The sequence below is a fragment of the uncultured Caulobacter sp. genome (genome assembly GCF_947036865.1).
In the GTDB taxonomy this organism is placed as follows: domain Bacteria; phylum Pseudomonadota; class Alphaproteobacteria; order Caulobacterales; family Caulobacteraceae; genus Caulobacter.
Genome location: NZ_CAMQSF010000001.1, coordinates 335,325 through 391,993, shown reverse-complemented (window position 1 = coordinate 391,993; position 56,669 = coordinate 335,325). Strand labels below are relative to the sequence as shown.

The 56,669-nt window shown below is 68.2% G+C and carries 51 protein-coding genes (2 of these 51 cut by a window edge); 37 read left to right on the top strand and 14 right to left on the bottom strand.

The genetic code is table 11. From position 1 onward, the window contains the following. The 3 genes from Q0V34_RS01860 to Q0V34_RS01850 form a co-directional block, all read left to right on the top strand. On the top strand, positions 1-1,014 hold the 3' portion of the coding sequence (locus Q0V34_RS01860; RefSeq protein WP_297506905.1) for an MFS transporter. Its footprint begins 243 nt before the window's first position; 1,014 of the gene's 1,257 nt are visible here — the last part of the coding sequence; its start codon lies off the left edge, out of view; its stop codon occupies positions 1,012-1,014. Positions 1,015-1,030: 16 nt separating this feature from the next. Beyond that, positions 1,031-1,837 carry an RNA methyltransferase gene (locus Q0V34_RS01855; RefSeq protein ID WP_297506903.1) on the top strand — a complete coding sequence of 269 codons (807 nt, stop codon included), beginning with the start codon at positions 1,031-1,033 and terminating at the stop codon, positions 1,835-1,837. Positions 1,838-1,899: 62 nt separating this feature from the next. Then, positions 1,900-2,886 carry an alpha/beta hydrolase gene (locus Q0V34_RS01850; RefSeq protein ID WP_297506901.1) on the top strand — a complete coding sequence of 329 codons (987 nt, stop codon included), beginning with the start codon at positions 1,900-1,902 and terminating at the stop codon, positions 2,884-2,886. Here Q0V34_RS01850 and Q0V34_RS01845 read toward each other — a convergent pair. Further along, complete coding sequence (locus tag Q0V34_RS01845) at positions 2,883-3,602, bottom strand: YafY family protein (protein WP_297506899.1); 720 nt, start codon at positions 3,600-3,602, stop codon at positions 2,883-2,885. The two genes, Q0V34_RS01850 and Q0V34_RS01845, sit on opposite strands and share 4 nt — an antisense overlap. Positions 3,603-3,694: 92 nt before the next feature. Here Q0V34_RS01845 and Q0V34_RS01840 point away from each other — a divergent pair, with 92 nt between their 5' ends. The 12 genes from Q0V34_RS01840 to Q0V34_RS01785 all read left to right on the top strand — a co-directional run bounded on the left by Q0V34_RS01840 (position 3,695) and on the right by Q0V34_RS01785 (position 16,335). Beyond that, a complete protein-coding gene (locus tag Q0V34_RS01840) occupies positions 3,695-4,423 on the top strand; it encodes a glutathione S-transferase family protein (protein ID WP_297506897.1) in 729 nt (242 codons plus the stop codon). Between the two features lie 76 nt (positions 4,424-4,499). Further along, entirely contained in the window at positions 4,500-4,748 is a 249-nt protein-coding gene (locus Q0V34_RS01835) for a hypothetical protein (RefSeq protein WP_297506895.1), read from the top strand. 343 nt (positions 4,749-5,091) lie between these two features. Further along, on the top strand, positions 5,092-5,859 hold the full coding sequence (locus Q0V34_RS01830; RefSeq protein WP_297506893.1) for a FadR/GntR family transcriptional regulator: 768 nt from the start codon (positions 5,092-5,094) through the stop codon (positions 5,857-5,859). Between the two features lie 243 nt (positions 5,860-6,102). Then, the gene (gene kduI, locus Q0V34_RS01825) at positions 6,103-7,032 is read left to right on the top strand and encodes a 5-dehydro-4-deoxy-D-glucuronate isomerase (protein ID WP_297506891.1); all 930 of its coding nucleotides are present in this window, start codon (positions 6,103-6,105) and stop codon (positions 7,030-7,032) included. Between the two features lie 14 nt (positions 7,033-7,046). Continuing rightward, positions 7,047-8,246, top strand: a complete 1,200-nt coding sequence (locus tag Q0V34_RS01820; protein ID WP_297506889.1) for a glycoside hydrolase family 88 protein — start codon at positions 7,047-7,049, stop codon at positions 8,244-8,246. Positions 8,247-8,274: 28 nt separating this feature from the next. Continuing rightward, positions 8,275-9,030, top strand: a complete 756-nt coding sequence (locus Q0V34_RS01815; RefSeq protein WP_297506887.1) for a FadR/GntR family transcriptional regulator — start codon at positions 8,275-8,277, stop codon at positions 9,028-9,030. Positions 9,031-9,142: 112 nt separating this feature from the next. Then, on the top strand, positions 9,143-9,466 hold the full coding sequence (locus Q0V34_RS01810) for a hypothetical protein (protein ID WP_297506885.1): 324 nt from the start codon (positions 9,143-9,145) through the stop codon (positions 9,464-9,466). Positions 9,467-9,520: 54 nt separating this feature from the next. Then, positions 9,521-10,414, top strand: a complete 894-nt coding sequence (locus Q0V34_RS01805) for a LysR substrate-binding domain-containing protein (protein ID WP_297506883.1) — start codon at positions 9,521-9,523, stop codon at positions 10,412-10,414. Positions 10,415-10,606: 192 nt separating this feature from the next. After that, positions 10,607-12,787: a TonB-dependent receptor gene (locus Q0V34_RS01800; RefSeq protein WP_297506986.1), complete on the top strand. Its 2,181-nt coding sequence runs from the start codon at positions 10,607-10,609 to the stop codon at positions 12,785-12,787. 11 nt (positions 12,788-12,798) lie between these two features. Continuing rightward, positions 12,799-14,154: an MFS transporter gene (locus tag Q0V34_RS01795; protein WP_297506881.1), complete on the top strand. Its 1,356-nt coding sequence runs from the start codon at positions 12,799-12,801 to the stop codon at positions 14,152-14,154. After that, positions 14,151-15,056 carry a glycerophosphodiester phosphodiesterase family protein gene (locus Q0V34_RS01790; RefSeq protein ID WP_297506879.1) on the top strand — a complete coding sequence of 302 codons (906 nt, stop codon included), beginning with the start codon at positions 14,151-14,153 and terminating at the stop codon, positions 15,054-15,056. Before Q0V34_RS01795 ends, Q0V34_RS01790 begins: the two co-directional genes overlap by 4 nt. Before the next feature lie 337 nt (positions 15,057-15,393). Further along, complete coding sequence (locus Q0V34_RS01785; RefSeq protein ID WP_297506877.1) at positions 15,394-16,335, top strand: helix-turn-helix domain-containing protein; 942 nt, start codon at positions 15,394-15,396, stop codon at positions 16,333-16,335. Positions 16,336-16,343: 8 nt separating this feature from the next. Here Q0V34_RS01785 and Q0V34_RS01780 read toward each other — a convergent pair whose 3' ends face one another. Then, complete coding sequence (locus Q0V34_RS01780; RefSeq protein ID WP_297506875.1) at positions 16,344-18,146, bottom strand: response regulator; 1,803 nt, start codon at positions 18,144-18,146, stop codon at positions 16,344-16,346. 421 nt (positions 18,147-18,567) lie between these two features. On the opposite strand from Q0V34_RS01780, the gene Q0V34_RS01775 reads away from it, so the two are divergent. From Q0V34_RS01775 to Q0V34_RS01735, 9 genes are all read left to right on the top strand, one after another. Next, positions 18,568-18,876 carry a lipid asymmetry maintenance protein MlaB gene (locus tag Q0V34_RS01775; RefSeq protein ID WP_297506873.1) on the top strand — a complete coding sequence of 103 codons (309 nt, stop codon included), beginning with the start codon at positions 18,568-18,570 and terminating at the stop codon, positions 18,874-18,876. After that, the gene (locus tag Q0V34_RS01770) at positions 18,873-19,238 is read left to right on the top strand and encodes a response regulator (RefSeq protein WP_297506870.1); all 366 of its coding nucleotides are present in this window, start codon (positions 18,873-18,875) and stop codon (positions 19,236-19,238) included. The genes Q0V34_RS01775 and Q0V34_RS01770 overlap by 4 nt, the downstream gene beginning before the upstream one ends. Then, positions 19,235-21,202 carry a chemotaxis protein CheA gene (locus Q0V34_RS01765; protein ID WP_297506868.1) on the top strand — a complete coding sequence of 656 codons (1,968 nt, stop codon included), beginning with the start codon at positions 19,235-19,237 and terminating at the stop codon, positions 21,200-21,202. Before Q0V34_RS01770 ends, Q0V34_RS01765 begins: the two co-directional genes overlap by 4 nt. A gap of 9 nt (positions 21,203-21,211) precedes the next feature. After that, a complete protein-coding gene (locus tag Q0V34_RS01760) occupies positions 21,212-21,685 on the top strand; it encodes a chemotaxis protein CheW (RefSeq protein ID WP_297506866.1) in 474 nt (157 codons plus the stop codon). Between the two features lie 69 nt (positions 21,686-21,754). After that, entirely contained in the window at positions 21,755-23,578 is a 1,824-nt protein-coding gene (locus Q0V34_RS01755) for a methyl-accepting chemotaxis protein (protein WP_297506864.1), read from the top strand. A gap of 47 nt (positions 23,579-23,625) precedes the next feature. Next, positions 23,626-25,338 (top strand): methyl-accepting chemotaxis protein, encoded by a 1,713-nt coding sequence (locus tag Q0V34_RS01750; protein ID WP_297506862.1) that lies wholly within the window; start codon positions 23,626-23,628, stop codon positions 25,336-25,338. Between the two features lie 47 nt (positions 25,339-25,385). Next, positions 25,386-27,392: a methyl-accepting chemotaxis protein gene (locus Q0V34_RS01745; protein ID WP_297506860.1), complete on the top strand. Its 2,007-nt coding sequence runs from the start codon at positions 25,386-25,388 to the stop codon at positions 27,390-27,392. Beyond that, a complete protein-coding gene (locus tag Q0V34_RS01740; RefSeq protein WP_297506858.1) occupies positions 27,392-27,859 on the top strand; it encodes a chemotaxis protein CheW in 468 nt (155 codons plus the stop codon). The genes Q0V34_RS01745 and Q0V34_RS01740 overlap by 1 nt, the downstream gene beginning before the upstream one ends. A gap of 84 nt (positions 27,860-27,943) precedes the next feature. Then, the gene (locus Q0V34_RS01735) at positions 27,944-28,801 is read left to right on the top strand and encodes a CheR family methyltransferase (RefSeq protein ID WP_297506856.1); all 858 of its coding nucleotides are present in this window, start codon (positions 27,944-27,946) and stop codon (positions 28,799-28,801) included. 123 nt (positions 28,802-28,924) lie between these two features. Here the strand turns inward: Q0V34_RS01735 and hfaB (Q0V34_RS01730) are convergent, their stop codons facing one another. The 6 genes from hfaB (Q0V34_RS01730) to Q0V34_RS01705 form a co-directional block, all read right to left on the bottom strand. Further along, positions 28,925-29,929: a holdfast anchoring protein HfaB gene (gene hfaB / locus Q0V34_RS01730; protein ID WP_297506854.1), complete on the bottom strand. Its 1,005-nt coding sequence runs from the start codon at positions 29,927-29,929 to the stop codon at positions 28,925-28,927. 44 nt (positions 29,930-29,973) lie between these two features. Continuing rightward, positions 29,974-30,834 (bottom strand): holdfast anchoring protein HfaB, encoded by an 861-nt coding sequence (hfaB, locus tag Q0V34_RS01725; RefSeq protein WP_297506852.1) that lies wholly within the window; start codon positions 30,832-30,834, stop codon positions 29,974-29,976. Further along, on the bottom strand, positions 30,831-31,262 hold the full coding sequence (hfaA, locus tag Q0V34_RS01720) for a holdfast anchoring protein HfaA (RefSeq protein WP_297506850.1): 432 nt from the start codon (positions 31,260-31,262) through the stop codon (positions 30,831-30,833). Before hfaA ends, hfaB (Q0V34_RS01725) begins: the two co-directional genes overlap by 4 nt. A 62-nt stretch (positions 31,263-31,324) precedes the next feature. Beyond that, complete coding sequence (locus tag Q0V34_RS01715; RefSeq protein WP_297506848.1) at positions 31,325-31,936, bottom strand: hypothetical protein; 612 nt, start codon at positions 31,934-31,936, stop codon at positions 31,325-31,327. Between the two features lie 426 nt (positions 31,937-32,362). Beyond that, positions 32,363-33,433, bottom strand: a complete 1,071-nt coding sequence (locus Q0V34_RS01710; RefSeq protein ID WP_297506846.1) for a hypothetical protein — start codon at positions 33,431-33,433, stop codon at positions 32,363-32,365. Positions 33,434-33,605: 172 nt separating this feature from the next. Continuing rightward, a complete protein-coding gene (locus Q0V34_RS01705; RefSeq protein ID WP_297506844.1) occupies positions 33,606-33,902 on the bottom strand; it encodes a PilZ domain-containing protein in 297 nt (98 codons plus the stop codon). A gap of 476 nt (positions 33,903-34,378) precedes the next feature. Here Q0V34_RS01705 and Q0V34_RS01700 point away from each other — a divergent pair, with 476 nt between their 5' ends. The 7 genes from Q0V34_RS01700 (at position 34,379) to Q0V34_RS01670 (ending at position 42,624) form a co-directional block, all read left to right on the top strand. Further along, on the top strand, positions 34,379-36,793 hold the full coding sequence (locus tag Q0V34_RS01700; protein WP_297506842.1) for a TonB-dependent siderophore receptor: 2,415 nt from the start codon (positions 34,379-34,381) through the stop codon (positions 36,791-36,793). Between the two features lie 61 nt (positions 36,794-36,854). Further along, positions 36,855-38,159, top strand: a complete 1,305-nt coding sequence (locus Q0V34_RS01695; RefSeq protein ID WP_297506840.1) for a CynX/NimT family MFS transporter — start codon at positions 36,855-36,857, stop codon at positions 38,157-38,159. 21 nt (positions 38,160-38,180) lie between these two features. Continuing rightward, positions 38,181-39,245: an LLM class flavin-dependent oxidoreductase gene (locus Q0V34_RS01690; protein ID WP_297506838.1), complete on the top strand. Its 1,065-nt coding sequence runs from the start codon at positions 38,181-38,183 to the stop codon at positions 39,243-39,245. Positions 39,246-39,250: 5 nt separating this feature from the next. Next, positions 39,251-39,895: a cysteine hydrolase gene (locus Q0V34_RS01685; protein WP_297506836.1), complete on the top strand. Its 645-nt coding sequence runs from the start codon at positions 39,251-39,253 to the stop codon at positions 39,893-39,895. Between the two features lie 3 nt (positions 39,896-39,898). Then, the gene (locus Q0V34_RS01680) at positions 39,899-41,287 is read left to right on the top strand and encodes a peptidase M20 (protein WP_297506834.1); all 1,389 of its coding nucleotides are present in this window, start codon (positions 39,899-39,901) and stop codon (positions 41,285-41,287) included. Beyond that, a complete protein-coding gene (locus Q0V34_RS01675; RefSeq protein WP_297506832.1) occupies positions 41,284-41,796 on the top strand; it encodes a flavin reductase family protein in 513 nt (170 codons plus the stop codon). The genes Q0V34_RS01680 and Q0V34_RS01675 overlap by 4 nt, the downstream gene beginning before the upstream one ends. 15 nt (positions 41,797-41,811) lie before the next feature. Beyond that, entirely contained in the window at positions 41,812-42,624 is an 813-nt protein-coding gene (locus tag Q0V34_RS01670) for a TauD/TfdA family dioxygenase (protein ID WP_297506830.1), read from the top strand. Positions 42,625-42,636: 12 nt separating this feature from the next. Here Q0V34_RS01670 and Q0V34_RS01665 read toward each other — a convergent pair whose 3' ends face one another. The 3 genes from Q0V34_RS01665 to Q0V34_RS01655 are packed head-to-tail and all read right to left on the bottom strand — an operon-like array spanning position 42,637 to position 44,830. Next, the gene (locus Q0V34_RS01665; protein ID WP_297506828.1) at positions 42,637-43,122 is read right to left on the bottom strand and encodes a VOC family protein; all 486 of its coding nucleotides are present in this window, start codon (positions 43,120-43,122) and stop codon (positions 42,637-42,639) included. 21 nt (positions 43,123-43,143) lie between these two features. Next, a complete protein-coding gene (locus tag Q0V34_RS01660) occupies positions 43,144-43,968 on the bottom strand; it encodes an oxidoreductase (protein WP_297506826.1) in 825 nt (274 codons plus the stop codon). Between the two features lie 4 nt (positions 43,969-43,972). Further along, positions 43,973-44,830, bottom strand: coding sequence for a TauD/TfdA family dioxygenase (locus Q0V34_RS01655; protein ID WP_297506824.1), 858 nt, complete (start codon positions 44,828-44,830; stop codon positions 43,973-43,975). Positions 44,831-45,095: 265 nt separating this feature from the next. Here Q0V34_RS01655 and Q0V34_RS01650 point away from each other — a divergent pair, with 265 nt between their 5' ends. From Q0V34_RS01650 to Q0V34_RS01635, 4 genes are read left to right on the top strand one after another with little or no spacing between them, the layout of a single operon-like run. After that, on the top strand, positions 45,096-46,325 hold the full coding sequence (locus Q0V34_RS01650; protein ID WP_297506822.1) for an aromatic ring-hydroxylating dioxygenase subunit alpha: 1,230 nt from the start codon (positions 45,096-45,098) through the stop codon (positions 46,323-46,325). Next, complete coding sequence (gene ygiD, locus Q0V34_RS01645; protein ID WP_297506820.1) at positions 46,322-47,116, top strand: 4,5-DOPA dioxygenase extradiol; 795 nt, start codon at positions 46,322-46,324, stop codon at positions 47,114-47,116. The genes Q0V34_RS01650 and ygiD overlap by 4 nt, the downstream gene beginning before the upstream one ends. Positions 47,117-47,129: 13 nt before the next feature. Continuing rightward, positions 47,130-48,206, top strand: a complete 1,077-nt coding sequence (locus Q0V34_RS01640; protein WP_297506818.1) for an acetamidase/formamidase family protein — start codon at positions 47,130-47,132, stop codon at positions 48,204-48,206. 3 nt (positions 48,207-48,209) lie between these two features. Further along, the gene (locus Q0V34_RS01635) at positions 48,210-49,235 is read left to right on the top strand and encodes a helix-turn-helix domain-containing protein (RefSeq protein WP_297506816.1); all 1,026 of its coding nucleotides are present in this window, start codon (positions 48,210-48,212) and stop codon (positions 49,233-49,235) included. A gap of 145 nt (positions 49,236-49,380) precedes the next feature. Here Q0V34_RS01635 and Q0V34_RS01630 read toward each other — a convergent pair whose 3' ends face one another. Both Q0V34_RS01630 and Q0V34_RS01625 read right to left on the bottom strand, forming a co-directional pair. Then, complete coding sequence (locus tag Q0V34_RS01630; protein WP_297506814.1) at positions 49,381-50,685, bottom strand: glycoside hydrolase family 1 protein; 1,305 nt, start codon at positions 50,683-50,685, stop codon at positions 49,381-49,383. Positions 50,686-50,753: 68 nt separating this feature from the next. Next, a complete protein-coding gene (locus Q0V34_RS01625) occupies positions 50,754-53,798 on the bottom strand; it encodes a TonB-dependent receptor (RefSeq protein ID WP_297506812.1) in 3,045 nt (1,014 codons plus the stop codon). A gap of 179 nt (positions 53,799-53,977) precedes the next feature. On the opposite strand from Q0V34_RS01625, the gene Q0V34_RS01620 reads away from it, so the two are divergent. Further along, positions 53,978-54,667 (top strand): TetR/AcrR family transcriptional regulator, encoded by a 690-nt coding sequence (locus tag Q0V34_RS01620; RefSeq protein ID WP_297506810.1) that lies wholly within the window; start codon positions 53,978-53,980, stop codon positions 54,665-54,667. Between the two features lie 111 nt (positions 54,668-54,778). Here the strand turns inward: Q0V34_RS01620 and Q0V34_RS01615 are convergent, their stop codons facing one another. Beyond that, entirely contained in the window at positions 54,779-56,047 is a 1,269-nt protein-coding gene (locus Q0V34_RS01615; RefSeq protein WP_297506808.1) for an MFS transporter, read from the bottom strand. A 242-nt stretch (positions 56,048-56,289) separates the two neighbouring features. On the opposite strand from Q0V34_RS01615, the gene Q0V34_RS01610 reads away from it, so the two are divergent. Then, a protein-coding gene (locus Q0V34_RS01610; protein WP_367272020.1) for a carboxylesterase/lipase family protein crosses the window boundary here: on the top strand, positions 56,290-56,669 show its 5' portion. Its footprint extends 1,270 nt past the window's final position; 380 of the gene's 1,650 nt are visible here — the first part of the coding sequence; its start codon is at positions 56,290-56,292; the stop codon falls past the right edge of the window.

Here is a 56,669-nt window from a genome sequence, read left to right as displayed (position 1 = left end):
ACCTCGCGCTTTGGCCGTCGCCGGCCCTGGATGGTGATCGGCGCGCTGGGCGCGGCCCTGGCCTATCTGGCGATCATGAACGCCCGAACCCCGCTGGCGCTGATCGGCGGGGTCATCCTGTTCCAGCTGACGTTCAACCTCTGCTTCTCGGCCCTGGTGGCGGTGCTGCCGGACCGCGTGCCGGACACCCAGAAGGGTCTGGTCGCGGCGTTCCTGAGCCTGGGCAATCCCATCGGCACGGCGATCGGGGCGGTGGTCATCGGCGGCCTGCTCGTGGTCGAAGGCCAGCGCTACGCGGCGATTTCGGCCGCCCTGCTGCTGGGCCTGGCGCCCTTCGTGCTGACCCTGCGCGACCCGCCGCTGGCCAAGACCGACGCGCCGCCGTTCCGGCTGCTGGCCTTCCTCGCCGGGCTCTGGATCGATCCGCGCCGGCATCCCGACTTCGCCTTCGCCTGGCTGGGGCGGTTCCTGGTGCTGGTCGCCCTGACCCTGGTGCAGAGCTACATGCTCTACTTCCTGCAGGACGTGGTGGACTATCCGCGCCTGTTCCCAGGCCATCGGGCCGAGGAGGGTCTGGCGATCCTGGCGACGGTCTCGACCGTGTTCAATGTCGTCTGCGCGATGCTGGGCGGGGTGCTCTCCGACCGGCTGCGGCGGCGCAAGCTCTTCGCGTTCGGCGCGGCCCTGACGCTGGCCGCGGCCATGACCGTGTTCTCGACGTCGCCCAGCTGGCCGGTGCTGCTGGGGGCCTATGTGATCTATGGCTGCGGGGCGGGCTGCTTCTGCGCCATCGACCTGGCCCTGGTCACCCAGGTGCTGCCCTCCCAGCGCGACGCGGGCAAGGGTCTGGGCGTGATCAATCTGGCCAACACCTTGCCCCAGGCCCTGGCGCCGGTGTTGGCGGTGTTGTGTCTGGGGCCCGCTCACGAGAACTTCCGGCTGTTCTTCCTGATGGCCGCCAGCCTGGCGACGGCTGGCGGTCTGGCCATCCTGCCGATACGAGGGGTGCGTTAGAGCCCCGAGGATCGCCTTGCCACGGTTCCGCGTCGTCACCGACCCCGAAGACCTCGCCGTCGCCCCGTTCCGCGCCATCAAGGAGCGCGACCTGGTCGGCCGCGAGGGCCTGTTCATCGCCGAGGGCGAGACCGTGTTGCGCGCCTTCGTCCGCGACGCGCCCGAGCGCGTGGTTTCGCTGCTGATCGACCCCAAGCGCCGCGACAAGCTGGCCGAGGTTCTCGCGGCCCTGCCCGAGGCCGTGCCGGTGCATCTGGCCGACCAGGCCGTGCTCGACGCCATCGCCGGCTTCCACTTGCATCGTGGCGTGCTAGCCCTGGGGCGGAAGGCGGACCCCGTTTCCGCCCACGACCTGCTCGGCGGCCTGCCGACCCGCGCGACCGTGCTGGTGCTGTGCGGCATCGCCAATCACGACAATATGGGCGGCATCTATCGCAACGCCGCCGCCTTCGGCGCCGACGCGGTGATCCTGGACGCCGACTGCTGCGACCCGCTGTACCGCAAGGCCATCCGGGTCTCGGTCGGCGCGGTGCTGTCGGTCCCGACCGCGCGGCTGGGGCGGGGCGAGGATGTCGCGAGCCTGCTGGCGGCGACCGGCTTCGAGGCCTTGGCGCTGAGCCCGTCGGCCGACGAGATCCTGGCGAGCCTCAAGGCGGCGCCGCGTACGGCGGTGCTGTTGGGCGCCGAGGGACCGGGTCTTTCACCGGCGGTGATGGCGCGCGCCCGGTCCGTCGGCATCCCGATGGCCAACGGCTTCGACTCCCTCAACGTCGCCACCACCAGCGGGATCGTGCTGCACCATCTTCGGTTCGCCAGCCTCTAGGAAACCGGTGTCCCTCGCTCTAGGGTCTCCGCCAAGCACTCCCGTCAGAAGGCTAAAATCCCATGCTGAACCGTCGCGGCGCCCTGGCCACCTTTCTCACCGGCGTCCTGGGATCGCTGGGCGCGCGCGGGGCGGAGGCCGCGACCATGACCCCTTCCTCGAAACAGCCCGCCGACCCGACCGAGATCCTGCGCCTGTGGCCCCACGGCGCGCCGGGCGGGGAGGGCGTCACGGTCGAGGAGAAGATCATCGAGCGCGGCGATCCCAAGGTGCTGATGGACCGCGCCCAGGTCCACACCCGCGACCCCAAGCTGGCCGTCTTCCGGCCCAAGAAGCCGAATGGCGCGGCCGTGATGCTGACCCCCGGCGGCGGCTACGAGCGCGTGGTGCTGGACAAGGAAGGCTACGAGACCGCCCGTTGGCTGGCCGACCGGGGCTATACCTGCTTCGTGCTGTTCTACCGGATGCCGGGCGACGGCTGGGCGGCGGGCGGCGACGCGCCCTTGCAGGACGCCCAGCGCGGCATGCGCCTGATACGCTCGAAAGCCGCCGAGATGGGCTTCTCGGCCGACCGCGTGGCGATCATGGGCTTCTCGGCCGGCGGGCACCTGGCCGCCAACCTGACCGTGCGGTCCGACGCGCCGACCTACGACCCCGTCGACGCGGCCGATCAGCTTCCGGCCAAGCCGAACTTGTCGGCCCTGATCTATCCGGTGGTGACGCTGGACCTGACGGCGGCCCACCCTGGCTCGCGCAAGCAGCTGCTGACCAGCGCCGACACGCCCGACCGCGCCCGCGAGCTGTCGCCCGAGAAGCAGGTGCGCGAGGGCCTGGCCCCCGTGTTCCTGCTGCACGCCGCCGACGACAAGACCGTGCCGGTCGAGAACTCGCTGACCATGTTCGCGGCGCTGAAGGCCAAGGCCGTGCCGTCCGAGCTGCACGTGTTCGAGGAGGGCGGCCACGGCTTTGGCCTGCGCTTCACGGTCGGCAAGCCCGTGGCGGCGTGGCCCGAGCTGTTCGAGCGCTTCGCAAAGCGGCACGGGATCTAGCAGTCCGCGGCTTCCTTCAGCTTCCAGGCGGCGATCTCGGCGTCGCGGAACTTGATCCACTCGGCCCGAAGCACCGCCGGCCGCTTGCCGTGGCGCTCGTCCAGGAATTCCGCTCCGACGACCCGGTCGGTGCGGAAGGTGCGGAAGGCCTCGCGCAGCTCGCACCAGGCGATGATCATCCGGATCGTCTCGCGGTAGCCGACCGAGACCGGCCAGATCACCCGATTGCTGACCGTCCCGGCCTCGTCGCTGTAGTCGAGACGGATCTTGCGGCCGGCGTGGATCCAGGCGCGGACCTGGGCGACGTCGATGCGGTCGGTCTCGGGTTTCCAGGCCGGCGCGGCGCCGATGGCCGGCTCCAGCACATAGGGGCGCAGGCGGTCCGGCACGGCGGCGGCGATCTTGCTGATCAGGTCCTTGGCCGCCTTGGCCAGCACCGGATCGCCGCGCCCGGCCACCCATTGCGCGCCCAGCACCGCCGCCTCGATCTCGTCGGGCGTCAGCATCAGCGGCGGCATGTCGAAGCCCGCCTCCAGCACATAGCCGACCCCGGCCTCGCCCCGGATCGGCGCCCGCTGTCCCACCAGCGCGGCGATGTCGCGATAGACGCTGCGCTTGGAGGTCTCCAGCTCCGCGGCGATGGCGTCGGCGGTCACCGGCGCGCGGCTGCGGCGCAGGATCTGGATGATCTGGAACAGGCGTTCGGCGCGTCTCATGATTTCGAATATCGACGATCTCTACTGACAGCATGCTGGCAGGAGGCTGGCGGTAGCAAGTCGTCACCGCGACATTCGATCGGAGAGGGACGATGATCACGCTGTTCGCCGCCGGAGCCGGGTTCGGGCTGCCCGAGATCAGCCCCTATGCGACCAAGACCGAAGTGCAGCTGATGATGGCCAAGCTGCCCTATCGCAAGACCAGGGGCAGCCGCGAGACCGCGCCCAAGGGCCAGCTGCCGTGGATCGAGGACGCCGCCCAGGCCATCGGCGACTCCACCTTCATTCGCGCCCATATCGAGCGGAAGTACAATGTCGATCTCGACATCGGCCTGACCGGCCGGGAGCGCGCCCAGGCCTGGGCCATCGAGCGGATGATCGAGAACCAACTGGGCTGGGTGTCGAGCTATTTCCGCTTTCTGGACCCGGCCAATTTCGACAAGGGTCCCGGCCGTTGGTTCGACCAGGCGCCGGCTCACCTGCGCGAGGATCTGCGCCGGGGCTTGCGGGAGGCGGTCGCCGCCAATGTCCGCGCGGTGGGGGTCGGCCGTCACCTGCGCGAGGAGGTGGTCTGGCTGGGCAGCCTGTCGCTGCGCGCGCTGGACGAGCTCCTGGAAGACAAGACCTATCTGATGCGCGACACCCATCCCGTCGGCGTCGACGCCACGGCCTTCGCCATGCTGGCGGCGATCCTGACGCCGTTCTTCGACTCGCCGCTGCGGGAAGAGGCCGAGGACTATCCGCGTCTGGTCGCCTATGTCGGGCGGATGATGGCGCGGTTCTATCCCGCGCACCCCTGGGGCTTGCGCCAGGCCGCTTGAGCCCGCCTGTAACCAAGGCGGCTCCTCGCGCGAAAAGCTTGGAGGGCGTCTCTTCGGCGCCGCCAGGGGAACAGCGATGGCGATCAGCGGAGACTATCCCAGGCCCGTCACGGTCAACGGCTTTTCGTGCAAGAACTGCACGGACGTCGACTATGCCAAGAAGCATATCGATCCGGCCCATCCGAAGGACGGCCCCTATGGCGTCAACGCCAAGGACCACCGCCATGACAAGGGCGTCGGCGGCGGAAACGCCCCAACGGACGCCGCCTCGCGGCGGATCAAGAGCTGGGCGGACCCCGGCGTTCGGGTGGACGTGTTCGTCTAGCGGGCGCCGCGCGTCCAAACCGCGGTCTTGGGCGCTACGATAGGTTCAAAGATTGGTCAGGCCATTTTGTATTGCGTGGCTGGCCAGTTTCGCTAGTGTCGATGGCGCGACGGAACGCGGCCCGAGCCCCGTTTAATCGTCAGATCGTCGACCAGGGCGCTGCGTACCTTGCGCCACCTCCTCCCGGGGCGGACGACGACGGCGGCCGGAGTCCTCCCTCCGGCCGCCTTCCGCCCGGAGGCGGGCATGGTAAGGCCACTTGGGTTCGGGCGCTTGTGACGCGGCCGGACGCGCGCTAGTCCTTGGGCAGGCGCCGACCTGGGCGCTGTGCGCGGCTATCGAGATGACCACCCCTTCGCCGGATTCCGCGAGGCTCTACCAGCAGGTGGCGGCCTCGATCAGCGCCTCGATCGCCGACGGCGTGTTCCAGCCTGGCCAGCGTCTGCCGTCCGAGCGCGACCTGGCCGACGAGTTCGGCGTCAGCCGTCCCACCGTGCGCCGCGCCGTCATCGCCCTGGAGATGCGCGGCCTCTTGGAAGCGCGGCAGGGCTCGGGCGTCTATGTCCGCCTCGACCAGCCGCCGCCGCCGGTCAAGGACCTGGACATCGGGGCCTTCGAGCAGGCCGAGGCGCGCCGCCTGTTCGAGGGCGAGGCCGCCGCCCTGGCCGCCACCCTGATCACCGACGACGAGCTGGCCTATCTCGAAACCCTGGTCACCGAGATGAACAGCGAGGAATCGACCAAGGAGCAGTCCGAGCTGGCGGACCGGCAGTTCCACATCACGATCGCCCAGGCGACGCGCAACAGCGCCGTCGTGCGGATCATCGAGAACACCTGGGACCTACGCTACCGCTCGCGGCTCTGCATGCAGATGCTCGAAAAGGCCCGGCACGTGCGCAAGCGGCCGCTGAAGGACGAGCACGCGGAGATCATCGAGGCCTTGCGGACGCGCGATCCCAAGGCCGCGCGCGGGGCCATGCAGGCGCACCTGGGCGGGTTGATCGAGAACCTGCTGCTGACCGCCGAGCTCGAGGCCATCGAGCGCACGCGCGAGAGTCTCGCCGCCAAGCGCGAGGAGATCGCCCTTCGCGCCGCCAGCGCCGCGAAATAGGGCCGCGCCTCCCCAATCATAATTGGCATGCCCAAAACGGGCCATGATGGTCAGGCCTTTTAGCGCCGGCCACCCATGTTAGCGCGAACATGCTCTGGTCAGTTGAGCTGGGGGCCTTGATTTGGGTCAGCCGAGGGCGCGACGCGCGCTGTCGGTGGTCGAGCCTAGTCCATCGCCGGTTCGCTCTTTACGGCCGCGCGGTCAAATTGGTAATGTCGATTTAGAAACCAAGAAGGGACGGGGATGGACGCGCGCCAAGGAGCCAGCGCCGAGGGAGTCGGCGGCCGGTCGCCGTCCGCGCCGGCGAGCGAGTCGGACTCCCGGCCCGTCGTCCAGATGGCCTATCGCGAGAGCACGGACCGCGCCGGTCTCAGCCGGATGACGGCCCGGGAACTGCGCGAGACCTTCGTCATCGACCGACTCTTCCGGCCAGGCGAGCTGAGCCTCGACTACCTGGAAGTCGAGCGCGCGGTGGTGGGGTCGGCCATGCCGACCGATGCGCCGCTGCTGCTGCCGACCCATCGCGAACTGGCGTCGCGCTTCTTCTGCGAGCGTCGCGAGGTGGGGGTGATCAATATCGGCGGTCCGGGCTGGATCAGCCTGGACGGCGAGCGCTTCGATCTGGCTCGTCACGACAGCCTTTATATCGGCCGCGGCGTCGAGACCGTCGCCTTCGCCAGCAAGGACGCGGCCGCGCCCGCCCGCTACTACTTCGTCAGCTATCCGGCCCACGCCGCCTATCCCAGCCGGCGCATCCGGCGCGACGAGGCCCGGGTGATCTTCGCGGGCGAGGCGGGGGCGGCCAACCGGCGCGTGATCCGCCAGGCCATCCGGCCGGGTCTGGTCGAGACCTGCCAGCTGGTGATGGGCTTCACGGCGCTGGAAGACGGCAATGTCTGGAACACCATGCCGCCCCACACGCACCGACGCCGCAGCGAGATCTACATGTATTTCGACGCCGCGCCCGGTCGCGTGATGCACCTGATGGGCGAGCCGGCCGAACCTCGCGCGGTGTTCATGGACGAGGGCGAGGCGGTGTTTTCGCCCAGCTGGTCGATCCACAGCGGCGTCGGCACCGGCAGTTACAGTTTCGTCTGGTCCATGGGCGGCGAGAACCTCGAGTTCGACGACATGGACGTTCTGGCCGTCTCGGACCTGGGCGCCGAGGGCTGACCGGGAGCGCCCTGTTGAGCTTGAAGATCCTCTTGAACGGGGCTGTCGCCCTCGCGCTTCTGAGCGGGAGCCCCGCCCCGGCGGTCGCCGCGAGCAAGCCCGCCGTCGTCGCCGTGTCGGCCGCCTCCGTCGACGCCGCGGGCCGCAAGGTCGCCGCCTGGCAGCTGACCCACATGGACCGGTTCGACTATGTCCCGGTCTCGGCCTTCCGGAAGGACACCGAGGCGCCGCGCGACTGGATCCAAGCGGCCTTCTATATCGGGCTCTACAGCTTCGCCGACGCGACCCAGGATCCGTATCTGACGGCCGCCGTGCTCAAGCATGGCGAGGCCGAGCAGTGGGGCTTCGACCCGCGCCCGCGTCATGCCGACGCCGACGCGACCGGCGCGGTGTGGGTCTGGGCCGCCGATCGGACGCGCGATCCGAGCAAGCTCGCGCCGATCCGCGCCCGCTTCGACGCCGTGCTGGCGAACCCCTCGACCGTGTCGCTCGATTTCGAACCCAAGCCGGCCAAGGGCGACCCCTACTGCCAGGCCCGCTGGTGCTGGAGCGACGCGATCTTCATGGCCCCGCCGGCCTGGGTGTCGCTGGCCAGGGTCAGCGGCGATCGGCGCTATCTCGACCACGCCGACCGCGAGTTCTGGGCGACCACGGACTATCTCTACGACAAGGCCGACCACCTCTATTTCCGCGACAGCCGCTTCATCAAGCGACGGAGCGAGGCGGGGCGGAAGATCTTCTGGGGCCGCGGCAATGGCTGGGCCTTCGCCGGGATCGCGCGGATCCTGCGGGACCTGCCGGCCAACCATCCCAGCCGGCCGCGCTACGAGGCCATCTTCAAGCAGATGGCGGCCAGGATCGCCCCGCTGCAAGGGCCGGAGGGCTACTGGCCCGTTTCGCTGCTGGAACCGCAGAGGACGCCCGAAACCAGCGGCACGGGCTTCTTCGTCTATGGCCTGGCCTGGGGCGTGAACCACGGCCTGCTGTCGCGCGCCAAGTACGGCCCGGTGATCGACAGGGGCTGGAAGGCGCTGGACGCGGCGATCGAGCCGGACGGACGCCTGGGCTGGGTGCAGCGGGTCGGGGTCGCGCCCGACCAGGTCGGCCGCGACGACACCCAGCTCTATGGCGTCGGCGCCTTCCTTTTGGCCGCGAGCGAGGTGCGGGTCCTGGCGGCTTCCAGCTCGGCTTCCAAAGGTTCCGCTAGGCGCTAAGATGGCGGGGACGAACCCAGGGGACGAAATGGCCGGCGCGCCGGATCCGCAGAAATTGTACCAGCAGGTCGCGCGCTCGATCGCGGCGTCGATCGCCGAGGGGCGGTACGTTCCCGGCGATCGTCTCCCCTCGGAACGAGGGCTGGCCGATTCGTTCGGCGTCAGCCGCCCCACCATCCGCGACGCCATGATCGCGCTCGAGTTCCAGGGTCTGGTCGAGGCGCGGCAGGGGTCTGGCGTCTACGTCACGGCGCGCGCCAAGCCCGAGGACGACGCGACCGAGGCCGAGGTCAGCGCGTTGGAACTGACCGAGGCGCGGCGATTGTTCGAGGGCGAGGCCTGCGCGCTCGCCGCCGCCGCGGTCACCGACGAGCAGGTCGCGGCGCTGGAGCGGATCGCCCGCGAGCTCGCCGACCTGGCCGCCACCGAAGACGGCGAGCGGCTGGAGCACGACTTCCATCTGGCCGTGGCCCACGCGACGCGCAACGCCGCCATCGTCGCGGCGGTCGAGGAGATTTGGGCCCTTCGCCGGCAGTTCCCCGACTGCGCCCATCAGCTGCGCCGCGCCCGCCTGGCCGATCCGGACGCGTTCGCGCGCGATCATCACCGCATCGTCGCGGCCCTGCGCGGCCGCGATCCCAAGGAGGCTCGCCGGGTGATCCACGAGCATCTGAACCGGACGGTGGAGGCCTTGCTGTCGATGACCGAGCGCGATGCTCTGGAGCGCACGCGCCGGGAGATGGCCGAACGCCGCGACGAGCTTCTGAGGCGCACCGCCATCTAGGATCGCTCCAGGACAAGGCTTCGGGGGCGCGATAATTCGTCGCGCAAATCAAGGTCTTGCCGGATCCGCCCCGCGCATGCTGACCTCCCCTTGAGGGAATCAGGGGGTAATGATGTCGGACAAGCTGCCGCCGGCGAGCGTCGAGACGGTGTTGAAGGCGATCTCCGCGGAGATGTCGTTCGCCGCGATCGCGTGCGGGCACCTGGACGTGGCGCTCGGCAAGATCCTGGAACTGGTGCCCGACGAGCATCGCCTGTCGGTGATGCAGGAGCTGCATACGGTCGACATGCTGGCCCAGCACATCACGGCCCTGACCGACTTCACCGGCAACCTGTCGCAACAGCACGGTCAGGGCGTTCTGGAAGTCAACGACGCCTTGGCGGCCATCACCCTCGGCGACGTCGCCGCGCGCCTGCGCGAGTCCATCGCCTCCTGATAGAGGCCGCGCGCGCATGGACCCGCCGAGGCGGGACGTGATAGCTACGCGCCCATGCGCAAGCGCCTGCCGCCGCTGATCTCCATCGAGGCGTTTGTCGTCGTCGCCCGGCTGATGAGCATTTCTCGGGCTGCGGACGAGCTCAATATCAGCAAGTCGGCGGTCAGCCGGCGCGTTCAGGCGCTGGAGGCGGACCTTGGCCAGGCGCTGCTCAACCGAGGCCGCAGCGGCGTCAGCCTGACCAATGCCGGCAAGGCCTATTTCAGCGTCACCGGCCCGGCCTTCGAAGCGCTGCACGACGCCGCCGAGATCGTCGCCTCGGCCGACCGGCGCCGAACCCTGAAGGTGGCGGTGCCGGAGTCGTTCGCCTCGGTCTGGCTGCTGCCGCGGCTGTCGAAATTCTACGCCGCCAATTCCGACATCGAGCTGCAGCTGGACAGCGTGGGCTATTACGACCAGCTCGACCTGAAGGACGTCGACGTGGTCATCCGGGTCAGCAAGGGCCAGCCGACCGCGAACCACGCCGAGAAGTTCATGGCCTTGAGCCAATTCCCGGTCGCCAGCCCCGACCTGCTGAACCGGTCGCCGATCCGATCCCTGGAAGACCTTTCGCGCCACAAGCAGATCGTCCTGTCGACGATGAAGGACGCCTGGAGCGACTGGCTCTCCCATGTCGGCGGCGGCGACATCAAGCCCTCCAAGGTTCTCCAGTTCGACACGATGAGCCTCGTCATGCGGGCCGCGGCCAACGGCCTGGGCGTGGCCCTCGTCTTCGGCGAGCTGTGCGAGGCGGAGCTGAATTCCGGCGCCCTGGTCGCGCCGTTCGCCGAACGGATCGTCGGCGTTCGGTCGCTGGACTTCGTCTGCCGCAAGCAGGACGTCTCCCGCAGGACCGTCCGCCGGTTCCGCAACTGGCTGATCACGGAGGCCGCCGCCAAGACCTCCTGACGGCGGGGTCGTCCGGCGAGGTGTTGATCTGGACGCAACAGCCGGTGCGGAGAATGCGCCCGCCTGTCACGGCCAGATGTGTATACCGCCACAAAATGAGTTCAGCATTCGCTCGGGCTCATTTCTGTGGAGGGCGGGATGCTTGGGCGGAATATCTTCAGTTTACTGACGAGCAGCGGTCTCGTGACCGTGATGATCTTGGCGACCGGGTCTTCCGCTCGCGCGGCCGAGCAGCGGGCCGCCGATCAGAACGCCCTGACCGAAGTCATCGTGACCGCCCAGAAGGTGGAGCAGAAGGCCCGCGACGTGCCGCTGTCGATCGTCACCTTCGGCCAGACCTATTTCCAGAACACCCGCACCACGACCTTCGAGGATCTCGCCCGCGCGACCCCGGGCCTGATGGTCAATGAGTCCGTCGGCGCCAGCTACACCAATGTCGCCATTCGCGGCATCGGCTCCGACGCGCTCAATTCCGGGGTCGAGCCCAGCGTCGGCGTGTTCATCGACGGCGTCTATCAGTCGCGGCCGGCGTCCCTGGCCGTGGACCTGACGGACGTGGAGCGGGTGGAGGTCCTGCGCGGTCCTCAGGGCGCCCTCTACGGCAAGAACACCGACGCCGGGGCGATCAACATCATCACGCGCCGCCCGTCCTCGACCTTCGAAGCCGACGCCCGCGCCTATGTCGGCAATTTCGGGACCACGAATGTCCAAGCCGGGTTCGGCGGCCCGATCACCGACAAGATCGGCTTCCGGCTGAGCGGCTACAGCGACGCGCGCGACGGCTATATCAAGAACACCCTGCCGGCGAACGACGGCAATTCGTTCCGCCGTTACGGCCTGCGCGGACGCGTCGACGGCGTCGTCGCGCCCGGTCTCGATCTGAGCTTCAAGGTCGCTTACGACTCCCACGACTCCAGCGTCATAAACTACGGGCTGCTGAAGCTCTCGCCGACCCTCGGCTATCTGGGCTCGCTGTTCGGCGTCAGCTTTCCGACAGACATCTATCAGCGCCAAGCGACCGCCAATTTCCGGCCGCACGAACGGCTCGAGCAGTTCCGCACCAGCCTGACGGGCGTCTACGACCTGGGCGGCGGCGTGTCCCTGACCTCGATCACCGCCTTTCAGCGGTTCAAGGACGACAACATCACCGACGTCGACTACATCCCGCTCGACCTGCTGGACGGGGGCGCGGTCACCAAGCAGAAGCAGTATTCGCAGGAAGTCCGGATCGCCAGCGACCCGCGCGCTCGGGTCTCGTGGCTGGCGGGCGCGTTCCTGTACCGCCAGGACCAGAACAATCGCGGCTTCAACACGGTCCGCAAGGACCTGACGACGGTGACGGGCGGCGCCTTCCCCAGGGGCGCTCAGGATCTGGAGATCACCCGCACCCGCACCAGCGCGGCGGCGCTGTTCGGCCAGGCCGCAGTGCGGATCGACGATCGCCTGACCGCCACCGTGGGTTTGCGCTGGGACAGCCAGTCCAACCGCCACAACCGCTTTCAGCCGCAGGGCGTGACCATTCCGAACCTGGGCCAATTCACGGTCAGCAAGTCCGAGGACAAGGTCTCTGGCTCGGCGAGCCTCCGCTATGCGCTGGACGAACGGACGAACGTCTACGCCACCGTCAGCCGCGGCTATAAGGGCGGCGGCTATAACGGCTTCGGGGTTCCCAGTGTCGCGGCCGTCGGCTTCCGGCCGGAGCAGGCCACCAACTACGAGGTCGGGCTGAAGGGCGACGCGTTCGAGCGCCGGCTGTCGTTCGACGTGGCGGTGTTCCACATGGTGGTCAAGGACCAGCAGGTCTCGAACTTCGACGGCGCCAACTTCATCGTCGGCAACGCGGCCCAGGCCACGACGGAAGGCGTCGAGTTGAACGCCGCGGCCGCGCCGACCGCGGGCCTGCTGCTCAATCTGGCCCTCAGCTATGACGAGGCGACCTACGACCAGTACGCCGGCGCGCCGTGCACCGCGGCCCAGGCCGCCGCGACGACGGGAACCTGCGTCCAGAACCTCGCCGGGCGGGTGATCCCCAACGCGCCGAAACTGCACGGCGCGCTCTCGGCCCAGTACGAGACCGAGATCCCCGCCCTGAACGTTCGGGCCTTCGCCCGCGTCGACTACGCCTACTTCTCCGAGCAGTATCTACAGACCGCCCACGCCCCCGAGACGCTCCAGAGGGGCTATGGCGTGCTCAACGGGCGGGTCGGGCTGAAGGTCTCGTCCGGCCGTTGGGGCGTCTATCTGACCGGCGCGAACCTCGCCAACACCAAGTACCTGCGCAACGCCTACGACTTCCCGCTGTTCAGCGGGGCCTATCTGGCGGCCCCCGGCCAGCCCAGGACCTACGGCGTCGAACTCCAGGCGAAGTTCTAGGGATGACGACGATGGACGGCGCTTCGCGGCGCATCTCGGCCGGACGGCTGCTCGCCTATGCCGGTCCGGCGCTGCCGGTGGCCATGGCCCTCTATGCGGTCAGCGTGGTGCTGCCGGGCCTCCTGACCGAAACCGGCCGCATCTCGCCGGCCGAGCTGGGTCTGGTGCTGCTGCTTACCCGGGTGGCGGACGTCGGCTTCGACATCGCGGTCGGGGCCGCGTCGGACGCCACCCCGGGCCGGTTCGGCGGTCGCAAGGCCTGGATCGCCGTCGGCGGGGCGGTGTTCGCCGCCAGCTATCTGGCGCTCACCGATCCGCCCCGGCTGGTCAGCGGGCTGTGGCTGTTCCTGGCCCTGATCGGCTTCTATCTCGGGTGGTCGATGATCGTGGTGCCGCACAACGCCTGGGGCAGCGAACTGGCCGGCGGCTACAACGAGCGTTCCAGGCTGTTCGCCTATCGGGTCGGCGCGGGCTATGCGGGCAGCCTGCTCTTCGCGGTGACGCCCCTGGCCCCGATCTTCGCGACCCACGCCTTCACCGCCGAGACCCTACGCGCGACCGGCTGGATCGTCGCCGGACTGGTGGCGGCCTCGACCCTGGCCTGTGTCGCCCTGGCGCCGTCCAGCCGGCCGCGAAGCGCGGCGCCGTTCCGGCCGGCGGCGTTGCTCGACGTGCTGCGCCGCAACCGGCCGTTCCAGCTCTACGCGGCGATCTCGGTGCTGAACGGCCTGTCGAACGGCATGTTCATCGCCGTCGTGTTCCTCTACCAGACCCGATATCTGCGGCTGGCGGACTTCGCCTGGCTATCCCTGGTCGTCTATATCGGGGCCAATCTCCTGGCCCTGCCGTTGTGGCAGGCCGTGATGGCCCGCCTGGGCAAGACGCGGGCCTGGGGCCTGGGCCTGGCGCTCGCCGGCGCCGTCTATCCGCCGATGGCCGTTTTGACGCCCGGGCCCGGCGCCTTGCCCTGGTCGCTGCTGATCTTCGCCGTCGCCGGCGCGGCCTTCTCGGTCTCCAACGTGGCGACGCCCGCCGTGCTGGGCGACATCGTCGACTACGAGCGGCTCAGGTCCGGCCGACAGCTGACCGGCCCGCTGTTCGCCGTGCAGTCCCTGCTGGACAAGTTCAACTCGGCCATCGGCGGCGGCGCGGCCTTCCTGCTGATCGGCGCCTTCGGCTATTCCGCCAGCGGTCCCCTGACCCCGATGGCGGTCACCGGCCTGCAGCTTTCGCATCTGTTCATTCCGACCCTGCTGAACTTCGTGGCGCTGGTCCTGCTGTGGCGGTTCCCGCTGACCGCGCGCCGACAACAAACCATAGCCCGCCGGCTGGCCCGGTCGGCCCCGTCTCCGGGAAGCGTCGCATGACCACGCCCTCTTCGACCTCCAGCCAGGTTCCGCTCATCGCCGGCGCCTGCGGCTGCGGCAGCTGGCCGCCCAACAACGCCAAGGCGGCCGGCTTCGCCGTCGCCACGCCCGGCGTCGACGGGGTGGAGATCGACGTCCACCTGACCGCCGACGGCGAGATCGTCACCCACCACGACTACCGTCTTCGCTCGGATTCCGCCCGCCTCGCGGGCCAGTGGATCGAGGAGCCTGGCCCCAAGATCCGCGACCTGACGCTGGAGCAGCTGCGCGCCTATGATCTGGGCCGAGCCAAGCCGGGCTCGAAGGCGGCGACCGACTATCCGTTCCGGGAGCAGTGGGACGGCTCCGCCCTGTCGACCCTGGACGAGGTCATCGACGTTCTGGCCGCGGCGCCGGGGCCGCGCCCGTCCAGGCTTTACGTGGAGATCAAGACCGATCCCACCCAACCGGAAGAATCCTCCGACCCCGATCGCCTCACGCGGGCGGTCATCGCCCGCCTGGCGGCCAAGGGCTGGACCGCCCACAGCAAGATCATCGCCTTCGATTGGAGCGTCCTGCGGCAGGTCGCCTTGCTGGCGCCGGGGCTCGACACCGCGCACCTGGTGGTGCCGAAGGTTCTGGAGCCGCAGGTTCGCCGCGACGCCCAGGGGCATTCGCCCTGGAACGACGGCCATGATCCCTTGCTCCACGACGGCTCGCTGGGTCGGGCGGCGGCCGCGCATGGCGCCCGTCAGCTGTCCATCTATTTCAAGGACATCGACGCCGACGTTGTCGCCGACGCGCGCGCGGCGGGGCTGACCGTCGCGGCCTGGGGTTTGACCGAAGCCGCCGACATCCGCGCCATGCTCGCGCTCGGCGTCTCGAGCGTCACCGCCTTGGGGCCCTATTGGGGGCGCGGCTAGAGCCGCTCTGGTTTCGAGGGGGCCCTCCAGGCCAGAAACAGGCTCCAGAAGCTTGGACATCGCTGGCGAGCGGCCCTCGGCGCGGACCAGTCGGTCGAAGGCGGGGGGATCACCCAGTCTTTGAGGGGATCAAAGGGGCAATTATCGCGCGCGCTCTCCCAATCATTCTGACGTTCGTGCAACAACTATTCCAGCGTTATCTGAAACAGCTGCCGTATATGTAAAAATAGGACAGCTTTGTGCTGAGTTGACTGGCATATCGACTTCCTGACTTCACAGACTCTCTTTTAGATTGCGTGCACCGTATGGGCGATTAGACCACGGTGCTCGAAAGCCTTTGCTGCCGTGGCGTCGCGATTTTTCGAGCAACTGGGATGAAGGTTTTAGTTGCGGCGTTCCGGAAATGAATAAAATGGTGCCTCCGCCCGGTTTGTCGATGAGGTTCTATGCCTCTTCGGACAGGTTGAGGCGCTTCGTGTCGGGATTTTTCATATCGGATATCTCTGATGGAGCTAGAATAGAGGATCTATTCCTCCCGATCTCGCCGACAATAAACTTTATCACGCCCCAGTCCTTCTGGCGGCTGAGGATTGGCGCCTCCAGCGAGCGGGCGATCCCCGCCGCCAGCATCTTCGGCATCGCCACCGAGCCGTTCCGCGTCAGCTACGGGCCCTGCAAGTCGATCTTCGCGAGCCTGACCCTCGCCGGTTGGGCGGCGATCTGCGCGGGGCGCGCCGACCGATACGCCAACCGGGTCACCAGCGCGGCGACGGTCCTGCGCTGGGATCCGTCGCCGATCCTGGAGATGATGGACGCGCAGGCCGATGACGAAGAGGTCGTCGCGCTTCTGGACGGCCAGCTCTCGTCCTTGATCCGCCCGCACGAGCGCTTCGGTCCGTTCGTCGACGAGGTCGAGCGCCGTCTCGATCAAGGCCTGTCCTGTACCGCCGAGGACCTGGCCGCCGTGACGGGAATGACCCCCCGGAACGCGACGCGCGTGTTCAATAGCGCGATCGGCCTGGGCGCTCGCGTTCTCCATCGGCGGCGACGCTTCATCATCGCGCTATGGGACATCATTCAAGGCGTGGACATCTCCGAAGTCGTCGGACGGCACGGCTATTTTGACGGCTCACACCTCTACAAGGATGCTCAGGAGTTCCTGGGCATGGGCGTCTACGACTACATCAAGGGCGAGGTTCCGTTCATCGAGATCATGCGAACCATGCCCCGGGGCGCGCAGGCGGTGTGGCCGGACGCGGCGCGCCGTCGCCTGGCTTGAGCCGCGCCTCACGCGGAAAGAAGGACCGCTATACCCTCGAACAGAGCCGCGGCGGTGATCGGCTTTTCCAGATGCAGATCGGCCCCGGCCTCGGCGCTCCGGCGCGCATGGTCCTCGCCGACATTCGCCGTCAGCATGATGACCGGGCAGCGCGGCAGCCCCGCATCGTGCTCATGCCGACGTATCTCCCTCACCGCCGTGAGGCCGTCCATGACGGGCATCTGGACGTCCATCAGAATGAGGTCCGGCGGCCCGGCGCGGTAGGCGACGAGCGCCTCCTGCCCGTTGACGGCGCCCACGGTGAGCGCCTGGCCGGCCAGCATCAGGTCGATGATCCGCCGGTTCGCCTCGTGATCGTCCACCACCAGGATCTTCGCGGGCCGGGGCGCGGGATCGGCGGCGCGCGCGGGCGCCGGGTCGCGGCGCGGCAGCGCCAGATCGAACCAGAACGCGGCGCCGCGGCCCGGACTGCCGTCGCAATCCAGCGCGCCGCCCATGGATTGGATGAGATCCCTCGCGATGGAAAGTCCCAGGCCCAGACCCCCGAAGCGTCGGGTCGAGGATTCATCGGCCTGGGTGAAGCGCTCGAGGATGGCGCTCTTCTGGGCCGCGCTGAACCCGATCCCCGTGTCGGAGACGACGAAGCGGACGCGCTCGTCCGCCCGCGCCTCGACGCTCAATCGAACCTCGCCCTCTTCGGTGAACTTCAAGGCGTTGGTCAGAAGGATCGTCAGCGCGCGCCCCAGCCGCCGCTCGTCGCCGATCACCACCGCGTCGAGATCGGACGCCAGGTCCAAATCCACCTTGATGTTGGACGGCGCGGCCAAGGCGGCCTCGCCGATCACCGCGCGAGACAGGTCGCCGAGCTGGAACGGCTGGCGCGCGGCCGAGCCCCGCGTTTCCTCGCCCTCGGCCACCTGCAGGAGGTCGGCGAACAGGCGGTGCAAGGTCGAGCTGGCCGCGCGGATGATCGAGACCATCTCCTGTCCCGCCGCGGACAGCTCCAGCCGGCCAAGCATGTCGGCGCACGCCACCAGCCCGTTCAGCGGCGTCCGCACCTCGTGGCTCATGTTCGTCAGGAACCGCGCCTTCGCCGTGTTCGCCGCCTGGGCGGCTTGCAGGGCCTGGGAGAGCTCCTGCTCATGCCGCAGACGTTCGGCCGCGTCGATCGCCATGGACACGAGGTGGCGCTCGCCCTCGTCGTCGAACGTCAGATAGGAGCGGATGTCGAAAGCGCCGCCACCGTACGCCTGGGGTATGGCGACCGCCTCGTTCAGGCGGGTCTCGCCACCGCGAATCTGCTCGTCGCTGGCCGGGGTCAAGCGTTGGGCGAGATCCGCCCCGAGCGCCTCTTGGATATCGCGGCCCAGCACCTCCTCGGCGTCCAGGCCGAAGGCCGCCTCGGCGGCGGGATTCCACAGGATGACCTGGTTGTTGCGCAGCGACTTGGCCAGAAGCGGCGAGGGCAGGGCGCTGATCACCGACGTCATCAGCGCGCTCGCCTCGGCGGCCTCGGTGACGTCGCTGGACACCGCCAGCAGTTCGCCCGGCAAACCCGGGATGGGCGCGATCAGGGTCTCGCGATAGATGCGCGTCCCATCCGCCGCGCGCTCGGATGTTCGAAAGCGCACCGATCGCCCGGTGCGCGCGCGTTCCAGGGCGCGTTCGGCGGAGGCGCGGTTCTCGTCGCGCCACAGCTCGCGCCAATGAACCCGCTGAGCCGAAGTCTCCGCGCCGCCGGCGTCCGGAACATCTTGAGCGATGACCCGCCCGTCCGCCGCGAGCCGCCAAATTCGGTCGGGCCGCGTCACGCCCTCGTCGCCCTTTTGCGGGTTGGAACCTGGGAAAGGCGAGAGCGGAGTCGTCACGACGTCGAGGGCCTCATGGGTGTTATCGGCCTGAATACCGGCAGGAAACTTATCATCTCCTCAAGTGTCTAGGCGTCGCTCGTCCTATTTTTACATGCTCCGCACATCCTTAAGGCGGGTACGTGGGCGGCGAATTCATCCCGCCCGCCCCGGCTCCTCATATTCAGAAGCCGTCGAAAAGCCGAAAGGATAGCTCTGATGAAGAGCGATATCCGATAACGCCGATATTTATATATATAGTGTCCTTATTTTACGTCCGCATTGAGGTAAAGATCGAGATTAACTAATCCGAAATGGTCAATAGCCCCAGGATGAACTTGCTAAAGGCAAGCTCTCTATCAAGAGTAATGCGGGGGCGGTCGGTATGACTACTGTATTTCTGCCTGAAGACTGCCAGTTGCCTCATGTCGCTCAGATCAAGGATCAGATCCTCGCGGCTTGGTCCGGGGGCGAGTCACTGTTGATCGACGTGTCGCGTGTTCGCGAAGTCGACGTTGCTTCAATCCAGCTCTTGGAAGCCGCGCGCCGGGAGGCGAGCCAAGGTGGACGTTCCCTGACGATCCGCGGGTTGGCCGAGAGCGCTTTCCCGGCGGTGCTTGAACGGGGCGGTTTCCTCGATCCCGCCCAATCCGGCGCTCAGGCCGCTTGGCTTTCCGAAGGTGAGGTCCAATGACCAATATTCTGACCGTGGACGACTCGGCCAGCATCCGCGCGGCCATCAAGATCGCCCTGACCAGCGAGGGCTATGGCGTCGCCGAGGCGCGGGACGGACAGGAGGGCGTGGCCCAGGCCGACGCCGGCGACTTCCAGCTGATCATCACCGATCTGAACATGCCGGTGATGGACGGCCTGACCATGATCAGAACCCTGCGGACCAAGCCCAAGCACGCCGGCGTTCCAATCATCTTCCTGACCACAGAGTCCGACGCCGACATCAAGGCGCAGGCCAAGGCGGCGGGCGCGACGGGTTGGCTGACCAAGCCGTTCCAGCCCGAACAACTGGTCGGCGTGGTCAGGAAGGTCCTGGCGCGATGAGCGACCAGGACCCGATCGAGACCTTCCGCCTGGAGGCCCGAGAGCTGCTGGAGCAGATCGAAACCGATCTGCTGACCCTCGCCGACGACGCGGCCGATCGCGAGACGATCGACTCGGTGTTCAGGGGGCTGCACACCCTGAAGGGCTCGGGCGCCATGTTCGGCTTCGACGATCTGGCGGCCTTCACCCATCACTGCGAGACCGCCTTCGATCGGGTGCGCAAGGGCCAGGCGCCGGCTTCCCCCGCCCTGATCTCCGCGGTCCTGGCCGCCCGAGACCACATGAGAGCGCTGGCCGAGGGCCTGGCGTTCGATCCCGGCGTCGAGGCGAGGCTGCTGGAGGATCTGCGGCGCTCCGTCGAGGGCGCCGAGACCGCGCCGCCGGCCCCGGCCGCGCCGCCCGCCGCCAAGTCCTGGCGCGTGCGCTTCGCCCTGCCGGCCGACGCCCTCGTCAACGGCGTGCGGCCCCTGCCGCTGCTCGACGAGTTCCGGGCCCTGGGCCCCTGCCTGGTCAAGGCGATCACCGACAAGGTGCCGCCGCTGAGCGAACTGACGCCGACCGCGTGCCATCTGGCCTGGGAGGTCGTGGTGACCACCGCCGAGCCGCGCTCGGTCATCGAGGACATCTTCATCTTCGTCGCCGACGACATGGAGCTGGAGATCGCCGAGATCGACGAGCCCGCGTCCGCGAAACTTGTCGAGGCCGCCGAGGCCGCCGAGGCCGCGGAGACCGCCGCGCCCAAGGCCGCCAACGACGCCGCGCCTGGCGACGCCAAGGGCGGAGCGAACCGCAACTTCGAAACCGTCCGCGTTCCGGCCGAACGGCTCGACGAGCTGATGGACCGGGTGGGCGAGCTGGTGATCGCCCAGTCGCGGCTCAAGCAGATCGCGGCGACGAGCGCCGACGTGGCCCTGCGCGCCGTGGCCGAGGAGATCGAGCGCCTGGCCTCTGAAATGCGCGAGACGATGATGATCGTCCGCATGGTGCCGATCTCGCAGCTGTTCGGCCGCTTCAAGCGCCTGATCCACGACCTGGCGCGCGACACCGGCAAGCAGATCGTCTTCACGACCGAGGGCGAGACCACCGAACTCGACAAGACGGTCATCGAGCGTCTGGCCGACCCGCTGGTTCACCTGATCCGCAACGCCGCCGACCACGGCCTGGAGCCGCCCGAGCAGCGCGAGGCGGTCGGCAAGTCCCGCGAGGGGACGGTGCATCTGTCGGCGCGCCAGGCCGGCGCCGAGGTGATCATCACCATCGCCGACGACGGCCGCGGGGTTGATCGCGCCCGCGTCCGCGCCAAGGCCGAGGAAAACGGCCTTATCACGCCCGGCCAGGCGCTGAGCGACACCGAGCTGCTGCAGCTGATCTTCGCGCCGGGCTTCTCGACCGCCGCCGCCGTCACCAACCTCTCGGGGCGCGGCGTCGGCATGGACGTCGTCAAGAAGACCATCGAGGGCCTGGGCGGCTCGATCGCCCTGACCAGCGAGATGGGTCGCGGCGCGACGATCTCGCTGCGCATCCCGCTGACCCTGGCCATCATAGACGGCCTGCTCGTCCGGGTCGGCCAAGGCCGCTACATCATCCCGCTGGCCAGCGTCGACGAATGCGTCGAGCTGTCGCCCGCCCAGGACACCCGCTCGACGGCGCGCAGCTTCATCACCCTGCGCGATAGGCTGGTGCCGTTCCTGCGGCTGCGCGAGCTGTTCGCCGTCGCCGACGCCGCGGACCGCCATCAGAAGATCGTCGTCGTCTCGACCAGCGAGGAGCGGGTCGGCCTGGTCGTCGATCAGATCCTGGGCGACCACCAGACGGTCATCAAGCCCCTGTCGGACTTCCACGCAAGCATCGGGGCCTTCTCCGGCGCCACGATCCTCGGCGACGGCGGCGTGGCCCTGATCCTGGAAGTGCCGTCTCTGGTCAGCCTTGGCCAGAGCGACGCGCCGCGAGCCCTGGCCGGGTAGGGGGTAAGGATGGACAGCCACACCATACAGGCCCTCACCTTCGATCTTCGCGGCGAGACCTTCGCGCTGGAGGCGACGCTGGTGCGCGAGGTGCTCGACCTGATGGCCGAGACCACCGTCCCCGGAGCGCCGCCGTTCGTCGACGCGGTGATCAATTTCCGCGGACGGGTCATCCCGCTGATCGATCTTCGGACCGCCTTCGACCTGCCGCGCGGCGAGCCCACCGTCGACGCCCGGATCATCGTCATCGAGCACCCGGTCAACGGCGAGCCGACCTTGCTGGGTCTGCGCGCCGACAAGGTCCACGAGGTGACCACCATCGAGGAGGACACCACCGAGGCGGTCCCCCGCGTGGGCCTGCGCTGGCGGTCGGACTTCATTCGAAAGCTGGCGCGACGGGACGGCGATCTGATCGTCCTGCCCGACCTCGACCGCATTTTCTCGGCTCGGGGCGCGTCCCACGCGGCCGTCGCTCAAGCCTAGTTCCTCGTCGGCCCCGCCGACGATCTTATCAGTGCAGCGGCCTCGCCGCGATCAGCCCGGGGGGGCGACATGAGACTGACGATCAAGGTGAAGCTGATCGGCGCCTTCGCCGTGCTCATCGCGATGATGGCCTTGGTGGTGTTCATGGGCGTGACGCGCATGTCGCAGCTGAACACCGCGATTTCCGACCTGATCAACGGCCCCGCGGCCCGCCTCAGCCTCGCCCAGCAGATCGACGGCGACGTCGGTCGTCTGCTGCGCAAGGAAAAGAACATGATCCTCGCCGCCGACGCCGACGATAAGGCCAAGTACGACGCCGAGATCAACGAACTGACGCCGAAGGTCGAAGCCGACATCCAGACCGGCGTCGCCAAGGCCACCGCCGAGGGCAAGCCCGCCTGGGAGGCCATCGCGCGCAACTTCACGGCGTTCAAGGCCGTCAACGCCGAGGTGCGCGAACTGGCGCTGGCCAATAGGCAAGCCCAGGCCGCCGAGCTGTCCTTGAAGCGCTCGTCGGCGATCGCGCGCGAGCTGACCGCCAGCGTCGACAAGCTGATCAAGCTGAACAAGGACCGCATGGCCAAGGCCGATGCGGACACCGACACGCTCTACTACGCCGCCCGCACGACGCTGCTGGTGACCGCGGCGATCGCCCTGCTCGTCGCCATCGCTGGCGCGGTGTGGATTTCGATGATCATCAACAGGGGCCTTAGGCAGATCAGCCTGGCCATGGAGGCCGTGGCGATCGGCGATCTCCAGCAGGAGGTCAAGGCGACCAGCGATGACGAGATCAAGGATCTGATCGACACCCTCAACCGGATGATCGGCAATCTCCGCGATACCGCCAGCCTCGCGGACAAGGTCGCCGACGGCGACCTGACCGTGCGCCCCAAACCCCTGTCCGATCGCGACACCCTGGGCCTGGCGCTGGAGCGGATGGTCGAACGGCTGCGCGGGATCGTCGCCGACGCCATCGCCGCCTCGGAGAACGTCTCCGCGGGCAGCCAGGAACTGTCCTCGACCTCGGAGCAGATGAGCCAGGGCGCCAGCGAACAGGCCTCGGCCGCCGAGCAGGCCAGCGCTTCGATGGAGGAGATGGCCGCCAACATCAAGCAGAACGCCGACAACGCCGCCCAGACCGAGAAGATCGCGCGCCAGTCGGCGATGGAGGCCGAGGCGTCCGGCGAGGCGGTCAACAAGGCCGTCGACGCCATGCGCACCATCGCCGAGCGCATCACCATCGTCCAGGAGATCGCCCGACAGACCGACCTGCTGGCCCTGAACGCGGCCGTCGAGGCCGCCCGGGCCGGCGAGCACGGCAAGGGCTTCGCGGTGGTCGCCTCGGAGGTCCGCAAGCTGGCCGAACGCAGCCAGACGGCCGCTGCCGAGATCAGCAACGTCTCGAGCGACACCGTCAAGGCGGCCCAGTCGGCCGGCGAGATGCTGACCAACCTGGTGCCGAATATCCGCAGGACCGCCGAACTGGTCTCCGAGATCAGCGCCGCCTGCCGCGAGCAGGACATCGGCGCGGGCCAGATCAACGAGGCCATCCAGCAGCTCGACAAGGTGACCCAGCAGAACGCCTCGGCCTCCGAGGAGATGTCGGCGACGTCCGAGGAACTGGCCGCCCAGGCCGAGGAGCTGCAGGCCTCGATCACCTACTTCCGCACCGAGGCCGGCGGCGTTCGCGCCCGGCCGGCCCCGGTCTCCGCCTCCGTCACCCGGTTGCCGACGCGCCCGCCCCAAACGACGGCCAAGCCGGCGGCCAAGGCTCCGGCCCGTCGCGCCGCGCCGCGCGCCGTAGCCGCCCAGCAGGCCCTGGCCAAAGGCTTCGCCCTGGATCTGAGCCAGGGCGGGCCTGACGCGGCGGACCGCGACTTCACCGAATACTGATCTTCGCCGAGCCGGTTCGCTCCGACCCTCCGAAAGGACCCAAGACCATGCGCCTCACCATCAAGCTGCAACTCGGCCTGGCCTTTGGATTGGTCATCGCCCTGCTGCTGGCCGCCACGCTGTTCGGCGTCAGCAGCCTGGCCTCGACCAACAAGGACATGAACGCGATGGTCGACGGCCCCGCGGTCCGGCTCCAGGCGGCTCAGGAACTGAACATCCACATGCTGAATGTGGTCCGGTTCGAGAAGAACATGATGCTGGTGAACGACGCCAGCGAGATCAAGGCGCTTGAGGCCAAGGTCGAACGCGAGAAGAAGACCTTCGAAACGGTTCTGGCCAAGGCCGAGGGCCTGGCCACGGCCGAGGGCAAGCCGAAATGGCAAACCCTCGGCTCGGCCTGGGAGCGCCTGATCGCGGCGCACGAGCGGGTCTATCCCCTCGCGCTGGAGGGCAAGACCGCGGCGGCCGCCGCCATCTCCATGGGCGACGGCCGCAAGGCCGTCACCGACGCCTCGGCCCAGGTCGAGGAGCTGGTCCAGCTGTCTCAGGCGCAGCTGAACAACGCGACCGACAAGGCCGACGACGACTTCGCCAAGGTCCGCAACGGCCTGATCGCCCTGGCGGTGATCTCGCTGCTGATCGCGGTCGGCGCCGCCGTCTACATCGCCACCATGGTGGGCCGGGGCCTGAACCGCGCCGCCGACGCCGTGCGCGCGGTGGCCGAGGGCGACCTGACCAAGACGATCCCGATCACCACCAAGGACGAGATCGCCGATCTGCTAGGCCATGTGAACCTGATGATCGAGCGCCTGCGGGGCGTGGTCGGCGACGCCATCTCCGCCTCGGATAACGTTTCCGCCGGCAGCCAGGAGCTGTCGGCCACCGCCGAGCAGATGAGCCAGGGCGCGACCGAGCAGGCCTCGGCCGCCGAGCAGGCCTCGGCCTCGATGGAAGAGATGGCGGCGAACATCAAGCAGAACGCCGACAACGCCAGCCAGACCGAGAAGATCGCCCGCCAGTCGGCGATGGAGGCCGAGACCTCGGGCGAGGCGGTCAACAAGGCGGTCGACGCCATGCGGACCATCGCCGAGAAGATCTCGATCGTGCAGGAGATCGCGCGCCAGACCGACCTGCTGGCCCTGAACGCCGCGGTCGAGGCGGCTCGGGCGGGCGAACACGGTCGCGGCTTCGCGGTGGTCGCCTCCGAGGTCCGCAAGCTGGCGGAACGCTCTCAGACCGCCGCCGCCGAGATCGGCGCGGTGTCGTCCGACACCGTCAAGGCCGCGCAGCAGGCCGGCGAGATGCTGACCTCGCTGGTGCCGAACATCCGCAAGACCGCCGAGCTGGTCTCGGAGATCAGCGCCGCCTGCCGCGAGCAGGACATCGGCGCCAGCCAGATCAACGAGGCGATCCAGCAGCTGGACAAGGTCACCCAGCAGAACGCCTCGGCCTCCGAGGAAATGTCGGCGACGTCCGAGGAGCTTGCCGCCCAGGCCGAGGAGCTGCAGGCCTCGATCGCCTATTTCCGCACCGGCGACTCGGTCGCGGCTCGCCGCGTCCCCGCCAAGCCGACCTCGCGCCCGACCGCCGCGCCGGTGGCGCGACTGACGCCAAGGAACGCCAAGCCCGCGGCCAAGTCTCCGGTTCGCCGCGCCGCGCCCCGGGCCGTCGCCGCTCAGCAGGCCCTCGCCCAAGGCTTCGCCCTGGACCTGAGCCAGGGCGGGCCGGACGCCCTCGATCGCGAGTTCACCGAATACTGATTTCCCCTCGGGCGCGCGCTTACCGCCCCGCCGAAAGGACCTGAACCATGCGTTTGACCATCAAGCTGAAGCTCGTCGGGGCCTTCGGCCTGCTGATCGCCCTGCTGATCGGCGGCAATCTCTTCGCCATGCACGAGCTGGCGAACGCTCAAAAGAGCATGGAAGGCCTGGTGGCCGCGCCGGTCCGCCGCTTGGCCCTGGCCGAGCGGATCAACATCCACCTGCTGAACATCGTGCGCGCCGAAAAGAACATGGTGCTCACCGACGACATGGATCAGGTGCGCGAGTTCGAGGCCTCGGTTCGCAAGGAAAAGGCGATCGTCGAGGGCGACCTTGCAACGGCCAAGAGCATCGCTTCGGAGGCGGGCAGGCCGCGGTGGGACGCCTTGGACGACGCCTACCGGACCATGGCCGAGGTCCATGACCGGGTCTATGCCCTGGCGGTCCAGAACAAGGACGAGGAGGGCGCGGCCCTGACCATGGGCGAGAGCCGAAAGGCGATCAGCGCCGCCGTGGCCAAGATCGACGAGCTTGTCCAACTGTCCAACACGCAGATGGACCAGGCGACCGCCGCGGCGGCGGCCTCGGCGAAAGCGGGGCGCAACCTGCTGATCGCCGTGTCGGTCATCTCGCTGATCATCGCCGCCAGCGCGGCGTTCCTGATCTCCCGGATCATCGGCCGGGGCTTTAGCCAGATCACCGAGTCGCTGGACGCGGTGGCGATCGGCGACCTTGGCAAGACGGTGGTGGTCAAGGCCGACGACGAGATCCGCGATCTGGTCGGCACCGTCGAGCGCATGACCGCCAATCTGCGCGAGACCGCCGCGATGGCCGACAAGGTCGCGGCGGGCGACCTGGACGTCGAGATCAAGCCTCTGTCCGACAAGGACACGCTGGGCCACGCCCTGAAGGGCATGGTCGCCAACCTGAGGCGGACCGCCGCTCTGGCCGACAAGGTCGCCGAGGGCGATCTGACCGCGGAGGCCAAGCCGCTGTCGGAAAGGGACACTCTGGGTCACGCCTTGAAGGGCATGATCGCCAACCTGCGGCAGACCGCCGATGTGGCCGACAAGGTCGCCGATGGCGATCTGACGGTCGAGGCCAGGCCGCGGTCGGACAAGGACGTCATGGGCGTGTCCCTGGCGCGGATGATCGAGCGCCTGCGCGGCGTGGTCGCCGACGCGATCTCCGCCGCCGACAACGTCTCGTCGGGCAGCCAGGAACTGTCCTCGACCTCGGAGCAGATGAGCCAGGGCGCGACCGAGCAAGCCTCGGCCGCCGAGCAGGCCAGCGCCTCGATGGAGGAGATGGCGGCCAACATCAAGCAGAACGCCGACAACGCCAGCCAGACCGAGAAGATCGCCCGCCAGTCGGCGATGGAGGCCGAGACCTCGGGCGAGGCGGTCAACAAGGCGGTCGACGCCATGCGGACCATCGCCGAGAAGATCTCGATCGTGCAGGAGATCGCGCGCCAGACCGATCTGCTGGCGCTGAATGCCGCCGTCGAGGCCGCTCGGGCGGGCGAACACGGTCGCGGCTTCGCGGTGGTCGCCTCCGAGGTTCGCAAGCTGGCCGAGCGCTCTCAGACCGCCGCCGCCGAGATCGGCGCGGTGTCGTCGGACACGGTTAAGGCCGCGCAGCAGGCCGGCGAGATGCTGACCTCGTTGGTGCCGAACATTCGAAAGACCGCCGAGCTGGTCTCGGAGATCAGCGCCGCCTGCCGCGAGCAGGACATCGGCGCCAGCCAGATCAACGAGGCGATCCAGCAGCTGGACAAGGTCACCCAGCAGAACGCCTCGGCCTCCGAGGAAATGTCGGCGACGTCCGAGGAGCTGGCGGCCCAGGCCGAGGAGCTGCAGGCCTCGATCGCCTATTTCCGCACCGGCGCGCAGACGCTCGTCCGTCAACCCGCTCGTCCGGCGCCCAAGCGCGCCGCCGCGCCGGCGAAGCGCCAGACGGTGGCCGCCCAGCAGGCGCGGGCCAGCGGCTTCGCCCTCGATCTTACGAATGGCGGTCCGGACGCGGACGACGCCGCGTTCCGGGAGTACGCCTGATGGCCGCCGACCAGCAGTTCGTCACCTTGGGTCTGGGCGCCGAGGTGTTCGCCGTTCCGGTCTCGCAAGTCCGCGAGATCCTGGACTATCAGGTCCCCTTCGCGATCCCCGAGGGGCCGGACTATCTGATGGGCCTCGCCGACGTGCGGGGCCGGGCGACGCCGACCCTGGATCTGCGGCTGAAGCTTGGCCTGCCGGCGGCGCCGCGAACCCCGGCTACCCGGATCCTGGTCCTCGACGTGCCCCTGGAGGCGCGGACCCTGTCGCTGGGCCTGATCGCCGACCGTGTCATCGAGGTGGCGGCGTTCGCCGAGGACGAGATCGAGGCCGCGCCCGACATCGGCGTGCCCTGGCGTTCGGACTACATCCGGGGCGTCGTGCGGCGCGACGGCGGGTTCGTCGTGATCTTCGAACTGGCCCGCCTGCTGACCAGCCAGGACGCCGCCGCCCTCGACCAGGCGGCCTGACCCCGAACCGGCCAAGAACCAAGCGGTCCAGAACGGGCCGCTCCAAGACTGATCGGCGTTCCAGCGCCGCCAACGGAGAACCCCGTGTCGAGAGCCGCCCTGGCCGAGTCGTCGGCCGAACGCGAACCGCTCAGCGCCCGCAACTTTCAGCGGCTGGCGACCTTCATTCAGGACTACAGCGGCATCAAGATGCCGCCCAACAAGCGGACCATGCTCGAAGGTCGGCTGCGCCGCCGCATGCGCGCGAACGGCATCCTCGCGGTCAACGACTACTGCCGCTTCCTGTTCGAGGAGGGCGGGCTGGAGGCCGAGACGATCCATCTGATCGACGCGGTGACCACCAACAAGACCGAGTTCTTCCGCGAGCCGGTCCATTTCGACTATCTGCTCGCCCAGGGACTGCCCGCCCTGGCCGCCCGGGGCAAGCGCGACATCCGGGTCTGGAGCGCGGCCTGCTCGACCGGCGCCGAGCCCTACACCCTGGCGATGATCCTGGACGAGTTCTGCCAGGCGCGGCGGGACCTGGACTATTCGATCCTGTGCACCGACATCTGCACCGAGGTGCTGGGCCAGGCCATCGCGGGACGCTTCCCTGAGACGATGATCGAGCCCGTCTCGATGAGCCGCCGCCAGCGCTACCTGCTGCGCGCGCGTGACGCCTCGCGCGCCGAGGTGCGCGTGAAGCCCGAGCTGCGCGCCAAGCTGTCGTTCGCGCGGCTGAACCTGATGGACGAGGCCTATCCGGTCGAGACGGGCCTGGACATCGTCTTCTGCCGCAACATCTTGATCTATTTCGACAAAGCCACTCAGGCCAAGGTGCTGCGGCGGCTCTGCGACCACCTCGCGCCGGGCGGGTATCTGTTCCTGGGCCACTCGGAGTCGATCGTCGGGATCGAGCTGCCCGTCACCCAGATCGCCAACACCGTCTTCCAGAGGCGCTAGGACCTGTCTGTTTCGAATGGAATCGAAACAGATAAACAGGCTCGATTCCAAACATTTAGAGCGTGATAGCCGCCGAAACCGCTCACGCTTTCGGCTACTACGCTCTAGCGCCGGTGGCCGGCGTCAGGGGGCGCCGATCGTCTCGGACGGGGAGGGCGCGGCTTCGTTCGCGTCGTCGAGGGGACGCCAGGTGCGCCGGTCGAGATAGCGGCCGCCATAGGTGACCGGCGCCGAGACAGCGGGACGCGGGGCGGCGGCGACCACAAGCTCCGCGCGCGCGGCTGGCGTCGCCTGGGCCGGCGCGGGGGCTTCGGCCAGGCAGGCGTTGGCCGGCCGCCCGTAAAGCGTCGCGGCGAAGTCGTAGACGGCCCTTTCGATCAGCGTCCGCACGGCGAGTTGCACCGGCTCGAGCGCGCTCTTGCCGCCCGAGATATCCACCACCGTGCCGTTGAAGAAGTCGAAGATCCCCGGCTTGATCTCGCGGCCGACGATCTCCTTGCGATAGGAGGCGATGCCGACGATCTCCTGCGAGCGGGTGCGCACCAGGCGCAGATCGACCGCGACGGTGATGACGTAGGTGGCGTGGCTGGCGCTCGCCTTCAGGCCCTCGGCGCGCGTCGCGCCGATCGCCACGTCGCCGCCCGACGAGCGGATGTTGTAGTTCAGCTCGGTCAGGCCGCCGGAGACGTAGTAGTCCGAACCCGCGACCTCGCCGGCCATGATCGCCCGGAAGCGCTGGGGGTCCGCCGGGGCGGCGGGATCGTCCGACAGCATATGGGCGCTGGCATAGGCCCGTTCGGCGTCGGAGATCACGCGGTCGCCGCGTTCCACCAGCGGCAGCCCGGCGCGCCCGAGCGCGGTGAGGACGAAGAGGTCCGCGCCCTGGGTGAGCTTGGCGCCGGTGGTCAGATCGCGCTTTCCGGTCATGTCGGCGATGGCGCTGACGGCGAGGCGCGGCTTCTGGCCCTGGCCGGCCGATGCGCCGAGGCAGCGGAGCGCCGCCGAATAGGGCGTGGGATTTTCCGTCGCGGGGGCGCCGCCGATCGGCTTGGCGTATTGGCCGCCCAGGCGGAAGCGGTCGGCGGCCCAGGCCGGCGCCGCGCAGGCCTGGGCGGCGAGCGCCGCCATGATCAGGCCCGCGACAGAGCGCCGCCCCCGGGAGACCGCCCGGCTCACGACTGTCGATCCGCGGTCGCGGGCAGACACGCGCGCAGCACGTCCTGGCCGTAGAAGCGGGCGGTCAGTTCCAGCACCCCGCGCTCGACCAGGGCGCGCACCGCCGCCTGGACCGGCTCCATGCGGCTGACGCCGCCACTGGCCTGGCCGTTGGCGACCGTGCCGCTGCCCTGAAGGCCAAGGTCGAGCGACTTGCCGATCACCTGCTTTTGCAGCGCGATGGTGTCGACGACCTCCTGGCTGTTGGTGTCGACGAGACGCAGATCGAGACCGACATTGAGGACATAGCTCTTGCCGGCGCCGCCGAGCTTGAAGTCGCCGACCCCGACCTGGGCGCTCAGGCCCGACGAGCGGATGTTCTCGTTCAGCTCGGTGATCCCGCCGACCAGGAAATAGCGCGAGCCGGCGATCTGGCCGGCCAGGATGCGGCGGTAGTTGTCGCCGCTCGATCCGGCCCGTTCCGGAGTGTCGGAGAGCAGCTTCTGTCGCGCATAGTTGAGCTCGATCTCGGACACCGAGTTGTCCAGGCGCTCGACCACGGGGAAGCCGGCGCGCGCCAGGGCGGTGATCGCGAACAGCGAGGCCCCTTGGGTCAGCTGCGCGCCCGTTTCCAGGTCGACCTTGCCGGTGAGGTCGGAGATGCGGCCGACCGAGATCCTCGGGCGTTGCCCGGGCGCGTTACGCACGCAGGCCAGGGCGGCGGTGTAGGCCGTGTCGTTGCGCGCCACGGGGGCGTCCGCGAGGTCCGCGGCTTGGGCGGACGCGGCGAGCGACAGCCATGCCGCCCCGATCAGCAACGCGCGCGGCCGCGATCGGGCGTCCTGGCGTCGAGGTTCCGTGGGCCCCGCGCCGCTCATCGCTTGGCCTCGCTCGATGTCGCGCCGGCGCCCGAGTTGGCCTTGGCCGTCACCGCGCCGGTGTTGGCCTGCTGGCTGTCGATGATCAGGGTGTTGCCCGATCCGGTGACGGTGACGGTCAGCAGGTTGCCGACGGCCGTGGCGCTGGCGCCGCTGGCGAAGAAGTCGGCGCCGGACCCCGAGGAAGCGGCGCCGCCGCTCACGAAGCTGCTGTTGGCCTGGCCCTGCTGCAGGCGACCGTTGAGCACCAGGCGATTGCCTTGGGTGTCGCGGGTGGTGGGCGAAAATCGCGTGGTTTCAATGGCGCGCGCCCCGCCATAGCCCGCCTCCAGCGAGGACAGGCTGGAACTGGCGGTCTGGGCGTTCGCCGAGCCGGCGAGGCTCAGGACCATGACGAGGCTGGCGCCGCGGCGTGCGTGAGGGGGCATGGGTGGGCTCCTTTTGAGGAGCGTCCGGCCACGGAGGGCCGGACGCCCTTGGCGAGGGGGGATCAGAAGCCCGTGACGGTCAGCGTGTTGCCGATCGCCGCGGCCGTGGCCGAGACCTTGGCGCTGACGTCGCGCACCGTGGCGTTGGCCGCGGCGTTGACCCCGGCGTAGTTCATCTGGGTCGAGTTGGCGTAGCCGAAGTCGCCCTTGATCGTCGCCGAGTTGCCGATCGCCGCGGCCGTGGCCGAGACCTCGTCGCTCACGCCGCGGATGTTGGCGTTGAGCACGGCCGACGGGTCGTAGTTCACGGTCTGCAGGTTGTTGATCGTCCCGGTATAGTGGGTGTCGATGGTCGCGCTGTTGGCGATGGCCGCCGCCGTGGCGTTCACCTTGCCGTCGATGTTGGCCACCGTCGTGTTCAGCTGGGCGTTGGCGTCGCCGAAGAAGCGCTGGGTGTTGTTGATCACGCCAGCCGTTTCGCCGCCGCTGCCGGCCGTCAAGCTGTTGCCGATCGCCGCCGCCGTGGCCGAGACATCGCCTTGAACATTGCTGATCGTGGCGTTGAGCTTGGCGCGGACATTGGCGTTGTTGGTCTGTCCGGAGTTCACCGTTTGGGCGTTGGCCGTCCCGGCGATCAGCAGGGCGGCGGCAGCCAGAAGCATCGTGCGTTTCATGGGTCTTTGCTCTCTCTGTGATTGGCCGTTGTGGCCGATCAACTCAAAGCAAAGCTGGCGCCGTCGAACCCAAAAAGAATATATTAATGCCGGTAAAGTATAATCTATGCTTATTTCGCGGTGATTGTGTCAATTAGAAGCAACAGTCTCCTGAGTGGAGATTTATGTCACGGGTTCTTTTGGTTTAATTTCTTTAATAGATAACGGAATTTTACCTTGCAAATCCCAAGCCGGGATTGGGTGTATTTCAGCGGAGCCGCTTTGACACGCGGACTGTGTCAGAATGACGCGGCCGGCCGCGCCGGTCGCTAGGGCCGAGGATCGCGCCAGTTCGAGGGGGGAGCCCGGATCCGGTGTCTCGGCGCCACGTCGTCAGGCGGATGGTCGCGCTGATCACCCGGCGCGGCGCGCCCGGGCGGCCTCGGGTCAGGCGTCGACCGTCGCGGCGAGGCCGGATTCGAAGTCGTGCAGGATGTCGACGGCGTCTTCGATGCTGGCGCGCATCGGCTCGCCAGGCGGGAACCGGTAGCGCCAGAAGCTGACGATGTGGGACACCATGCCGACACGCTCGCCAAGGCCGATGAAGAGGTCCGGCGCCTGAAGCAGGAAGTCGCGGAAGCGCTGCGGGCGACCGCCCCTGACCAGGCTGTCGAAGGCCTCCTCGTAGATTCGCAGCGACCGGCTGATCTGTTGACGCTCGACCATCACGCTCTGGCGGAGCCGTTGCTTGGCCAGATCGACATAGCGCGCGCCCTCGATGTCGCGCGGTCCGGTGATCACCAGCCGGCTGATCTCGTCGCCGACCTCGCCGAGCGGGCGCCACAGCTGGGTGATCATCCACTTGTAGTAGAGAAAGCCCTTCCAGCTGAAGATGCCCTCGCTGAAGCGGTCGTCGTCCAGGGCCAGGGTCGCGCGGAGCGGCTCCAGGCGCGCGTCCACCGAGGTGGCCAGCAAGGCTTCGACCAGACGCGCGGTGTGGGCGGGTCCGAGGCCGGAGACGTCGCGATAGGCGCGCTCGATCAGGCGGCTGACCTCGGCGGCGACGAAGCTGCGCATGGATTCGGAGTCGGCCTTGGAAAGCGCGAAATACGAGTCGCCGACCGTGACGCCGCTGCGACGAAGGTGCTCGCGCATCACGAAGGGGTCTAGCGAGGGCAGCTCGTCGAGCAGTTGCAGCACCTCGATGTCGCGCGACAGGTCGGCCTGGGCGTTCGTCGCTTCCTGGAGCATTTCCGCCCAGCCGTATTGGCCAACGAACACCGACTGGCCGCCCAGACCAAGATCCTTGCGATCGAAGGGGATGATGATCTTGGTCGCCGAGGGCTTGAGGTAGTCGTAGAGGTAGAGCTCGTCCGCGCGCAGGCGATGCTTGAGGATGATCGACGTGTTCAGGATCCGGTTGCCGAACAGGGGCGCCGCGAGGTGGTCCGGCAGATGGCCGCTTTCAGCCGCGATGGCCACGAGATTGAGCACCCGGCCCGTCGATCCCGTTCGCATCAGGGCGCGCAGGTTGCGGCTCAGGCGATCGCCGCGGCGCGACGATGATCGCGCTTGGGATCTCTGTAGAGCTGCCCGCACCTGAAACTCCTCGAACCCTGCCCCAAAAACCGGCGGCCGAAGCGTCCTTGGAGCGCTTGGCCCATGCTCAAGATCCTGGCTCTCCGACGGTCTAGGCCGGACCCAGGAGCAGCACCCCAATCCGCCGGCCGCGTCGCCAGCGCACTCGGGCGCCTCGGGATTGGTTGTCGTGATAGGTGACAAGCGTCAGATCGCCGGCCGGCAGCGCTTGGTCCACGTCCAGCACGACGCAGGCGCCGAAAGGCGAGCGCTCGACCATAGCGCAATCCACCGAGGCGTCCCCCATCTCGAGCCGAGCCCGCACGAAGGTCGCCGCCCGCGCGACGCGGCGACGATCGGACAGCGTGTCCGTCTGGGCCTTCGGCAAGTGAGCGGCGAAGCTTTGCATGGGCTCCATCCTAAGCTGTCTAGGTTAAGCTCCGGTCAAAAGACGCCGTTCTTCGAAATGTCTTGGCGCAGTCGTCGGTCCCTCCAACGACTGTCGTGAAACTGGAGCGAACCCACGTTGCTTTCTGACTCTTCGTTGATCTTTGGAAGGCCGGCCGGCCTGTCGGGTCATCGCCCAAGGGGCGAGAAACTTTCACTGTCGGATGCCGCGACGGCGTGAAGCGCGGGCGCCAGACGATCGGCGTCCATGGACGCGTTTGAAGCGCATCTGGTTCGCTTTGAAGCAAATTTTGGGGCCGTTGCGCTGATTTCGAAGTCGCCGACGGCACAAGATGCATGCGGGACGGACATTTTGAGGGGAAAGACAGGGCGCTCGCCTCGTCGGCGCGTCTGACCGGTCGAATGATGAGCCCGAGGCGTCGACCTTGGGGATAACCGCCGCAGGCGGTGGGCGCGACAGCCTCGCATGAGGACCGCATGTCGAACTACCGGCTTTTGATGGCGGGCTGTTCCGCCCTTGTGTTGCTGGCGCACGCGCAAATCGCTTTCGCCGCCGAGACCGCCCCGCGATCCGACACGGTCGACGAGATCGTGGTCAAGGCGCGCGACAAGGCGGGCCTTCTGGAGAAGCAGCCCAGCAACACCGTCTTTGGCATCGACAAGCCGCTGCTGGAGACGCCGCGCTCGGCCAGCTTCGTCAGCGACGTGACGCTGCAGCGCTATGGCATCGAGACGATCGACGGCCTGACCGCCGTCTCGCCGGGTTCCTACACCGCCAGCTTCTATGGCGTGCCGGGCGCGCTGAACATTCGCGGCACCCTGGCCGAGAACTACTTCCGCGGCTTCAAGCGCATCGAGAACCGCGGCACCTATTCGACGCCGATCGGCGCGGCCGATCAGATCCAGATCGTGCGCGGGCCGCCGACCCCGATCTACGGTTCGGGCAAGGTCGGCGGCATGCTCAACTTCATTCCGAAATCGGGCAAGAACGAAGGCGGCTATCTGAGCGAGCCCACCGGCGAGGTCACCCTGACCTACGGCTCGTACAACAAGAAGAACGCGACGGCCCAGCTAGGCCTGCCGGCGAACTTCGGCGCGGTGACCGGCGGCGTCCATCTGTATGGCGAGGTCGAGGACAGCCACAGCTACTACAAGGGCATCTATCCGCGTCGCCAGACGCTGGAGGCCTCGTCCGATTTCGACCTGGGCAACGGTTGGACCACCGCGTTCGGCGGCATGTACTACCATTCGGACGGCGACGTTCAGACGCCGGGCTGGAACCGCCTGACCCAGGCGCTGATCGACAACCAGACCTATGTCACCGGACGCGACACCACGCTGAAGGACGCCGACGGCAACGGCCGTCTGACGCCGAACGAAGTCGGGTACTACCCGTACGGCAGCGCCCTTTATCTGGCCTATTACGGCTACCCCGCGAGCGACGCCGCGCACACGCTGGACACGGGGGTCGGCACGACGAAGCTGGATCCGCGGACCGTCTATATCAGCGGCGCGGATTTCTCGAAGACCCGCACAAACACCCTCTATTACGACCTGGCCAAGGCGCTGAGCCCCGACAGCACGCTCAAGCTGCAGCTGTTCTACGACGACCAGGAAAACAAGCGCTTCGTGTCGTACGGCTATCCGGCCTGGGCCGACAGCTCGGTGTGGGAGGCGCGCCTCACCTACAACTTCGCCTACGACAAGGGGATCGTCAGCGCCAAGTCGTTCGTCGGGGCGTCCTACCGCAGCTTCGAGGGGCGTCGGCGGGAGAGCTACAACAGCGGCATGATCGCGCTGGACCGTCGCGACATCAGCTTCGGCGCCACGCCGACCGACATCATCGACAGCCCTTTCACCACCGAGACCGGCCCCGGCGTGCAGGGGCTGCAGTGGGAGAACGACAACAAGAGCGACTGGACCCAGACCGGGGTCTTCGCGATGACCGACGCCAAGCTCGGCGACCGCCTGAACCTGCTTCTGGGCGGCCGCTACGACCACTACGACGTCACCTCGCAGGACACCGGCTTCCTCAGCTACCAGGTCGCCGGCCAGCAGAAGGCCAAGAAGGGCAAGTTCACCTACAGCGCCAGCGCCACCTACAAGGCGCCGGCCGGCCTGATGCCCTACATCACCTACGCCAAGGCCTCGGCCCTGGAGATGAGCCAGGCGGGCGACATCGCGCCGAGCCTGGTGGCCGATCCCAGCAATGCTTGGCTGTCGAACAGCGACCTGGCCGAGGCCGGGGTCAAGTTCCAGTGGCTGCGCGGCGCCTTGGTCGGGTCGCTGGCGGGTTATCGCCAGAACCGCACCCAGCTGACCGGCATCACCGGCACGCCGACCGGCACCCGGGCCAAGGGCGTCGAACTGGAAGTGCGCTGGCTGGCCAGCGAACACCTCAGCTTCACCTTCTCGGGCAACAGCCAGCACACGACGGTGAAGGGGCCGGACAATTCGTTCCAGTACATCCCCGCCTACACCGCCGGCGTGCCGGGCCCCCAGGCCTATGGCGGGACCTATGTGGTCTGGGCGTTCAGCAGCCTGCCGGGCCGGGCGGGCGACTACGACTACACCTTGATCCCGAAGTCGGTGGTCAGCCTCTACGGCGCCTATACCGGCGACGCCCACGACTGGGGCAAGGTCGGCGGCACGTTCGGCGTCACCCACGTGACCAAGACCTCGGGCACCGTCCAGAACGCCGTGACCTATCCCGCCTACTGGGTGGCCAACGGCAGCGTCTATTACGAATACGGTCCGTACACGGCCACGCTGAACGTCGATAACCTGTTCGACAAGCTCTACTTCACGCCCGACGCCGACAGCTACGCCAACCTCGGCGCGCTGCCCAGCAAGGGCCGCGAGTGGCGGCTGACCCTGGCCCGAAAGTTCTAGTTCCCCGCGCGGCGCGCCCCGCGAGGGACGCGCCGCGAGCTTACATGGAGGCTCGGTGGCGATGTCGACGATCCAATGGCGTTCCTGGACTCTCCTGGGCGCGCTTTCCCTTCTGCTGTTCCTGATCACCGCCTCGACGTTCTCGTCGCTGGGCGTGGTGCTGCCGACCATGATCAAGGAGCAGCATTGGAGCTTCGCCTCGGCCTTTCTGGGCTTCACCCTGCTGGGCGCTTTCTGCGGCGGCTCGTCGTGGCTGCCGGCCCTGCTGATCCGGCGGGTCGGGGTCCGCGCCACGATCCTGGCCGGATCGGCGGTGATGATCGCCGGCTTCCTCTGCCTGACGATCGCCAAGGGCCTGGCGATCTATCTGGTCGGCACGGCGCTGCTGGGCGTGGGCTATCAGATGATGGCCCTGATCCCGGCCACCCACCTGCTCTCGATGCTGTTCAAGAAGCGAGCGCTGCCGTTCGGCGTCTATTTCACCATCGGCTCGCTGGGCGGGGTCGCCGGTCCGTGGATGGCCCTGGCCGGCCTGGAGCTCGCCGGGGGCGCCTGGCGACCGTATTGGGCCTGGCAGGCGGTCGCCTCGGCGGTGGTCGGGGTCCTGGCCGCGGCCCTGGTCGGCGGCAAGGCCTGGCTGGAGCGCGCGGCGATCGAGACCGACAAGGCCGTGGCCGAGGAGGCCGCCGCCCAGCCGGCCAACGCCCGCGTCTACCGCACCACGGTCGACTGGACCGTCAAGGAAGCCCTCCGCACCCCGCAGTTCTACGTGATCGTCGCGGCCTATTTCGCCCATCTGCTGGGCGGGGTCACCGCCGTCAGCCTGGCCCCGAGCCATTTCGGCGAGATGGGCGTGGCCTCGGCGGTCGGCGTCGCGGCGCTGAGCCTGGAATCCCTGATGCAGGTCATCGCCCGGATGAGCGGCGGCCTGCTGGGCGACCGCGTCGATCCACGCTGGCTGCTGGCGGGCGCTCAAGGGATGATGGCCGCGGGCCTGCTGACCCTGGCCAGCGCCGCCACCTGGCCGCTGATGGTGATCTTCGCCTTGGGCGTGGGAGTCGGCTTCGGCATGACGGTGTTGGCCGTCAGCATCCTGCTGCTCAACTATTATGGGCGGAAGAACAATCTCGAGCTCTTCTCGATGGTCTGCCTGGTTGGAGCCGTCTCTGCCCTCGGCCCGGTGATCGGCGGCTTCATGCGCGACCACCTGGGCGGCTTCGCGCCCACCTTCCAGGTCTTCGCCGCCGTGATCGGCGTGATCTTCGTGGCGGCCCTGTTCATGCGTCCGCCGCGCAAGGCGACCGAGGAGTCCGCCGCCGCGCCGATCCCGGCGCCCACGCCCGTGCTGCTGCGCGACGCGGCCTAACAAAGTTCAGGGAGTAACGCCATGTTCCACCGTCCTTCCCAGCACAAGGATTTCGGGGTGTTCCTGCCCGTCGCCAACGGCGGCTGGATCATCTCCAAGACCGCCCCGACGCTTGACGGCCTCTACGCCCAGAACCGCGCCGCGGCCGTGAAAGCCGACGAGGTCGGCATGGATTTCGTGATGTCGATGGGCAAGTTCCGCGGCTTCGGCGGCGAGACCGACCATTGGGGCACCGCTCTGGAGTCCGTCACCATGATGGCCGGCATCGCCGAGGCCACCAAGACCGTGAAGATCTGGGCGACCATCCACCCGCTGCTGCAGAACCCGGCCGTGGCGGCCAAGATGATCGCCACGCTGGACCATATCAGCGGCGGACGGGCCGGCCTCAACATCGTGGCCGGGGCCTATAAGGGCGAGTTCGACCAGATGGGCGCGTGGGACGACTCCATGACCCACGACGACCGCTACGCCCTGACCGAGGAATGGACCGCCATCGTCAAGCGGCTGTGGTGCGAGGACAGCGTCGACTTCAACGGCAAGTACTTCACGATGAAGGACTGCCAGTCCAAGCCCAAGCCGCTGTCCAAGCCGCGTCCAGACCTGGTGTGCGCGGGCATGAGCGACCGGGGCTTCCAGTTCTCGGTGCGCGAGGCCGACATCTGCTTCATCGGCGGCCGGACGCCCGACGAGCGTCGCGACGCCTCGCTGCGCGCCAAGAAGGCCGCCGAGGGCATGGGCAAGACCATCAAGACCTTCGCCATGTGCACCGTCGTGCACGGCGACACCGACGCCGAGGCCGAGGCCAAGGTCGAATACTACAAGGGCGGCGCCGACATGGGCGCGATCCTGGCGATGCTGGAGAGCTGGGGCGTGCCGGCCGAGAAGCTGTCGACCGTCGCCGCGGCGCAAGGCGCGTTCATGACCCAGACCGTGGTCGGCTCGCCCAAGTCCTGCGGCGCGCAGATCGAGGAGTTCCTGCGCTACTGCGAGCTGGATGGCCTGATGATGATCTTCCCCGACTATGTCGAGGGCCTGACCATGTTCGGCGCCGAGATCCTGCCGGGCCTGCGGGCGGTGTTTTCTTGAACGCCATGACGACTTCCCCCGCCGCTGTCGACGGGCTGAAGGCCTGGATCGCGCCGTCGCGGACAGCGGTGGTCGTGATCGACATTCAGGTCGACTTCGCCTCGGCCGAAGGCGCCTTGGGCGCCTATGTCGACATGGCCGTCGTCCAGCCTGCCGTGGCCGCCGCCGAGCGCCTGGTCGAGACCGCGCGCGGCGCGGGCGTTCCGGTGGTGTTCGTCGGCTTGTTCACGACGCCGGAAACGGACTCCGCCAGCTGGAAGGAGCGCTTGCGGCGGCGCGGCGGGGATCCCGACGACGAAAGCGCCCTGTGCCGCGAGGGCGAGGTCGGGTCGGACTTCCACGGTCCCAAGCCGGCGCCGGGCGAGCTTGTCGTCAAGAAGACCCGCTACAGCGGCTTCGGCGGCACCGATCTCGACGCGCGGCTGAAGGCGCTGGGCGTCGACACCCTGGTGGTGGCGGGCCTGACGACCGAGTGCTGCGTCGATAGCACCGTCCGCGACGCCTTCAGCCTGGACTACCACGTGTTCGTCGCGGCCGACGCCTGCGCCGCCTACGAGGCCGACATCCACGCCGCCTCGCTGAAGGTGATGGACCTGAACAGCGCGATCCTGACCGATACGGCAGCGGTCGCGGCCGCCTGGAGCGCCTGACCCATGGCCGATGGCTTTCCCCCTCTGGGCGCCTCGGCGCCGTACGCCGTCACCGCCGCCGACCGCGCGGCGATCGCCGCCGCCATCGACGAGAGCGAGATCGTCGCGTTGGCCCTGACGCTCGGCAACATCCCCGCGCCGTCCGGCAAAGAGCTGGAGGTCGCCAACTACGTCCATGACTGGATGGCGCGCGAGGGCTTCTCGCCGCGCAAGGTCGGGGCGACCCCCGAGCGGCCGAACATCATCGGCACGCACGGCGGCAAGGGGGTCGGCAAGAACCTGCTGTTCACGGCCCACCTCGACACCGAGGCCCCGACCTGGAACCCCGACCTCGACGCCTACAAGTACGCGCCGGAGACCCTGGCCAATCCCGAATGGGAGAAGTGCTGGCTGGAAGACGGCAAGCTCTTCGGCTATCCGATCGCCAATGATCGCGGCCCGATGAGCTGCTTCCTGATCGCGGCCAAGGCGCTGAAAAAGGCCGGCTACGAGCTGGCCGGCAAGATGTACCTGACCGCCTGTCCCGGCGAGATCGGCCCCGAGCCGATCGAGGAGCACCGGGGCGTGGCCTATATGGGCAAGGACATCGGGGCCCACTACCTGTTCCACCACGGCGGCGTCGCGCCCGACTACGCCATCGCCGCCGAGGGCTGCGACTTCGGCCTGACCTGGGTGGGCTGCGGCTACGCGGTGTTCCGCTTTCAGGTTTGGGGCGAGGGGGTCTTCACCCCGCTGCTGGAGCATCCGGCGACCGCCGCCCAGCATCCCAACCCGATCTACAAGCTGGGCAAGCTGACCGAGGCCGTCCACGCCTGGAGCGGCGCCTACGAGAAGGCCAATCGCTACGACAGTCCTGGCGGCGTGGCCCAGCCCAAGTCGCAGATCGCCTCGGTGCGCGGCGGCATCCCGTTCGCCTTCGGCGCGGGCACCGAGCTGGTGAACCTCTATCTGGAGGTCGGCCTGACCCCCAAGCAGCGCGTGGCCGAGATCCAGCACTCGCTGGAGGCCATGGTGCGCGAGGCGGGCCTGGGTCGCGTCGACATCGAGCCGGTCGTCGTGCGCCACGGCTTCGAGGCCGACGCCGCCGAGGTCGCCCCCCTGGTCGGCGCGGTGGACGCGGCCACCCAGCTGAGCCTGGGCCATCCGGTCGCCCTGGCCAATCCGGTCTATTCCAGCATGTGGCGCGACCACAACGTCTTCAACATGCAGCGGATTCCGGCCATCACCACCGGCTTCCGCCGCTGGCGTCCGACGCCGAAGGACCTCGTGGACAGCGCCCTGATCTACGCCCTGACGGCGCTGGCCGTCTGCGGTCGCGCCGACGCGGGCCAAGCGGCCAAGCGCCCGGCCTCGGCGGTCTATCCGGACAACCCGTTCGGGGACGCGGGATGAGCGCGGCGATCCAAGCCCTGGCGCCGGCGCCGAGCGATTTCCGCAAGGCCATGGGCAGCTTCCCGGCCGGGGTGACCGTGGTCACCGCCTGTCACGACGGCCGCCTGGTCGGCACGACGGTCAGCGCCTTCAGCTCGGTGTCGATGGACCCGCCGCTGGTGATGGTCTGCCTGAAACGCGACAGCCGCACGCTGGCGGCGCTGAGCCTGGCGCGCGCCTTCTGCGTCAACATCCTGGCCCGGGACCAGGCCGACCTGGCCTATCGCTTCGCCAGGAGCGGCGCCGACGACCGCTTCACCCATTTCTCTAGGCAAGGGGAGGCGGCGGTCGAGGCGGGCGCCTGCGGCGCGCCGCTGCTGGCCGGCTGCGTGACGGCGATCGAGTGCGACCTGCACGCCGCCCACGACGGCGGCGATCACGAAATCCTGGTCGGACGCGTGCTGCGCGTCGTGACCGACGACACCAAGACGCCGCTCGTCTATGTGCGCGGCGGCTTCCTGAACGCTTAGCTGGAGCTACCCCGCATGGCCTATGACGTGCTGGACGTGAAGCCGATGACCCGTCGGATCGGCGCGGAGATCTTCGGCGTCGACCTGGGCAAGCCGCTCTCGAACCGCCAGTTCGAGGAGATCCACCAGGCGCTCACCCAGTATCAAGTGATCTTCTTCCGCGACCAGGAGATGTCGCACGACGCCCACAAGGATTTCGGGCGCAAGTTCGGCGATCTGGCCATCCACTCAGGCGTGCCGGGCCTGCCCGATCATCCGGAGATCGTGGCGATCCACGCCGACGCCAATTCCAAGTTCGTGGCGGGCGAGACCTGGCACTCGGACCTGACCTGCGATCCCGAGCCGCCGCTGGGCAGCATCCTCTACATGAAGGTCCTGCCGGACCACGGCGGCGACACCTGCTTCGCCAGCATGTACTGGGCCTATGACACGCTGTCGGACCGGATGAAGGCTTACTTGGAAGGCCTCTCGGCGGTTCACGACGCCAATCCGGTCTACAAGGCGATCTTCCCGGACATCGACCGCCAGTACAACTGCTCGACCCACCCGATCGTGCGCACCCATCCCGTCAGCGGCAGGAAGAGCCTGTTCGTCAATCCGTCCTACACGACCCATATCGCCGGCGTGTCGAAGGCCGAAAGCCAGGCGATCCTGAGCTTCCTCTACCAGCACGCTAGCAATCCGGACTTCCAGGTGCGGTTCCGCTGGAAGCCGAACTCGGTCGCGTTCTGGGACAACCGCTGCACCTGGCACCAGGCGATCTGGGACTATTTTCCCGACACCCGGACCGGCTATCGGGTGACGATCGCCGGAGACAAGCCGTTCTGAGGCGGCGACAGGCTATTCGCGGGTGAAATCCGCCGGCACCCGCGGATCCGTCCCCGCCTTGCCCCACAGCACGATCTCGTTGCCCCACGGGTCGCGGAAGGCGTGGTTGTAGCCGTTGAACTCTCGCCAGTAGTGGTTCCGCCACAGGATCGTGGCCCCCAGGCGCTCGGCGGTCCCGAGGATGCGGTCGGCGCTGTCGTCGTCGCCGATCAGCACCCAGACGCGCGGCTTGCGGCCCTCGGCGCTGAGGGTGCGGGGCTCCACGCCTTCGGGCTCCGGATGCGGGCGAGCGTTGGCGGCCTTGAAGATCCCGAGATGCAGATTGCCGATCTCGCTGTCGGTTCCGTCGGGCCTCTTGAAGAAGCCGCCCGGGATCATGCGGTGGTAGACGCCCTGCGGGCGGGCGTCGTTCTGCCAGCCGAAGACCTCTGCGTAGAAGTCGCCGGCGACGGACGGGTCGTCGGACGCCAGGTCGACGAAGATCAGGGTGTTGGTCACGGGGCTCGCTCGCGTTGCGGGTCAGTCGTTGAAGCCGATGGACAGGCTGAGCGCCCGCCACGCATCGATGTCGGCGGCCAGGCCGTGGGCGGCGTGGTCGGCGTATTTCAGGGCGTCCTCGCCCAGCAGCAGATGCATCGGCGGGTGCTCGGCGTCGGCGATGGCCAGGATCGCGAGGGCCGCCTTGGCCGGGTCTCCGGGCTCGCGGCCGGCGTGCTCGGCCATGATCCGCTCGGCGTCGCGGGCCAGGCCGTCATAGTCGGCGAGCTTCTGGGCCACGACGGCCTTGGAGCCTTGGGCGAAGTCGGTGCGCAAGCCGCCGGGCGCGACATTGACGACCTGGATCCCGAACTCGGCGACCTCTTGCGCCAGGGTCTGGGTCAGGGCCTCCAGCGCCCACTTGCTGGCGCAATAGACCCCGGTGCCCGCCCAGACGGCGAGGCCCGAGACCGAGGTGATATTGATGATCCGGCCGGCCCGACGGGCGCGCATGGCGGGCAGGGCGGCCTTCAGCACCGCCAGCGGGCCCAGGACATTGACCTCGAACTGGGCGCGAACCTCGTCCAGCGAGGCCTCCTCGACCGCGCCCACCAGGCCGTAGCCGGCGTTGTTGACTAGCACGTCGATCGCGCCCGTAACGGCCTCGGCGCGGGCGACCGCGGCGTTCACTGCGGCGGTGTCGGTGACGTCCATGATCAACGCGTGGCCGCCCATCGCCTCGAAGGCCGCGGCGGCGTCCGGCCGGCGCGTCGCGCCGACGACGATGTCGCCCCGCGCCAAGGCCGCGCGAGCGATCTCGCGCCCCAGGCCGCCGGAGACGCCGGTGATGAACCAGGTTCTGGTCATGGGCTCAGTAGGGCTTGTCGCCCTTGACCCACAGGCGGTGCATGGTCCGGAAGTACTTCTTGTCGTCGTACAGCGTGCCGGTGTGCAGGGTGCAGCGGTTGTCCCACATCAGGAGGTCGCCAACCCGCCACTTGTGGCGATAGACGAACTGGTCCTGGGTCATGAACTCGACCAGCTCGTCCAGCAGCGCCAGGCCCGCCGGACCGGGCATGCCGATGACCTCGGTCACCGTGCCGGTCGAGGGCCACAGCGCCTTGCGGCCGTCGGCCGGGTGGGTGCGGATCAGCGGATGCTCGACGTCGGGATTGGCCGCCTCCATCTCGGGCGACAGGGTCTGCTGCTCGCCGAACGCCCGCGTGGCCATGAAGTGCTTGTAGCTGTGATGCAGCCGCAGGCGCTCCAGCATGGCCTGCCGGTCGGCGGGCAGGGCGTTCCAGGCGGCGCAGCCATCCGCCAGCAGGGTGTCGGAGCCCTCGTCCGGAACCTCGACCGCGTAGAGCATGGTCAGCATGACCGGCTCGGGCTTGTAGCTGTAGTCGGTGTGCCAGCCGACGCCGTCGTTGTGGGCGCCGATCGGCCGGCCGTCGACGGTCCGGTTGCTGAGGATGAAGATCTTCGGATAGCCCGGCAGGGTGAAGCGGGTCTGGGTGTGATCCTCCGGCTCGCCGAACCGGCCGATGAAGCGCATCAGGTCGTCGGGTCCCATCTTCTGGTCGCGCAGGGCGATGGCGCCGTGGCGGTGGAAGATGTCGACGACCTGGTCCAGCGCCGCGTCGGGGGCGGAGGCCAGGTCGATGCCGGAGATCTCGGCCCCGAAGCCCGGCTTCAGGTCCTGGATGGCGATGTCGGCGGCCAGCGTCATGGCGTCCTCCTGATGGGATGTCCGACCCTAGGTGGCCAAGAGGCACCGGTCTTGCTCCAGCGCGCACGACGGCTTTCTTGTCTGGCGGGCGGTTGACTGGCTCTTGGGCGCCGCTCGGCGGGACGGGGCGCCGAACGCCCGCGAATGCGGCTTCGCGCCGAGAAGGGCGCTAGACGACCAACTCTTCGTGCGCGCTGGAGCAAGACCGTCCCACGCTGCGGTCGTAGCGTCACGGTCGATTTCCGACTTCTCAGAGCGCTTCACGATGAGCCTGCGCCCGCCGAACGGCCTCTTCAGCGACGCCTTCTTCGAAGGCCTGTCCCGCTCCGTACGCGACGTGGGCGCGGCCGAGACCCTGCCGCCCGCCTGTTATGTCGATCCGGACTTCTACGAGTTCGAGAAGGAGGCGCTGTTCAATCACGAATGGCTGTGCGTCGGTCGCGTCGACTGGGTCAAGGAGCCCGGCGACTACTTCACGACGCGGATCATCGGCGAGCCGATCATCGTCGCCCGCAACCGCGACAACGAGATCAAGGCGATGTCGGCGGTCTGCCAGCACCGCGCCATGCTGGTGGCCGAGGGGCGGGGTAACGCCCGTGGCTTCGTCTGTCCGTACCACCACTGGGTCTATTCGCTGAACGGCGACCTGGTGAACGCGCCGGCCATGGAGCGCACCTGCGACTTCGACAAGAAGGCCGTGAAGCTGCCGACCTTCAAGGTCGAGATCTGGCTGGGCTTCATCTTCATCAATTTCGACGCCGAGGCCGCGCCGCTGGCGCCGCGCCTGACGGCGGTGGAGGCGGCCGTGGCCAATTACGACCTGGCGAACGCCGAAGGCGCCGGCCCCCCGATGAGCGGCCAGTTCGCCTGGAACTGGAAGGTGATGTTCGAGAACAACAACGACGGCTATCACGCCAGCAAGCTGCATCGCGGCCCGCTGCACGACTTCATTCCCAGCGAGTTGTGCAGCTTCCCCGAGGCGGGCGAGGGCGACGCCGGCTTCCTGCGCTACAACGGCGCCCTGCACCAGGACCCCTCGTTCAACCCGACCCAGAAGGCGGTGCTGCCGGTCTTCCCGAACCTGACCGAGGAGGACCGCAACCGCGCGACCTTCGCCAACATCCCGCCGACGCTGTCGCTGGTGATGACCAGCGACATGGTGATCTACCTGATCCTGCGGCCCACCTGCCCCGAGGCCATGGAGCAGGACACCGGCATCCTGGTGGCGCCCGGCGCCGTCGAGAGCCCGGGCTTCGCCGAGCGTCTCGAGATGATCATGACCTCGGCCGGCAAGATCATCGCCCAGGACATGCACGTCGACGCCCTGGTCCAGGAGGGCCTTCGCTCGCGCTTCGCCATCCGCGGCCGCTACTCCTGGCAGGAGGGCGCGCAGGTGCAGTTCAACCGCTGGCTCGCGCCGCGCTACCAGAAGGCCTGGGCGGCGCTGAAGACCGGCCGCGCGGCGACGCCGGCCAGCGCGGAGGCCGTCGCGTGAGCCGCCTGCCCGTCATTTTCTTTGGTCACGGCAGCCCGATGATCGCGCTGGAGACCAACGACACCACCCGGACCTGGAAGGCCCTGGGCGAGGCCGCGGGCAAGCCCAAGGCGATCCTCTGCGTTTCGGCCCACTGGCTGACGGGGGGGATCGCGGTGACGGCCATGACCCGGCCGCGCACCATCCACGACTTCGGCGCCTCCTTCCCCAAGGCCTTGTTCGACCAGCAATATCCGGCCCCCGGCTCGCCCGCCTTGGCGGCGCGGGTGCGCGAGATCCTCGGTCCCACGCCGGTTGCCCTGGACGAGGGCGAGTGGGGTCTCGACCACGGGACCTGGTCGGTGCTGGGCAAGGCGTTTCCGAACGCGGACATCCCCGTGGTCCAGCTGAGCATGGACGCCACCAAGCCGCCGGCCTGGCACTTCGAGATCGGCCGGCGCCTGGCGCCGCTGCGCGACGAGGGGGTGCTGATTGTCGGCACCGGCAACATCGTCCACAACCTGCCGGCCATGGACTGGGGCGACAGGAACTGTCCGCCCTACGACTGGTCGCTGCGGTTCAACGACTACATCAAGGCCGCCATTCTCGAGGACGCGCCCCAGCGGGCGATTGGCTTCGAGAGCCAGGGTCAGGACGCCCGACGGTCTGTGCCGACCCCCGACCACTACTGGCCGCTGCTGTACGTGCTGGGCGCGCGCCTGCCCGGAGACGCGCCCAGCTTCGCCCCCGACCACATCGAGCACGGCTCGCTGAGCATGACCAGCGTGACGCTGGCCAGCGCCGCGGCCTGACCCGGAGATCCCGATGCCCTTCATCTGCGAACCCGGCCAGAGCCGTCCCGATGTCGTCCCCGGCGCCCTCCACACGCTGAAGGCCACGCCCCAGACCGTGCACTGGGGCTATTTCGACCCGTCGACCCCGCCGGCCCTGCGGGTCCGGAGCGGCGACCTGATCCAGGCCGAGGCCATCACCCACCATGCCGGCGACGCGCCCGAGCTGATGATGGACGACGGCGTCACCCGGATCTTCAAGGAGATCCCGGAGGAGGACCGCAATCCCGGCGTCCATATCATGACGGGTCCCATCTACGTGGAGGACGCCAAGCCCGGCGACGTGCTGGAGGTGCGCTATCTGCGCATGGTCCCGCGCAACAACTACGGCTCCAACCTCGCGGCCAACTGGGGCTATCTCTACAAGGCGTTCGGCGAGAAGGAGCGGGTGACGATCTACGAGCTGGACCCGAACACCAACACCGCCAGCGCGCTCTACGCCTACGACTTCGAGGGCAAGTACCTGATCCCGGGCACGATCACCCACTGCCCGGAATGCGATCGCCAGCCGGCGCTGAAGGGCGTGCGGATTCCGGCCCGGCCGCATCTGGGCACCGCCGGGGTGGCGCCGGCCGTCGACGGCCGCGTCAGCACCATCCCGCCGGGCGAGCACGGCGGCAATATCGACAACTGGCGCATCGGGGCGGGGGCCACGATGTACTACACCGTCCAGGTCGACGGCGGGCTGTTCTCGATCGGCGATCCCCACGTCAGCCAGGGCGACGGCGAGCTGTCCGGCACGGCCATCGAAAGCTCGCTGAACGTCCTGATGCAGATCGTGCTGCGCAAGGACATCCAGACCCCCGGCCCGCTGCTGGAGACGCCCAAGTGGTGGATCGTCCATGGCTTCGACGAGGACCTGAACCTCGCCATGCGCGACGCCTCGACCAAGATGCTGAGCCTGCTCAGCGATCAGGTCGGACTGTCGAGGAACGACGCCTATTCCCTGATGAGCGTGGCCGCGGACTTCGGCGTCACCCAGGTCGTCGACGGCACCCAGGGCTGCCACGTCCGGATTCCCCGCGATATCTTTCCCAAGCTCAAGGGTTAGGAGATGAAGGCCTGGTCGTTCAGCACCGAAAGCCATCCGCGCGCCGAACGGGCCGAGGCCTGGCGCGACGCGATGGGACGCCTGGGCCTGCCGATCGAGGGTCTGACGGCCGGTGAGCCGGCCGCGGCTTCGGTGATCTGCCTGACCTCCCCCTTGGGCATCGAGTTCGCCCTGGTCGAAGCTGGCGCCCAGACGATTTCGGGTCGGCTCTCGGGGCAGCCCGCCGCCGTGTGGCTCGCCGTTTTGCTGCATGGCGAAGCGACCCTCGTGAGCGACGACCTGGCCGTCGGCGTCTCGCCCGGAGACATCGCCTTTGGTCCCACGGGTCAGTCGGCGGCGCTTCGTTTGGACACTCGCTCGCGCCTGCTCTTTGTCCGCGCGCCTCGCGTCGCCCTGGATCACCGCCTGATCAAGCCCTTCAATTTGCGCGTGGGGCGGCTGGAGGGGGCGGAAGGCGTGCCACGCATCCTGTCCGACTTGCTGCGCGGCACGGCCGAGGAACTGGAGAACCTGTCGGTCGATCAACTGCGGCCGGTCGACCTGGCCCTGACCGAATTCCTGGCTCAGTGCTTGCTGGAACGGGGCGCGGCCGCGTCCGACGCTCTGGATCCCTCGACCCCCACGGCGCATCTGCAGCGCCTCTGCCAAACCATCGAGACTCTGCTGCCGGATCCGGACCTGTCGCTCCGTCGCGTGGCGGACGAGGAGGGCGTTTCGCCGCGCTACGTGCAGAAGCTGTTCGCTTCGGCCAACGAGACCTTCAGCCACTATCTGCGCTCGCGTCGCCTGGAACGGTGCCGGATCGATCTGGCCAGCCCGCAGCATGCGCGGCTGTCGATCTCGGAGATCTGCTTTCGCTGGGGGTTCAACGGCTCGGCGCATTTCAGCAGGGCCTTCCGCGAACAGTACGGCCGCTCGCCGCGCGAGTTCAGGAACGCCTGCGAGGCCGGCGTGTCCGAGGACCTTGCATCCGCGCTCGCGTCGAAGCCGCCGCGCGTCGTCCCGAGTTTGCTCTCGCTGATCTCCTAGCCGGCGAGGTCGCGCCGAAAGACGAACAGTCTTCGCCGCGCGATCCGCGCTACACGCGGGCTTTCGGCCGCCTGCCGCGTGTCGCCGACAACCGCGGCTCCCAGGCCAGAGCCGCTGCGTTGCCGCCGAAGGGCGGGAGCCTTGCTCAGATCAGATTGGCGCGGGCGATGCGGCCAAGGTGCGCGGCGCTGGGACGCGGTGTCCGTTTGAAGGTCTGGCGGTCCACCGCCACCAAGCCGAAGGGCACGCCGTAGCCGGAGGTCCACTCGAAATTGTCCAGCAGCGACCAATAGAGATAGCTGTGCACCGGGACCCCCCCGTCAAGGCACTGGCGGACGCCGGCTAGCGCCTGGTCGATAAAGGCGATCCGGCGGGCGTCGTCGCGGGTGGCGACGCCGTTCTCGGTGACATAGATCGGCTTGCCGACCGCCGCGTGCGCCCAGCGGATCGTGTTGGCCAGGGCCTGGGGATAGAATTCGTAGCCCGCGAGGGTCAGTTCGGCGCCCGGCGGCGGCGGGCGCACGCCGGTTTCGTCGACGATGAAGCGGGTGTAGGTCTGGACGCCGAAGAAGTCGGCGTGGCTTCGGGCGACCTCGACCCAGTCGCCATAAAGCCTGCGCTGATACACGGCGACGAGGTCGGGGTCCCCAGCCGACTGGATGTCCTGGGTGGTCAGGGTGAGGCCCACGGGCAGGTTCGGGCGGACATCCTTGATCGCGTCGTACGCGCGGCGATGAGCCTCCTGCATGATCGGCGAGACCACCCGCGGATCGGCATAGGCCAGTCGGGAGAAGCGCGGCGAGTCCGTGGCCTTGGCGGCCGCGGCGACAGCGGCCTTGACCGCCGGGATCGCCTGTTGAACGCCTGGCATCAGGTCGACCAGCAAACGGATATTGGCTTCGTTGAAGGTCGTGGTCATGTGCATGAGGCAGCCGAGACGCTCGACCGTCTTGCGGCAATAACGGGCGAAGAGCGCCGGGGCGTCCGGCGCCTCGAAGCCGCCGCGCTTGGCGAACCACAGCGGGGTCGTGAAGTGGTTCAGGGTGACCATGGGCTTGAGGCCGCGCGCGCGGCAGGTTTCCAGCATTCGGGCGTAGTGATCGAGCTCGGCTTCCGAGAAATAGCCTTCGCTCGGCTCGATCCGGGCCCATTCGACGCCAAGGCGGTAGCAGTTGAAGCCGAGGCCCCCGGCGATCGCGAAGTCTTCGGCGTAGCGATGATAGCTGTCGCACGCGTCGCCTGAGCGCTCCTTGAACATGCTGGGCCGCATGTTCTCCATCAGCCAGGCGTCGCTGTTGGTGTTGCCGCCCTCGCTCTGATAGGCCGAGATCGCCGCGCCCCACAGGAAGCCGGGCGGCGCGGGGCGTTTGCGTTCTTCGCGCGCGGCGGCCGACAGCGGCGCCAGCGCCGCGCCGGCGCCGATCAGCAGATCGCGACGGTCGACCGCCATGGCTCTGTCCTCCTTGAAAAATGGCGGATGACCAAGGGCCATCCGCCAGGCGCGAGGTGGGGAAGGGGTTAGAAGGACTTCTTGATGCCGATCTCGAAGGTGCGGCCCAGCGGGTTGCCGGTCCACGGGTCGTAACCGAACTCCTCCTGGGCCGGCGGCGGGTCGCGGTCGAAGATGTTGGCCGCCGTGAAGGTCAGGGCGGTGTCGTCGCCCAGCGTCAGGCGATAGGTGAAGTCCGTGGTCACCCAGTCGCGACCGTTCTCGCCGTACTGCGTCCCGGCCCGCTCGTCGACGACGGCCGAGACGAAGTTGACGCCGAGGCGGAAGTTCTGATGGCCGAGCGCGTAGTTGACACCGAGGTTGGCGCGCCACTTCGGCGCGGCCTGGGCGAAGGTGGCGAAGTTCAGCGTGCCCAGGCGATCGTCGCCGGTCGAGATCGTAACGCCGTCCAGCGTGGTGGGGCCGGTCTTCAGCTCGGTGACGCGGGTGGCGGTGATGTTGACGTCGAGATCACCCTTGCCAAGCGGCAGGCCGTACTTGGCCTGGACGTCGAAGCCCTTGGTCGTCTGGCCCGGTCCGTTGCCATAGCGGGTGGAGACCGCGTTGAAGGTCCCGACCCCGCTCATGCCGACCGTGCAGCCGGCGTTGAAGCTGATACGCGCCAGCAGGGGCTGCTTGGACGCGTCGCAGGTGGTGATCGTCCCGCCCGGGCCATTGAAGACCAGACTGGCGATCTGGTTCGGATCGGCGACCTGGCCGATCTGGTCCTTGGTGCGAATGTCGAAATAGTCGACGATCAGCCGGAAGTCATGGCCGTCGAACAGGCCTCGGCTCTGCCAGATCGCGCCGATATTGCCGGTCTTGGCCGTCTCCGGCTTGAGGTTGGCGTCGGTGATGAACTGGGCCGCCAGCCAGTTGCTCGCCGCGACGGTGAAGGTGCGCGCCGCGACGGTGACCGCGCCCGGAGTCACGCCCAGCGGCGGGGTCTGGTAGTTGGTGCCGTACGAGCCGCGCAGGGTCAGCGGGCCCCAGACGTTCCACTTGCCCGACACCTTGTAGACCGTGGCCCCGAGGTGGTTGGAGAACGTCTCCCGACGCGCGGCCAGCTGGATGTCGACGGTCGAGAACAGCGGGGCCTGCAACTCGCCGAACAGCGAGTACTGGCTCTGATCCGCGCGGGAGGGCAGGGTCGGGGCGAAGAGCACGAACGGCCCCGGCGCGTCGGGGGTGCAGCCCCGGAAGTTCGGGTCGTTGGTCGCGGTCGGCGTGGGGCTCAGATTGCTGGAGCCCGGGCCGTTGGCGCTGGTGGTGTTGCTGGGCCATTCGCACTGGACGGAACCGTTGTTGAACGGGCTGGGCACGTTCACGCGGTTGGCGAAGCTGCGGTATTGAGCGCCGAGGGCCCAGCCGACCTCGCCGCCGGGCAGTTTCAGGCCCGACTTGCCGTTGAACACCAGATCGGCCGTGAAGTTGTGGCTGAGCGTCTCGACGGCGCGGGGATCGAACATCCAGAGGCTGAGGTCCTCGGGATTCTCGTGGCCGGCGATATAGTTGGGATTGGCGAGGCCCCGGACCGGCTGGCCCTTGAACGAGGTGGAGAAGGGGTTCCACCATTGGCAGCCGTTCTTGCCGGCGGCCGCGGGGTTCTGGGTGCCGAAGCGAGTGGGATCCAGGTCGACGGCGTGGCAATTGGGGCCGCCGAAGCCGTTCAGCGCCTCCTCCAGCCGGAAGCCGATGGTGTCGGCGTGGGTATTGTAGTTGTAGGCGTCGTTGTAGGTCAGGGCGAAGTCGTAGCCGACCGCCTTGGCGAACGGGGCCAGGTCGCCCAGATCGCCCGTCAGCCCGCCCGAGATGCGCCAGACCTTATTATCGATGCGGTCGGCCACGCCGAAGCCGTCGCCGCCGGAATAGTACGGATTGCCGCCGTGACCAAACAGCCGATAGGTGATCGGGGTGAAGCCCGAGGCCCCGACGATCCCGTGCGCGGCGGCGAACTCGGCCGCGAACGGGTTGGTGATCGGTACGTAGAACTGATTGACGGCGCCGGTGGTCATCGCCGGACCCCGGGAGACCGGCTGGGCTGGCGAACCCATGACCTGCGGCAGGTTCACCCGGCCGTAGGAAGCGTCCATGTGGAATTTCATCGTGTCGGTGATTTGCGCCTTCAGCTGGGCGTAGATCCGATAGGTGTCCTGGTTCTCCACCAGGCGGTAGTACGGGATGTAGTTGTAGGCGCAGGTGTAGACGTTGTCGTAGCGGCCGCCGACCGCCGCGCAGCTGGCGGGGGTGAAGTCGGAGACGATGCCGCCCAGGTTCGGGCCCCACTCGCCGGTGTCGGTGGCGGTGGGCACGGCGGGCAGGGGGCCACGCGGCTGCCAGCCCGTCAGGTTGGTCAGAGTCGACCAGGGCGCGGGGTTGTAGCCGGTTCCCGGCGTCAGCGAGGCCTTGGTGAAGTCGCGGTCCAGGGTGTTCAGCCGCGAGCGGTGCTCGTACTCGGCCGAGACCAGCAGATTGGCGCGATCCTCGCCGACCCCGCCCATGACGCCCAGCGAATAGTCGCCCTTCGAGCCCCGGATCTGCTTGTATTGGGCCTGCGCCTGAAGGCCGACATAGTGGTCGATGGTGATGAAGTTGACGACGCCGCCGGTCGCGTCGGCGCCATAGATCACCGCCGCGCCGTCCTTGAGGATCTCGGTGCGGGCTAGGGCGATCGACGGCACGTTGGCGGTGTTCTGGTTCATCCGCCGGCCGTTCAGCAGGACCAGGGTCTTGTCCGCGCCGAGGCCGCGCAGATTGTAGTTCACCGAGCCGACAAGGGTCGGGCCGCCGAAATAGTAAGACTCTCCGGTGGTGGGACCGGAGATCGTCAGGCTTTTGGCGAATTCCAGCGCCGTCGGCGAGCCTTGCTTCTCCAACTCCTGCTGCCCGTACACCTCGACGGGGAGGGCGGCGTCCAGGGCCGAGCCCCGGATGTTGGAGCCGGTAACGACAACTTCCTCGACTTGAGTGGACTGGTCGGCGGGCTTTCGATCCTGAGCCCAGGCCGGCGCTCCCAGGCCGGCGATTCCGATAAGCAGCGCGACGCCCGAGGCGCTGGTTAGCCCGATCTTCATGGTGCGACCCTCCCGTTGAATGAGTCTCTTAACGCTCATTCTCACAAGAGTGAGTGTTGTAGCATCGCCGTGTCTGCGTCAATGATCATTGTTCGTCGACGGGGCGCCGTGCGCGGAACGATTGACAGACAGCGCGCGCGACCCGACTACGCGGACGACGGAACGACGAGGAGAGCGGTTTGGGAGCGACGGCGACGGGCACCCGCGGCGCGGCCGCCAAGGCGGGTCGGCGCACCAAGGCCGAGCAGCGTGCTCAGAGCCTTGAGCAGATCTTGGACGCGGCCGAATACCTGTTCTCGCAGAACGGCCTCTATGGCGTGACCCTGCGCGACGTCGCCGTTCGCGTGGGCATCCATACGACGCTGCTGAACTACTACTTCAAGGACAAGACCAACCTGTTCGAGGCCGTGTTCGCGCGACGCGCGGGGGTGACCTCGGGGCGGCGGATGATCGCGCTGGAGCAGTACGAGCAGGCGGCGGGCGACCATCCCACCGTGGAGGGCGCCTTGCACGCCTTCCTCGACACCGACCTTGATCTCTACCACGAGGGCGGCGAGCACTGGATGAACTACGCGGCCTTTTGCGCGCGGGTCAGCAACACGCCGGAGGGCGCGGCGCTGATGGACGAGCATTTCGACCCGGTCGTTCTAAAGCTGGTCGGCATCTTGAAGCGAGCCCTGCCGGACTATGCGGACGAGGAGATCTTCTGGGGCTATCACTTCGTCTCCGGCGCGCTGATGAACACGCTGGCGCGGACCGGGCGGATCGACAAGCTGTCCGGCGGGCTATGCCACTCCGACGACTTCCCGGCGGTGAAAAAGCGGATCGCCCGCTTCATGGCGGCGGGGTTTATTGCGTTGAAGGGGTGAGGGGCCGAAAGCCTCGCCCTTCGACAGGCTCAGGGTGAGGTTTTCTACCGATCCGCCGGAAAAGTTGTCCTCATCCCGAGCTTGTCGAAGGACGAGGACGGCTCCTCGGCGCTAATCCCGCTCCGCCTTGCGGAAGATCGCGGTCAGCCACAGGAAGAGCCCGATCGCTAGCAGATAGAACGGGATCAGGGTGTAGAGCGCCATCTGCAGAGCGTTGTGCGGATGGCTGGCTTTGAAGAGGTCGCTGGCCCAGCCGACATAGGTGGGGCCAAGGCCGAGGCCGATGAAGTTCATGACCAGCAGCAGCAAGGCTCCGGACATCACCCGCTCCTCGGGGCGGACCGTCTGCTGGACCAGGGTCACAGTCGAGGACAGGTAGAAGTAGTTCAGCACCGTCGGCCCCATCAGCAGAGCCAGCGCCAGCGGCCAGGTCGGAGCCCATACGAAGCCGATGTAGAATGGGATCGCCAGGATCAACGAGATGGCCGGGACCAGGGCGTAGGCGATCTTGGACCTGCGCGTATAGCGATCGATCACCCGGCCCGAGGCGAAGATGCCACCGCTCATGCCGATCGCGACCACCAGCGCATACCAGACCGCGATCTCCTTGAGGGTCATGCCCTTCTCGCGCATCAGGAACAGGGTGGTGAAGTTGCCGAGGCCATAGGTGATGAACTGGGTCGCGCCGCCAGCCAGCGCGGCCAGGACCAGCGGCGGGCGCGAGAAGAACATCCAAAGAGTCGCCCAAAAGCCGGCCTTGTTGGGCTGGGCGTCCGCGGCCAGGCCATCGAGGCCGCCGCGGCGAGGCTCGCGCACCATCAACGGCAAGATCAGGGCGGTGAGCACACCAACCGCGCCCAGGATCACGAAGGCGTAGCGCCAGTTGAAGGCGGCGGCGATGGCCGCGCCGAACGCGATGCCGAAGGCCGCGCCGATCGGCGGACCGAGATTGTAGAGACCCAGCGCCGTTCCGCGCCGTCCGGGCGGGAAGTAGTCGGAGATGATGGCGTAGGACGGCGGCACGCCGCCCGCCTCGCCGAAACCGACCGTCATCCGCGCGACGGCGAACTGCCCATAGTTGGCCGAGAAGCCGCAAGCCATGGTCGCCGCGCTCCAGAGTCCGCACGCCAGAGAGAGCACCGCCACGCGGTTGGTGCGGTCGGCCAGCCAGCCCACGGGGATGGCGATGAAGCAATAGAAGGCCGCGAAATAGAGGCCGCCGATCAGGCCAAGCTGGCCGTCGGTGACATGCAGGCTGTCCTGGATCGGCTTGGCCAGAATGGACATCAGCTGACGGTCCAGGAAATTCAGCACATAGACGAACCACAGCATGCCAAGCGCCACCCAGGCGCGGCTGCCGGCGGGGGCGGAGGCGCTCATCGGCCGGTGTTTCCGGGGCGGGCCACCCGCCCGAGCGGACGGAGACGCGGCGTTCTCGCGCGCATGCTGTTCAAGACGTCCTCCCGAATGCCGTTGTTCGGCTTGTCCGCGAGGATGGCCCGAACCGGGCGAGAAGGTCAATATTCACGCACGTGAGAGTGAATATTGACAGGGCGGAGGATCGTCTTCACCGTGGCGCGGCAATGCCGTGCGCAGACCGGCCTGCGTTCGGGAGGAATCTGGTGAAAAGCTTCCGCGCCTTCGGTTCGTTCTTCGTCCTGGCCCTTGTGGCCTGGGCGATGGCGCCGGCCGCCGCCCAGGCCGACCAGCCCGTCGTCCGCGCGCCGGCCGGCGCGTTTCGCGGTGTCGCCCAAGGCGAGCTGAGGGTGTTCAAGGGCCTGCCGTACGCCGCGCCGCCGGTGGGCGCTCTACGCTGGAAGCCGCCGGCCCCGGCGCCGGTCAGCGCCGGCGTCCGCGACGCGTCGGACTTTGGCCCCGCCTGCCCGCAACCGAAGCCCCGGACCGGCGGCATCTACGCCTCGGTGCTGAAGTCGATGAGCGAGGATTGTCTGACCTTGAATGTCTGGACGCCAGCTAAGGCCGGCAAGGTCCCGGTGCTGGT

Excerpts from the sequence above, each read along its gene's own strand:
- Q0V34_RS01760 (WP_297506866.1), top strand. The coding sequence starts at position 21,212 with ATGGACAGCCACACCATACAGGCCCTCACCTTCGATCTTCGCGGCGAG.
- Q0V34_RS01850 (WP_297506901.1), top strand. The coding sequence starts at position 1,900 with ATGCTGAACCGTCGCGGCGCCCTGGCCACCTTTCTCACCGGCGTCCTG.
- Q0V34_RS01740 (WP_297506858.1), top strand. The coding sequence starts at position 27,392 with ATGGCCGCCGACCAGCAGTTCGTCACCTTGGGTCTGGGCGCCGAGGTG.
- Q0V34_RS01815 (WP_297506887.1), top strand. The coding sequence starts at position 8,275 with ATGGCCGGCGCGCCGGATCCGCAGAAATTGTACCAGCAGGTCGCGCGC.
- Q0V34_RS01790 (WP_297506879.1), top strand. The coding sequence starts at position 14,151 with ATGACCACGCCCTCTTCGACCTCCAGCCAGGTTCCGCTCATCGCCGGC.
- Q0V34_RS01795 (WP_297506881.1), top strand. The coding sequence starts at position 12,799 with ATGGACGGCGCTTCGCGGCGCATCTCGGCCGGACGGCTGCTCGCCTAT.
- kduI (WP_297506891.1), top strand. The coding sequence starts at position 6,103 with ATGGACGCGCGCCAAGGAGCCAGCGCCGAGGGAGTCGGCGGCCGGTCG.
- Q0V34_RS01700 (WP_297506842.1), top strand. The coding sequence starts at position 34,379 with ATGTCGAACTACCGGCTTTTGATGGCGGGCTGTTCCGCCCTTGTGTTG.
- Q0V34_RS01685 (WP_297506836.1), top strand. The coding sequence starts at position 39,251 with ATGACGACTTCCCCCGCCGCTGTCGACGGGCTGAAGGCCTGGATCGCG.
- Q0V34_RS01670 (WP_297506830.1), top strand. The coding sequence starts at position 41,812 with ATGGCCTATGACGTGCTGGACGTGAAGCCGATGACCCGTCGGATCGGC.
- Q0V34_RS01675 (WP_297506832.1), top strand. The coding sequence starts at position 41,284 with ATGAGCGCGGCGATCCAAGCCCTGGCGCCGGCGCCGAGCGATTTCCGC.
- Q0V34_RS01635 (WP_297506816.1), top strand. The coding sequence starts at position 48,210 with ATGAAGGCCTGGTCGTTCAGCACCGAAAGCCATCCGCGCGCCGAACGG.
- Q0V34_RS01810 (WP_297506885.1), top strand. The coding sequence starts at position 9,143 with ATGTCGGACAAGCTGCCGCCGGCGAGCGTCGAGACGGTGTTGAAGGCG.
- Q0V34_RS01705 (WP_297506844.1), bottom strand. The coding sequence starts at position 33,902 with ATGCAAAGCTTCGCCGCTCACTTGCCGAAGGCCCAGACGGACACGCTG.
- Q0V34_RS01715 (WP_297506848.1), bottom strand. The coding sequence starts at position 31,936 with ATGAAACGCACGATGCTTCTGGCTGCCGCCGCCCTGCTGATCGCCGGG.
- Q0V34_RS01695 (WP_297506840.1), top strand. The coding sequence starts at position 36,855 with ATGTCGACGATCCAATGGCGTTCCTGGACTCTCCTGGGCGCGCTTTCC.
- Q0V34_RS01640 (WP_297506818.1), top strand. The coding sequence starts at position 47,130 with ATGCCCTTCATCTGCGAACCCGGCCAGAGCCGTCCCGATGTCGTCCCC.
- Q0V34_RS01625 (WP_297506812.1), bottom strand. The coding sequence starts at position 53,798 with ATGAAGATCGGGCTAACCAGCGCCTCGGGCGTCGCGCTGCTTATCGGA.
- Q0V34_RS01615 (WP_297506808.1), bottom strand. The coding sequence starts at position 56,047 with ATGAGCGCCTCCGCCCCCGCCGGCAGCCGCGCCTGGGTGGCGCTTGGC.
- Q0V34_RS01840 (WP_297506897.1), top strand. The coding sequence starts at position 3,695 with ATGATCACGCTGTTCGCCGCCGGAGCCGGGTTCGGGCTGCCCGAGATC.
- hfaB (WP_297506852.1), bottom strand. The coding sequence starts at position 30,834 with ATGAGCGGCGCGGGGCCCACGGAACCTCGACGCCAGGACGCCCGATCG.
- Q0V34_RS01650 (WP_297506822.1), top strand. The coding sequence starts at position 45,096 with ATGAGCCTGCGCCCGCCGAACGGCCTCTTCAGCGACGCCTTCTTCGAA.
- Q0V34_RS01630 (WP_297506814.1), bottom strand. The coding sequence starts at position 50,685 with ATGGCGGTCGACCGTCGCGATCTGCTGATCGGCGCCGGCGCGGCGCTG.
- Q0V34_RS01680 (WP_297506834.1), top strand. The coding sequence starts at position 39,899 with ATGGCCGATGGCTTTCCCCCTCTGGGCGCCTCGGCGCCGTACGCCGTC.
- Q0V34_RS01830 (WP_297506893.1), top strand. The coding sequence starts at position 5,092 with ATGACCACCCCTTCGCCGGATTCCGCGAGGCTCTACCAGCAGGTGGCG.
- Q0V34_RS01745 (WP_297506860.1), top strand. The coding sequence starts at position 25,386 with ATGCGTTTGACCATCAAGCTGAAGCTCGTCGGGGCCTTCGGCCTGCTG.
- Q0V34_RS01750 (WP_297506862.1), top strand. The coding sequence starts at position 23,626 with ATGCGCCTCACCATCAAGCTGCAACTCGGCCTGGCCTTTGGATTGGTC.
- Q0V34_RS01770 (WP_297506870.1), top strand. The coding sequence starts at position 18,873 with ATGACCAATATTCTGACCGTGGACGACTCGGCCAGCATCCGCGCGGCC.
- hfaA (WP_297506850.1), bottom strand. The coding sequence starts at position 31,262 with ATGCCCCCTCACGCACGCCGCGGCGCCAGCCTCGTCATGGTCCTGAGC.
- Q0V34_RS01800 (WP_297506986.1), top strand. The coding sequence starts at position 10,607 with ATGATCTTGGCGACCGGGTCTTCCGCTCGCGCGGCCGAGCAGCGGGCC.
- hfaB (WP_297506854.1), bottom strand. The coding sequence starts at position 29,929 with ATGGCGGCGCTCGCCGCCCAGGCCTGCGCGGCGCCGGCCTGGGCCGCC.
- Q0V34_RS01690 (WP_297506838.1), top strand. The coding sequence starts at position 38,181 with ATGTTCCACCGTCCTTCCCAGCACAAGGATTTCGGGGTGTTCCTGCCC.
- Q0V34_RS01775 (WP_297506873.1), top strand. The coding sequence starts at position 18,568 with ATGACTACTGTATTTCTGCCTGAAGACTGCCAGTTGCCTCATGTCGCT.
- Q0V34_RS01765 (WP_297506868.1), top strand. The coding sequence starts at position 19,235 with ATGAGCGACCAGGACCCGATCGAGACCTTCCGCCTGGAGGCCCGAGAG.
- Q0V34_RS01755 (WP_297506864.1), top strand. The coding sequence starts at position 21,755 with ATGAGACTGACGATCAAGGTGAAGCTGATCGGCGCCTTCGCCGTGCTC.
- Q0V34_RS01660 (WP_297506826.1), bottom strand. The coding sequence starts at position 43,968 with ATGACCAGAACCTGGTTCATCACCGGCGTCTCCGGCGGCCTGGGGCGC.
- Q0V34_RS01835 (WP_297506895.1), top strand. The coding sequence starts at position 4,500 with ATGGCGATCAGCGGAGACTATCCCAGGCCCGTCACGGTCAACGGCTTT.
- Q0V34_RS01805 (WP_297506883.1), top strand. The coding sequence starts at position 9,521 with ATGCGCAAGCGCCTGCCGCCGCTGATCTCCATCGAGGCGTTTGTCGTC.
- Q0V34_RS01845 (WP_297506899.1), bottom strand. The coding sequence starts at position 3,602 with ATGAGACGCGCCGAACGCCTGTTCCAGATCATCCAGATCCTGCGCCGC.
- Q0V34_RS01710 (WP_297506846.1), bottom strand. The coding sequence starts at position 33,433 with ATGCGAACGGGATCGACGGGCCGGGTGCTCAATCTCGTGGCCATCGCG.
- Q0V34_RS01655 (WP_297506824.1), bottom strand. The coding sequence starts at position 44,830 with ATGACGCTGGCCGCCGACATCGCCATCCAGGACCTGAAGCCGGGCTTC.